The sequence below is a fragment of the Lewinella sp. JB7 genome (assembly GCF_024297185.1).
Lineage (GTDB): Bacteria > Bacteroidota > Bacteroidia > Chitinophagales > Saprospiraceae > Neolewinella.
Window position 1 is genome coordinate 519,043 of sequence record NZ_JANCTD010000002.1, and the last position, 57,671, is coordinate 576,713.

Consider the following 57,671-nt stretch of genomic DNA (forward strand, 5'->3'; position numbering starts at 1 on the left):
TGCGGTTAGTGGCCATGGGGTATTCAATTTAGGTTTGGAGCCGCAAAAGTATGAAGTTTTGGCCACCCCACCATTTTTTCGGAACTTTGCGCGTCCTTTCCGACGCCGCCCCCTTATGCACGACAACATATCCGTAGCCCGCCAATTACTCGCCAGCCGCCAGGAGATTGTCGTGTTCAGCCACCGCAACCCGGACGGGGATGCGATCGGCTCCTCGGTAGGCCTGATGCACTACCTCCGCGACCGGGGGCACGGCTGTACGGTCATCGTACCGTCGAATTACCCCGAGTTTCTCCAGTTTCTGCCGGAGGTCGATTCCATCATCATTTTTGACGACGATACGGAGCGTGCCCAGGAAGCTATCCGCGCCGCAACTCTGTTCTTCCTGCTGGATTTTAATTCCTTCGATCGCATCGACCGGATGGCCGATAACATGATCAACGACGACCGGCCGCGCATCATGATCGACCACCATCTGCACCCGGAGCCGATTGCCGATCCCGTCTTCAGCCGGCCCGACCGCAGCTCGACCTGTGAGATGGTCTACGAGTTTATCGACGCGCTGGGCCACGCGGATCACGTAACCAAACACGTTTCCGATAGTCTGTACACCGGCATCCTGACCGACACCGGCGGGTTCAAGTACAGTACGACGCCCGATCTGTTCCGGACCGTGGCCAAGCTGCTTGAGGCCGGTACCGATGCCTACAAGATCGCGGACCACGTCTGGAACAATTTATCCGAAAAACAACTTCGGTTGCTCGGGCACTGCCTGGCCAACCGCATGGAACTGCTGCCGGAATACCGCACCGGTATCATTTACCTCAATAAGCAGGATTACGAGGATTTCGACATTCAGCGGGGCGATACGGAGGGTATCGTGAACTACGTGCTCCGTATGCCGGATCTGATGATCGCGGCCTTCATCCACGAGCAACCTACCATCGTGAAGCTCAGTCTGCGCTCCAAGGGAACCATGGACGTGCAGCAAATTTGCCGGGAACACTTTCGTGGCGGCGGCCACCGCAACGCGGCCGGGGGCGCAAGTTTCGCTCCGCTCGGCACAACGATCAACCGCTTCAAGAAGCATCTGCCGAAGTACGCAGACGAAATCGAGGCGGCCTACTTAGAATTTAACAATCAATAATTTATGCGTACTAATTTATTCTCCCTGCTCGCGGGGATGATCTTCTTCGCCGCCTGTAGCGATTCGGGCAAGGAAGGGATGCAAACCACCGAACTCGGTAATCGCTTTACGTACGTCACTACCAACGACGACGGAGCACTGGCCGAACCCGGCGACTTCGTGTACATCCACGCCATCCTCAAGTCGGAAAGCGACAGCGTCATTGTCGACACCCGGGAACAGGGCGGAGAGCAACCCGCCATCCAGGTCGTGGCCGACTCCCTGGCTAAGGAGACCCTCGGACCCGTGCAGGACGTCGTGCGCAAACTCCGCGTGGGCGAGCGCGCCGTGATCCGCACCAACATCAGCGCCTACCCCCCCAACGCCAAGCCTCCCGGAATGCAGAACGATACGGTCCTGCTGTACGACATTGAAGTAACGGAGATCGTCGATCAGGCCGAATTCGACAGCCGCCAGCAGGCGCTTGCCGCCGAGGCACAGCAGAAAGCCGCGGTCATCCAGGGTCGGGAAGAAGAAATGCTCGCCTTCACCCAGCAGGTATACGAAGACTACAAGTCCGGCAAACTGGACGGTGAACTGCAAACCGGAGAAGGTGGTCTGCGCTACATCATCCACGAGGAAGGCACCGGAGAAGAAGCCGAAGCCGGACGGGGCGTCGTAGTTCAGTACATCGGCCGCCTGACCTCCAACGGTGAAGTTTTCGACCAGAGCTTCGAGCGCGGACAGGGCATTCCCTTCCCCCTCGGCACCGGTCGCGTGATTCCCGGTTGGGATAAGGGTATTGATCTGCTGCAGGAAGGCGATCGCGCTACCCTCATCATCCCCTCCGATATGGCTTACGGTCCCCAGGGATCCCCCGGCAGCATCCCCCCCGACAGCGAACTGATGTTCTACGTCGAGCTGGAAGACGTGCAGTAGGGTTTTTAGGCTATTAGTGCTTTAGGCGGTTAGTGCTTTAGGCTATTAGTATCTTAGGCAGTTAGTGCTTTAGGCTATTAGTGTTTTAGGCAGTTAGTGCTTTAGTCCGTTATTATTTTAGGCGGTTGGTGCCCAGGGAGTTGTGGTGGACAACAGTACAGTTACACCATCACACCGAAGCACTAACCGCCTAATGCCTAACTGCCTAACTGCCTAACCTACTAACGAACTAACTGCCTAACCTACTAACGAACTACCCCCCTAACCCCCTAACCCCCTCTCCTACTCTCCCCTAAAATTCGCCTTGCGCTTTTCCACGAATGCCGCGGCCCCTTCCCGGAAATCCGCCGTTTTCGTCGTGTCGCCGAAGGCGCGGGCTTCCGTTCCATAGCCATGTTCGTTGGCGTAGTAGGCATTGATGGCCCGGATGCTTTCCCGGATGGCCAGCGGCCCCTTTGCCCCGATGGTCTGTAGAAGTTCCTCGGCCTTGGAGCGTGCCGTTTCCCGGTCGGGGAGAACGTAGTTGACGAGCCCGAGCCGGTGGGCCTCCGTCGCGTCAATGGGGTTACCGGTCAGGATGAGCTCGGTAGCTTTTCCCTTACCGATGTACTGATTTAGCCGCTGGGTGCCCCCGTAACCCGGGATGATGCCGAGATTGACTTCAGGTTGGCCGAAGCGGGCCTGCTGGGTCGCAACGCGCAGGTGGCAGGCCATGGCGAGTTCACAGCCGCCACCGAGGGCGTAGCCGTCGACCAGGGCAACTACGGGCCGGTGGAAGTTCTCGATGAGAAAGAAGATATCGTGACCGCGACGGGCCATCTTTTCACCGTCCCCCTGCTCGGCAATCCCCAGAAACTCCTTGATGTCCGCACCGGCTACGAAGGCGCGGTCTCCGGCTCCGGTGAGTATGATGCCGTGAAACTGGCCGTGCTGCCGGTAGTCGTCGGTAAAAAACCGTTCCAGCTCCCCGAGGGTGGCAGCGTTAAGGGCGTTGAGGGCTTTTGGTCGGTTGATGGTCAGGTAGAGGAGGCCATTTGCGTCCTCCACGAGTAGATTTTCGTAGCTCATGGGGTCAATATACCTCGCTTTCAATTCTCGACTTCCTCCCGCAATTCCTGCAGATAATTGTTCAGCCGTTCCATCGGTTTGACGATCGCCACCCGGCCCGACCGGACAAATTCGTAGATGCCGACTTGCCGCAGTTCCGTCAGTAAGGCTTCGGTTTCGTATTCGTGACCGGTCTTTTCGATGACCACGAATTCCGGTTCGATCAGCAGTACCCGGGCATTGTGACGCCGGATCATCATCTCCACTTCGTTTCCGTTGCTGAAGACCTCGATCGGCACCTTATAGAGCGCGATCTCCTGGTACACGATGTCCTTCTCTTCGTAATAAAAGGCCTTGAGGACATCGACCTGTTTATCAAGTTGGGCCACGAGCTTGATCACCATTTCCTCGGTCACGTCGACCACGATCGTGAACCGGTGAATGGATTCGTCGCTACTCGCGCTGGTCGTCAGGCTGTTGATGTTCAGGTTGCGGCGGTTGAAGATGCCGACCACCCGGGAGAGCAATCCGGTCTGATCCTCGGTGAATACGGTAATGGTGAAAGAGCGGGTCATACACACACAAATTTGGGGGCGGGAACGCAGGTGCCGTGTCGGTCGGATTATCAGAGATCTTCCGGACCAAGAATTACTTCACTGATGGCTTTTCCGCTGGGGACCATGGGGAACACGTTGTCTTCCTTGACCGTATGACAGTGCAGCAAATAGGGGCCTTCGTGGGCGAGCATCTCGGCGATTGCCGCGGGAACTTCGGCGGGGTCCCGTATCGTGCGCCCCGGCACTCCGAAGCCCCGGGCGATGGTCACGAAATCCGGGTTCTGCAACTCCACCGAGCTGTACCGCCGGCGGTGGAAGAGTTCTTGCCACTGACGCACCATGCCCAGGAAATTATTGTCGAGCAGCACGATCTTCACGCCGACGTTCCACTGGGCGCACAGACCGAGCTCCTGAATGGTCATCTGGAAGCCACCGTCTCCGATGAAGGCCACCACCTCCCGGGAAGGATCGGCGTACTTCGCTCCGAATGCCGCGGGGAGGCCGTAGCCCATCGTACCCGCGCCGCCGGAGCTGACCCACTGATCGTGCCCCTTATAGTCGTAATAGCGGGCGGCCATCATCTGGTGCTGTCCGACGTCGGTGGCCACGATGGCCTTTCCGTCCGTTTGATTACTGACCTCCCGAATTACCTGACCCATGCGGATTTGCCCGTCACTAGTGGGCGCTATGGCCTCCCGGATGACGCGCTGCTCCTCAATGCGGGCGCATTCGTCGAAGCGAGCTACCCACTCCGGATAGGATTTCCGGTCGACCATGGGCAGTAACAACTCCAGGACCTCCCGTGCATCACCCAATACCGGTGCCTCCGCCCTTACGTTCTTATTGATTTCAGCGGGGTCGACCTCGATGTGTACGACCTTGCTGTCCGGCAAGTACTTGGAGAGCAGTCCGGTTACCCGATCGTCAAACCGCATTCCGATGGCTACGATCACGTCCGATTCGTTCTGCAGCAGATTCGGGCCGTAATTGCCGTGCATGCCCAGCATGCCGGTGAACAGCGGGTGATCGTTGGGGATCGCGGACAGACCGTGGCAGGTAGCTCCTACCGGAATTCCGGTTTTCTCTACAAACTCGCGGAATATCGGTTGGGCGTGGGCAATATGGATGCCGTGACCCGCGAGGATCATGGGTCGCTCGGCGCCGTTGATCAGATCCGCCGCGGCCCGCAGCTGGGACCGCTTCGGTTTATTGTGGGGTACGTAGCTGCGAATGGCTAGTTCTTCGGGATAAAAGAAGTCGACCATGGCCAACTGGGTATCCTTGGTGATGTCAATGACTACCGGTCCCGGCCGTCCGCTGTTGGCGATGAAAAAGGCCTTTTTCATCACCCAACCGATCTCCTCCGGCTTCGTGATCTGGTAATTCCATTTCGTTACCGGGATAGTACTGTTGACCACATCCACCTCCTGGAAGGCGTCGCTTCCCAGTAAGAATCCCGGCACCTGGCCGGTGATGGCTACGATGGGCAGGGAATCTAGCTGAGCGTCGCACAGTCCGGTAATCAGATTCGTGGCACCCGGCCCCGAAGTGGCCATGCACACACCGGTTTTCCGCTTTATTCGCGCGTATCCCTCCGCGGCGTGAATGGCTCCCTGCTCGTGGCGGGGCAGAATGTGCGTGATCCGGTCCTCGTAATCGATGAGAGCATCGTACACGGGCATGATCGCGCCGCCGGGGTAACCGAAGATCGTATCCACGCCTTCATTCACCAGACACTGCAGGAGCGCGTGGGCACCTGACATGCGTACGGTAGCTGCATCGCCGTTGTGGGTTGCGGATAGCTTGCTGATGGAATGTGTCATAGCACGAGACGGTTTACGATTGATCTAGAGGTCCGTTACACAGCCCAGGGAGGCACTGCTGACGGAGCGGGCGTACTTTTTCAGTACACCGAAGGTGGCCTTTAGCGCGGGGGCCTTCCACCGGCCCCGGCGGGCCCGGAGCGTGGCTTCATCCACTTCTAAGTTAAGGACATTATTGTCGGCATCAATGTTGATGATATCGCCGTCCTCGACGAGTGCCAGGAGGCCACCAACCTGAGCTTCGGGGCTGATGTGACCCACTACGAAACCGTGGGTACCTCCGCTGAAGCGACCATCGGTAATGAGGGCGACCTTTTTTCCGAGCCCCTGTCCCATAATCTCGCTGGTCGGCTTCAGCATTTCCGGCATTCCAGGACCGCCCCGCGGACCGCAGTAGCGAATCACCACGACGTCGCCTTCCTTGATCTCCCGGTTGCGGATGGCCGTGTTGGCTTCCGGTTCGGAATCAAATACCCTGGCGGGCCCCATGAAGCGGGTGCCCTCCTTGCCGGTGATTTTCGCCACCGAGCCCTCGGCCGCCAGATTGCCGTAGAGGATCTGCAGGTGGCCGGTAGCCTTGATCGGTTGGTCGAAGGGGCGCACGATGTCCTGTCCCTCCCGTAGCCCCTCCACTTCGAGTAGGTTCTCGGCGATGGTCTTGCCAGTCACGGTCATGCAGTCCCCGTGTAGCATGCCGCGCAGCAATAGTTCCTTCATGACGGCCGGTACCCCGCCTACGTAGTAAAGGTCTTCCATTACGTACCGCCCACTGGGCTTCAGGTCCGCGAGGAAGGGGGTGCGGTCGCTGATGCGCTGGAAATCGTCGATGGTAATGTCTACCCCCGCGGTCCGGGCGATGGCCAGCAGGTGCAGCACGGCATTGGTGCTACCGCCGAGGACGGTCAACGTGACGATCGCGTTCTCGAAGGCCTCACGGGTCAGGATGTCAAGTGGTTTGATGTCCTGCCGGAGCAAATTGAGCATATACTCCCCCACCCTGGCGGTATCGGCCGCTTTATCGGGATGGTTAGCGGGGATGCTGCTGTTGTAGGGAAGGGCCATGCCCATCGCTTCGATGGCGGTGGCCATCGTGTTAGCCGTATACATCCCGCCGCAGGCTCCGGATCCCGGGCAGGCGTGGCGGACTACGTTGTGATGTTGCTCCTGCGAAAGTTGTCCGGCGCGGAACTGACCGAGGGTTTCGAAGGCGGAAACGATGTCGAGTTTTTCCTCTTCGTAACAGCCCGGGCTGATGGTGCCGCCGTACACCAGGATCGCCGGCCGGTTGAGCCGGCACAGTGCGATCATAGCACCGGGCATGTTCTTGTCGCAGCCGACCACCGTAACGACCGCGTCGTACCACTGCGCTCCGGCGACCGTCTCGATGCTGTCGGCGATCACGTCGCGGCTGGGTAGGCTGAAGCGCATACCGTCCGTACCCATGCTCATACCGTCGCTGACGCCGATCGTATGGTAGATCAGTCCCAGGAGTTCGCTTTCCTTATTGATGCCCTGTTTGACCTCTTCGGCGAGGCCATTCAGGTGCATGTTGCAGGGATTGCCTTCCCATCCCGTGGAGGCGATTCCTACTTGTGCCTTGTCCATATCGGCATCGGACAGACCGATGGCATAGAGCATGGCCTTCGCGGCGGGCTGTTCGGGATTACTGGTTACGTTGCGGCTGTACTGGTTCAGTGGTCGGATCATAGAAGTAGGTAAGTAAAAAAGCCGCCCCCGCAGGAGGAGACGGCCATTGGTACAAAATACCACAATCGGCGCGGGGCCTTCAAATCGGTATTTATAAGAATTACGACGGCAAGAATCGCCGGAACCGGCAAGGGTCAGTACCGCTTCTTGTCCAGGCGAAAAGTAGCCTGAACGCCGATCTGCACGGTCGTCAGGCGGCCGTTGACGCCTTCCGCGACATCACCGCTTTCGTCCACCGACCCGGTATCCGTAAAGTCGGCGAGCGTGTGGCGGACCGAGACTAAGGGAGTCAGGGTCAGCAGGTTACTCACCCCGAAGTCGATACCGATACCAGCGCCCACGTTCGGTACGATTTTGTTCTGTACGGCCGTGTTCTCCCCCTCCGCCCGGTGATGGTTGGCTAGTCCGGGAGATACCTGAATGAAGAGTCCTTTCTGTAGCTGCGGTCCTTGCTTACCGAAGGTCGGACAATCACAATCGGTCCCGAAGTCGAAGGGATAGACGTTCGTTTTGAACTGAAATCCGTATTCCGACCAGGGCGTTTCTCCCCCCGTGGAAGCGTAATACACGGTCGGTAAAAACTCCACCCGCTTCTTCGGGAGTCGGAACCAGTAATTCAGGGCGATCTCCGCTCCGTCTCCGTATTCCAGATCTAAAACGCTCCCCCCCGCCCGGGTATACGCGTCGTTGAAGTTGCGGAAACCGGTCACGCCGATTTGGGCGGAAGCGGTAGCCGCCACGACGGATAGTAGGAGGGAAAGTACGAGCGTGCGCATGGGGAAATATTGTGATGCGTGAAACGGATTCACCCGGTCGGCAAGTACCTAACCGCTCAGCTCGTTGGTAGTTTTCGTTGCTCCCGCGTCCCCGCCCGAATGACCCGATGCGGGCGCCTTAACGGGAGTTAACAAACTTCGCGTGCCTAAAGGGGGTTAACTTTGGTGTAATCAACTCTACCCATCCCCTTGCTTCCCCTCCTCATTTTCAGCGTTTTAACCGGACGCATCGATAGTTTGCCGCCCGATGGTCCCTACCTGACCTACGAGGATTCCGTGGTCGTAGCCCGCTGGGTGGACACGGAGGATCGCACTGAAGGCTCGATCGTCTTTCGCCCCGAAAACTTCGATCAGCTTCCGGACTTTGCGTCCTTTCGCCCCGAAATGGTGGATCCGGACCGCGATTTTTCCCGGCAGACCGACATCCGATTCGAGAACGTGAAACGGGTAGCGGCGCTGAGTGATATTCACGGACAGTTTGACACCGGCATACAGTTGCTCGCCGCCAACGGCATCATCGACGCGCAGCAGCGCTGGAGTTTTGGAGATGGCCACCTGGTGATCGTAGGGGATATCTTCGACCGGGGGGACCAAGTGACCGAACTGCTCTGGCTCATCCACAACCTGGAGATCGAGGCCGAGCAGGTCGGCGGAAGGGTCCACTTTCTTCTCGGCAATCACGAAACCATGACGCTGGAGGGAGACGAACGCTATCTGAACGAAAAGTATCGGGTAACCAGCGGTATGACGGGCAAATTCTACCGTGAACTGTACGGCCCGAACGCCTATCTGGGGCGCTGGCTGCGGAGTCTACCCCTCGCCGTGGAAATCAACGGAACGGTCTACATCCACGGAGGCCTAAGCCGGGCAATGGTCCGGGAAGTGAGCAGTATCGACCGGCTGAACGAACTCTATCATGAGTACCTCATCGATTCCGACGATTTGCGGGAGACCATCCACAACAACTCCCGTCTTGATCTAATGTACGGCCGCCAGGGGCCCCTCTGGTACCGGGGATACTTCAGCCGTAACAGTTTCGGGATCAAAGACCTCAACTACGTTCTCAAGAAGATCGGCGCCCAGCGCATCGTCGTGGGGCATACGAGTTTCACCGCCGTTCAGGGATTTTACGACAACCGCGTGATAGCCGTGGATTCCAGCATCAAATTTGGCGGAGTCGGGGAGATCCTGATTATGGAGAATAATGATTATTTTAGGGGGACTATCTCCGGGGAAAAAATCCCGCTGGAGTCCTCATCCACGAAGTAATGCGTTACCTGCTTTGCTGGCTCATCTTTGGTTCCCTGGTCGCGGGGGCCCAACCCTCGCTCTTCGACGAGCTGTGGGCCGGCGGGGATACGGTTACTATTGAGTTGGAAACGGACTGGAAGAAGCTCCTTCGCCACAAGAAGGATAAGGTCTACCAACCTACCACCCTGCGGGTCGGGGGGCACGCGCTGGCCGGGCGCGTTCGCAGTCGGGGCCACATTCGCCTGGAGGTATGTCGCTATCCCTCACTAAAGATTAAGCTGGATAAAACACCGCTCGGGCAACTGGGCTACTCGGACCTGAACGACCTGAAACTCGTGCTGCAGTGTTCGAACCGTACCATCGCGGATGGCTACCTCCGCCGGGAGAAGCTAATCTACGATCTGCACGCGCTCGTCAGCGATTATTACCACCGTACGGTGCCCATCCGACTGCTCGCGGGGAAGATGGAAATAGCCGGTTTCCTGATTGAGTCGGAAGAGCAACTAGCGGCCCGCTACAACGCCACCATCGTAAACTCCGATCAGGTGAGTACCCGGGGCCTGGAGCGCGGTGCCTACCTCAACATGTGCCTGTTCAACTACCTGGTCTTGAATACGGACTGGAATGTATTCAACCTGCATAACGTAGAATGCCTGAGCCTCAACGGCAGCCGCGATCTGATTCCGATCCCCTACGATTTCGACTACAGCGGCGTGGTATCGACCACCTACGCCGTGCCCCACGACGGCCATAATTTGCGGTCCGTTCACCAACCCAAGTGGCTGGGACGCCACGTCACGGAAGAAGAACTGAGCGCGGCGCTCATTCATTACCGACACCGGAAGCAAGCACTCATCGACAAGGTCAGTACGTGTCCGGGCCTTCATCCCTCCCACCGGGAAAGAATACTCGACCGGATCGAGGACTTTTACGACGCCATGAACGACCCCAAGGCCCTGCGTTCGTTCGTCGTTAGGGAGTGACCTTATTGTTGAAAGGCGTATTCGATCAAATTGGCTCCCATCTGCAGGGCTGCCGCCCGCACCTCCGGCGGGTCGTTATGCACCGGCTCGTCTTCCCAACCGTCGCCCAGATCCGAGGAATACGAATAGAAACAAACCAGGCGCCCTTCCCAGATGAGGCCGAAACCCTGCGCCGGCTCCCCGTCGTGCTCGTGAATTTTGGGCACACCACCGTTAAATCTGTACGTCTGGTGGTACACGGGATGATCGAAGGGCAGCTCTACGAATTTCAGCTCCGGAAACACCCGTTCCATGGCTACCCGGACGTAAGAGTCCATCCCGTAGTTATCGTCGATGTGCAGAAAACCACCCCCGATGAGATAGTTGCGCAAGTTTTCCGCCTCCGCCGCGGAGAACACGACGTTACCGTGCCCGGTCATGTGGACCCAGGGGTAATTAAATAATTCGGCGCTGCCGACGTCGACGGTCCCGTAGTCTACTTCGAAATCCGTCCCCAGCGCCTGATTGCAGAACCGGGCCAGGTTAGGCAAGGCGGTGGGATTCGCGTACCAGTCTCCCCCGCCGTTGTACTTCAGGAGTGCCAGTTGTAAGCGGGCGGTGCCGGGGGGAGTCACCGAAGTAAGAAGCAAAAGGACGGGAACAAGGGCCAGAAGTTTTCGCATACCTGTTTAACGTTCTTGGGGGCCACCCGGATTACTGAGCGCCTGCCAATTGACCATCTCCACGGCGTGAACCGCGGCGATGGCGGCCGTCTCCGTGCGCAAACGATGGGGTCCCAGACTGGCGAACGTCCAGCCGTGATCGCGGGCCATATCCGCCTCCGCCGGACTAAAGCCACCTTCGGGACCAATGGCTACCTCTACGTTCGTACCGGGTAAAATCATTTGATGTAGCAATCGACTGCCCTGTTCTCCCAGGTAGGCCAGGTACTTCCGCGACGGGCTTTTCGTTTGCATCGCTTCTACAAAGGACACGGGTTCGGGAAGCTGCGGCAGCCAGGCTTTAAGGCTCTGCTTCATGGCGGACTCGATCACCCGCTGCAGCCGATCGGTCCGCAGCCGGGTACGCTGGGAATGCTCGGTAAAGATTGGCTGGATACGGTCGACACCCAGTTCGGTGGCCTTTTCCAGAATCCACTCGAAGCGGTCGATATTTTTTGGGGGGGCTACGAGTAGGGTCAGCGCGTGACTGCTGCGCTGGTCTTCCCGACGGACGAGTTGCACGTCGAGCGTACAGTGTCGTTTAGAAATATCCAAGATCAGACCGCTATACCACCCGCCCCGCCCGTCGACCAGGTCAATCGTGTCTCCCTCTCGACGACGCAAAACGCGCGCGGCGTGGATTGCTTCCGTTTCACGTAAAGCATGACGGCCGGGCGTCACATCCGGATCGAAAAATAACTGCAAAGCCCTTTAGTTGACCGCTACTACGCCGTTGATCTGGGGTAGTCGGTTCTTCAGCGTCTGTTCGACGCCCGCCTTCATGGTCATGGCGGTCATCGAGCAACCGTTGCACGCACCCAACCACTTGATCTCCACGATCTGATCGTCGCTTACGTTCAGCACTTCGATATTGCCCCCGTCGATGGCGAGGTGAGGTCGGACCTCATCGAGCGCCGAATCCACACGGGTAATCAGATCTTGTCTTTCCTCGAGGGTCATGCGGGGTGGTTTGGGAACAAATGTAAACAATGTCAGGGTAGGTTATGGTTGAGCGGCCCGTCCGCGGCAAACGTGCACGCGGGGAATACGTAGGCTGTTTCAGGTGGATTGTCGATGCAATTACCCTGATCATCGGGACTAGCCATGCATGTGCCCGCTTTTTCCGAACTTAAAGCACAACTTACCCCACACACCAACTAAGCACCATGCCCTTTCGCCTATCCGCCTGCATCCTTTTCCTCAGTATCTATGTCGCCACTCCCCTGGCGGGGCAGATCTCCAGCGGTACGATCGATTACCTGGAACACCGGGATTTCCCCCTCTGGGAGGGCATGTCCATCGAACAAAAGAAACGAATGGAGCGCATGAAAGAGGAAGGGGCATTCGACCAGTCCGGTAGACTCACCTTTACTTCGGACGCCTTCAGCTACCAGCAGTTACCGAAACAGGAGGACCCCCGTGGGCGCCGCGGCTGGTGGGGCGGGGATACGGAGAACCCCGACGTGTATTACACCTCGGTGGCGGACAGCCTCGTCACCGATCAGCGCCGCATCATGGACCGCACCTTTATCCTGGAAGATAAGTGGCTGGTCCCGGACTGGGAAATTCCGGCCAACCAGCAGGTGAACATGGCCTATACCCTCCCCAGCAAGGTGGCCTTCGCGGTCTCCGCCGAGGGGGATACCCTGACCGCTTATTTCAGCGAAACCATTCCCCTGGGCATCGGCCCCCGGGGATACGGAGGACTACCCGGTGCCATCGTCTACCTGAAAGTGGAAAACGAAGGCGCTTACACGGAATACACCATGACCACCATGCAACCTAATCCGGCCGAGCTGACGCTCAGCAAACCCACGGAGGGAGACCGGATGACCCGGGAGAAATTCGAAAAGGTTGCCGCTAAACGCCGGGAGGTGATGGAGCGACGACGCCGGGGCTGGGAACGCAACTATTGATCCGCACCATTATGAGACACACCTTTATCCTATTATTTGGCCTCTTCTCCCTCGCCGCCTACGGCCAGAGTGAAATCAGCGCCACCGTAGTCGACACTACGGGGACCACCTTACCCGGGGCGAACGCCATTCTGTTGCGTACCTCCGATACGCTGCTGACGTCCTTCGGCACCACGGACAACAAGGGAGAATTCCTAATGAAGAACGTCCCGCCCGGGGAATACCTCCTGCGGGTATCTTTCCTCGGCTACGAACGGCCGGACCAGCCGATCACGGTAGCGGCCTCCGACCAGTATCTCGGACTGGGCCAGATCACTCTTTACCCGGCGGGGTTCCTCCTGAACGACATCGAGGTGACGGCCGATCGCATCCCCATCCGCATGAAGGGGGATACCATGCTCTACGACGCCGAGGCCTTTGCGCTGGGGGACAACGCGAAGGTGGAAGATCTCCTGCGCCGGCTGCCGGGCATGAGCATCGACGCGAACGGACAAATTACCTGGCGCGGCAAGGTTGTGCAGGAAGTCATGATCAATGGTAAACCCTTCTTCGCGGGCAACGCTACCCTGGTCACCCAGAATCTCGATGCGAAAGCGCTGAAGAACGTGGAGGTCTTTGACCAGAAGTCGGACAGCGAGGAGATCACCGGAGTGGACGACGGAGAGGAGAATACCACGGTCAACCTGGAAATGAAGGATGAATTCAAGGCGAAGCTGTTCGGCGAAGTCTACGCCGGCGGGGGCCATGCGGCGGGGGCGGACGATCCCCGCTACGACGCCGGCGGTAAAGTGTTCCGGATCAGCGACGCCACTCAAATCGGTATCCTCGGTACGATCAACAACGTCAACCGGGTAGGTTTCACCGGCGACGAGCTCATGAGCTTTAACCAGAGTTCGGGCCGGGGGGGATTCTTCAGTACCGGTTATGGTGGGCTTCCGTACTTCGACGGAGGGCAGGCGCCGGGGCAAAATCGCAGCCTGGCTACGGGCATAAACTTCGGCAAGTCCATCGGCCAACACGGTCAGCTCACCATGGACTATACCCTCTTCGAACGTGATCAAACGCAGATCGTAACGGAGCGGCAGGCCTTTACCCGCGCGAATAACGAACGTACCATCCTCTCCAACCAGACGGATGCTACCTCCCGCTTCAGCCACGGGATGTCGGTCGAATACGAACAAGAGATTGACACCACCTCCCGGCTTCGCTTCTACGGACGCGGGTACATCATGGGCTCCGACAGCCGCGCCCTGGCCCGCACGCAGGTCCTTACCGAAGGACAGGAGAACCAGTATACGGTACAGGATATTTCCGACAATCAGAATCCGGGGGGCACTGTACATCTAAGCTACAACCGCCGCCTCGCGGGCAAGCGCGGGCGGAATTTCGGCATCAGTGCCGGAGGCGGTTACCGGGCCGACCAGACCGACCTCCAGGTGCTCGTGGCCGGACTCCAAGAAGACGGTGGCACCGGACTACCGGTAACCGGGAGCCTGCAGAACGGACTGCAAACTCAGGATCGGCGGACCAATTCCCTGGAGTACAACGGGGAAATACGGTACGATGAGCCCCTGACCGACAAGCTCGTGCTGGAAACCGAAGCCGGCTACAACTTCGACCAGGATGAGGGCAATTATCGCTTTCAACTGGAGGAAACCGACATCACCAACCTGCTCACCCGGGAATGGACGCAAACACGCGTCGGTACGGATCTTTCCTACCGATTCGGCGATCGCAACAACCTCCAGGTCGGGGCCAGGCTCCAGCGCAATCAGCTGCAAGTAGGTGGCGATACTAGCCGCAGCTCCGGCTATACCTACTTGCTCCCTAATTTCAGTCTCCGGATGCGATCCGGTAAGGCCTTTTACCGCCTGAATTACCGGACGAACGTCCAGGCCCCGAGCGTCAGCCAGCTACAAACAATCGCCCGCCCCTCGGTGACCGGGCGCGTATCCATCGGCAACCCCGACCTCGATCCGGCCACCACTCACCAACTCAGTGGAAATGCCTGGTTCAACGACCAGTTTCGGGCCATCAGTCTGAACGCTTACGTGAGCACGCAGTACACCGACAATGCCTTCGGCAACAGCCTGACCTTCACCCCGGGACAGCAAATCTACCAGACGGTAAACGTCAGCCATACCTGGGGCTCCACCATCTACGCCGGCTCTACCATCGGCATGGCCTTCATGAAGGGCGAATTGCGCACCAATCTGCAGAGTAACCGCAGTATCGGACAGGGCTTCGTGGACGGCGTGGCCCGCACCAACACCTCCGCGAATACGAGCGGTACCGTGGACCTCACGACCGAGTTTAACGAAAAGTCCTTTTTGAAGGCGGGCTATACCTACTCCCGCAACGTCAACAGCTTCGACGATGATGAGAGCGTAGACATCGTGACCATTACCCACGACCTCGTCACCCAGTTCGAACTAGAGGTCAGCGATTCCTGGCGTTTCGAAAGCCGGTTCCTGTACCGCATCTTCGAGGCTGCCTCCTTTGCCGGGGCCACCAACATTCCCGACCTGCAGGCAAGCGTGGAGATCCGGCCCTTCAAAAAGTCCGGCCACTACTTCCGCATGTCCGGCCGCGATCTGCTCAACCAGAATACCGTAATTAATCGCCAGGCTCAGGCATTCGTAACTTCCGAAACCATCAGCGATGGGCTCGGACGCTATGTCCTGGCTACCTTTCACTATCAATTATAGAAAAACCTTCCGGAAGGCTTGCAGGACCAAAAACGGTGTACGTATATTTGCAGCGCTTTAGGAATAAAGCATGGCTGAGCAGCCAGCAGACGCGGATGTAGCTCAGTTGGTAGAGCGCAACCTTGCCAAGGTTGAGGTCGCCGGTTCGAACCTGGTCATCCGCTCCAAACTCGCGACAAAGCCGCTTTCCCCCGGGAGAGCGGCTTTCGTCGTTTATTACCTTTGCTTCCCACCATTCGCCTCCGATCATCAGACCCAACGGCCACCGGCTTGCCCTTTACCTACTGCTCGCCGCCGGTCTGCTGCTGTGGACCATAAACCTGCTGTTCGCCCGCCCGCTGTTCATCGACGAGGCCAACGTAGCGCGCAATCTCTTCGATCGCGATTTTGCCGGCCTGTTCGTTCCCCTCGATCACGATCAGTATGCCCCGCCCCTCTACCTGGTCGTCACGAAGTTGTGCGGAGAGTTACTGGGCTACGGAGAAATTCCGTTGCGCTTGCCGGCTTTCCTCGGCGGTCTGCTGGCCGTCGGCGGGATCTGGGCTAGCGGCAGACGGCTGCTGTCCGGGTACTGGGCCCTCCTCCCGCTGGCATTGCTGTTCGTTAACCCCACCGTGCTCCGCTACGTCGGCGAGGTAAAGCCCTACGGCCTGGACCTGGGCGTAGCGGCCATCCTGCTGGCATTGCACCTGCGGCCCCGCCGGCAAAAGCTGTGGGCCTGGGCGGTAGGAGGCGCGCTGATTCCGTGGATATCCCTGCCCGGGGTTTTCGTGCTGGCGGCCATTGGTCTGTGGCGATTGCGGCAGGACATTCGATGGATGCTTCCGATCGGCGGATGGCTGCTATCGTTCGGCGTGTTGTACTACTTCGTGCTCGGGGCATCGGTCGGCAGCGGTTACCTGAATGACTTTCACGCGGACTACTTCCTGCCGATCCCGACAGACTGGAACGAGGTGGAGCAACTGGGACGGATCCTGCGGCGCTTGCTGCGACTCGGCTTCGGCTTCACCGTAGTGGCCTTAATCTGGGGGGCTACTCTCATGCTCTACGGAGCACTAAAATTACCGACTAAGCAGTTGTGGCTCCTGCTTCCCCTGGGCGTGGCCATGGCGGTTTCCGTTTTTCGGGTGTACAGCCTGATCGACCGGCTGATGCTCTTTGCCCTCCCCGGATTATGGTTGTTCGCGGCCCTGTCCGCCCGCGGGTTATACCACGCTGTCCGTGCGTTGCGTCTACCTCTGCTAATTCTGACCGCCCTCACGCTGGGGGGCACCAATATTTACCGGCAATTTTACGCGCCGGGCACCTACGGGGATGGGCGCCGACTCGCGGAAATAGCGCTGCGCTACGATGATCCGGTGCTGCACCCCGATGCGGTCCCCGTAGTCGATTATTACACGCGCATTCACCTACGCACCAAGCACCTGGCGGATGAGTCCCAGATAACCAATGAAAGCGTGCGCGTGTATGATGTGACCACGCGACGGAGTACGCGGCAGGCCATACGGCGGGATAGTAGCGGGGCGGCGGAGCGCGGGTGCGAAGTAGTTCAGGAAGAGCTGTTCCGTGCGGTAGTGCTCCGGATCAGATGTCCCGCACGGAATTACGATCGGTAACGACTTCCAGAAGTTCCCGCAGGAACTGGACTTGTCCGGGGCTCAACCGATTCTTTAGCGCCTCGCGGATGGTCAGAAAGGTGCCGCTCTCCAGGTCTTTCAGTTTTTCCTTGATTTCACCGGCATCCTCGTACAGCATTTGTTTGAGGCTGGGAATCTCGTGCCAGTCGCCCTCCACGGCCACGGCTTCCTCCCGGTCGGCGGCGGGTTCCAGAGAGATAAGGTCCGGATTATCGAGCCGCATATCCCCACCCGGCAGGCCCCACTCTTCGGATTGTTGGGTAAGGAATACCTCCAGTCCCCGTTCCCGGAAGCGATAAATGATAAGACGCGCTTTTTTCCTTAGTCCCATGGAAGAGGTTTCACTGTGCTAACTGGAGTGGCCGGCCGTATGTTTAACCACAAAGGTACAACGAAGGACATTCGTTCGTCGTTTACCCCTAACAAACTACCGCTATGAATAAACTACTCTTTCTACTACTCACAAGTCCCTTTTTCCTGACCGCCCAGAACGCTGCTACCGAGCTCACCGGCGCCTGGGAATCCACTTCCCTCGGTGACGACGGAGCGACCAATACCCTGAGCATGATCATCCAGGACGGGTACTTCGCCATGACGGCCTACAATGAGGACGAAAAGAAATTTATCGCTACCCTCGGCGGGAGCTACGACGTGAGCGAAAACAGTTTCGACGTGACCTACGAGTTTGATTCCTCTACTCCCGAGAATGTCGGCAAAACGGTACCCATGCCCTTCGTGGTGGACGGCAGCCTATTGGTATTTAATGGCGACAAGGCCTGGCAGCGCATCGACAGTGGCGACAGCCCCCTGGCCGGCGCCTGGCAGATAACGGGACGGAAACAGGACGGTGAGCTACGGCGTAGAGACAACAGCGGTCCGCGGCGTACCATGAAAATTCTATCCGGCACCCGTTTTCAGTGGATCGCCTTCAATACCGAAACGGCTGAGTTCAGCGGAACGGGCGGTGGGACTTACACCAGCGAAGGGGATAAGTACGTCGAAACCATCGAATTTTTCAGCCGGGACCCCGAGCGTGTCGGGGCCCGACTGAGTTTCGATTACGAGATTCGCGATAACGAGTGGCACCACTCCGGTCTTAGTAGTAAGGGAGATCCCATCTACGAGACCTGGGGTCACCGGGAGTAGAAGGTCTACCTCCGGACGATCAGGCGCTGGGGAGTGAAGCTGGCGTCGCCGGCTACCCGTAGCAGGTACATTCCGGTGATCAGATCGCTGACGTTGATGCCGTCGCGGGCCGCGGCGGCGGGATACGTGCGCACTACCTGACCGGTAGAGGCAACCAGTTCAACGGTTTCCACGCGCTCGGGTACCGCTACGCGTACAAAGTCGCGGGCGGGATTGGGATATACGTTGAGGGCCGCGGCATCCGTGCTGCCCGGGACGTAGATCACGTTGCTGTAGTCGAAAGTGCCCCCGAAATCCAGTTGCTTGATCCGGTAGTAGGCACCGTCACTCGTTGCGGGCTGCAGGGAGGTATAGGTGACTTCCCGGCTGCCGACTTCCTGGTAGGCGACGGTCGCGGCGGTTTCGAAGCCACTACCCTTATCGACCTCTACTTCGTAGCGGTCCACGTCCACCTGATCGGCGACCGACCAGCTGAGGTTTACCCCCTCGCCGGCAGCGGCGTAGCTGAGGGGTTTGGTCCAGGTGACGGGGGCGGCGGCTTCTACGTTGAAGGTGGCAGTAGCGGAAAAATTAGACGAGCTGCTACCGTAGTCTAATCTGACGCTTCCCAAACCCTGGCCGGTTATCACGGCATAGTAGGTTTGGTTGGTAAGACTGATACTGGGAGCAGGGTTTGTCTCTCCCGCCGTGATCGAGCGGGTCACGAAGGTGTTACCTGACTTATCCCGAAGCGTCAACGTCAGTACGTTACCCTGAACAGATCCGGGATTCAAAAGTGTCAATTGGATGAACTTGTTATCGCTACCAGTAACGGGAAAGCATGCAGCAGTAGATTCCGCCACTTTAAGTGACTTCTTGGCACCTCCGAGGTACCCTGCAAAGTTGGAACGGGTAGGAACACCACTGGGGCAGTCGTTAGACCCTTGACCGTAAAGTGATTGTGTGATAAGGAGCAGCATCAAGCTGCAGAGGAGTAGAATTCTTTTCATGTTCTAGGTAGTTAAAGAGTGTGTGCAATGAGATGACAACATCGGTTAATTAAAACACTTTGTTGTGACATGTTCACATGTGCACATAAAATTAACCGAATATTGTGCAACACCAACTACTTTAACGTTTTCCCGCTGTATTGTGGAATTGATTCGCTAACCTACGCGGCAACGGACAACGACATTTACAAAGCTCTAGCGAGCAATTATCAGCCGGTGATCGGCAAAGATTTCACGGGGTTGGGGACGAAGTATATAGGTACCGCGGGCTAGATCAAACAGGTCGATCCCTTGCCGCAATGAGGCTGCGGGATAGGAACGGACGAGGCGACCATCCGCGGTAAAAATATCGACGGATTGCACCCTATCGGGCGCGACGATCCGGACGAAGCGAGACGTCGGATTTGGAAAGATTACTAACTGATCATGATTAGCGGCACCGGGTACGTAAATGACGTTGCTATAATCAAACGTACCGGCATGATCCAGTTGCTTAATGCGGTAGTGATGACCATCGACTTCGTGGGAGACCGTCACGGAATAGGTCACCTCCCGACTGCCGTTCTCCCGGTAGGGGATGGATTCCGCATAACGAAAGCCGCCGCTCGTTCCGTTGTCTACCTCCAGTTCGTAGCCCGCAACGTCCATTTGGTCGGTGACGGACCAGCTCAACTGCAGCTGCTCCCGATCTACGGTATAGGTAAGTGGCCTGGACCAGGTCACCGGAGCCACCGATCCGGATATGACGAACGTCCGGGTAGAGCCGCTGGCGGATGGATTCGGAAAATTAAAGTCGATTCGGCCGGTGGACAGCGCCGTGATCTCCACGTGTATAATGTCGTTCGTGAAAATTTTTGTCTTTGGCCCACCGGAAGCCGTGACGATCAGCGTTTCGGATGCGGTGGCCGTAGACGTAACTACTTTCAACAGGTCCCCCTCCCCGCTGGCAGCTTGCGGGGTGAGCGTAAGGATCTTGGCGTTGCTGCCCGTTAGGCTAATACAACCACTGACAACGTCCCCCACCTCCAGACTCGTAGTAACGCTAGAAAAGAAGGCATTGCCGTTAGGATGATTTCCACCGCTCGGAGGAGTGGAGCATGCGCTGGGGGCTTGTCCGTACAAACCGGTGCAGCCCAGCACCAGCAGCAGTATGCCGCAGGCAGGTGTTATCGTTGTCATGTGTTCGGTAGTTCTTAGTGTCAGTTCACCCTCCCGAAAAAGAACACATTCGAGCCTTACGGGAAGTGGTGTATTTAAAACCCACTAAAGATAATCTCCGTCCGAATATTGACAACGACATTAACACATGGTAGCCCCAGCAAGACTCGAACTTGCATTTTCGGTTTAGGAAACCAACGTTCTATCCCTTGAACTATGGGGCTGGGCGCCGGGATAGCGGTCCCGGGCGGCCGCAAATATAGGCCTAAAGATCGGCTTCCGGCACGAAGTTAAGGGCGGCTCCATTGATGCAGTACCGCAGTCCGGTGGGCGGAGGACCGTCCGGAAACACGTGTCCCTGGTGGCCACCGCAACGGGCGCAAATCACCTCCGTACGCTCCATTCCGTAGCGGGTGTCAACTTTTTCGGTGATGTAAGCTTCATCGATGGGCTCGTAGAAGCTTGGCCACCCCGTACCCGACTCGAACTTAGTGGCGCTGGTGAACAGGGGCAATCCGCACGCCCGACAGGCAAACACGCCGGCGGCCTTCACGTCGTTCAGGGGGCTCGTGAAACTACGCTCCGTACCCTCCTCGCGCAGGATGTTGTATTCCTGGTCGGAGAGAATCTCCCGCCAGTAGTCCTCCGTAGTGTCCAGTTTGCTTACTTCACCCGGACGGGCGGGGGGATCGTACCGGTAGTCGGGCATATCCTGTACGGCGGTTGCCCGCTCTTCGTTCGTAGCGATCGTGGACTGAGACGTGGAGGAGTTGCAGGCGAGGGTTAAAGTGAGGGCCAGAAAGACAAAGTAGCGCATCGGATTCTTTAGTCGCATAACAAGCGAACGTCCACCGGGAGTTCACTGCAACCGGCCGCGGCGACCCACATCCGTCGCTAGTGTTACCTTCGCTGCTCCTAACCAGCTACGATCATGAACAAAGATTTTCTACAAACCCTGGGTCTACAGGACGATAATAACGGGAGCAGTACCGGCCAACGGGGCTTTCACAACCCCGATGCTCACCTCGTCAGTCGCTCCCCCGTTGACGGAGCCGTCATCGGACGCGTCAGCATCACTACACCCGATCAGTACGAACAAATCATCGCCCAGGCCGGGGAAGCCTTCGAATACTGGCGTACCGTGCCCGCCCCCCAGCGTGGCGAGATCGTACGGCAGTACGGCGATGCCCTGCGGGCTAACAAGGATGCCCTTGGCCGCCTGGTGAGCTACGAAATGGGTAAAAGCCTGCAGGAAGGTTGGGGCGAGGTGCAGGAGATGATCGACATCTGTGACTTCGCCGTGGGCCTCAGTCGTCAACTCTACGGTCTGACGATGCACTCCGAGCGCCCCCTGCACCGGATGTACGAACAGTATCACCCCCTGGGAATCGTCGGTATCATTTCGGCCTTCAACTTCCCCGTAGCGGTATGGAGCTGGAACGCGATGATCGCCATCGTATGCGGCGACGTCACCGTTTGGAAACCCAGCGAAAAGACTCCCCTGTGCGGCGTTGCCTGCCAAAATATCTGGGCTAAGGTCGCTAAGGACAACGACCTTCCCGAAGGGATCAGCAGCCTGATCAATGGCGACTATACCGTCGGCGAAATGCTCACGAAGGACCAGCGCGTACCGCTTATATCGGCGACCGGATCCACCCGTATGGGGAAGATCGTCGCCCAGACCGTCGCCGGCCGTCTCGGCAAGACCCTGCTGGAACTGGGTGGGAACAACGCGATCATCGTAACCCCATCGGCCGATATGGATCTGGTGCTCACCGGCGCGCTCTTCGGTGCCGTCGGCACCTGCGGGCAACGGTGTACCAGTACCCGTCGCCTCATCGTCCACGAAAGTCGCTACGAGGAAGTCCGCGACAAACTAGCCGGCGCCTACGGTCAACTTAGTATCGGTGACCCGCTCGATCAGAATAACCACGTCGGACCACTGATTGATGCCGACGCCGTCGATACTTACCTGGCGGCCATCGAAGGCATCCGGCAGGAGGGCGGCAATCTCATCGTGGAGGGTGGCCGCATCGACGGACTCGGATCCGATTGCTACGTCAAACCCTGCATCGCCGAAGTGGCGGCCGACAGCCAGATGGCGCAAAAAGAAACCTTCGCCCCGATCCTGTACCTGATGAAGTACGGCGATCTGGATGAGGCCATTGCCATCCAGAACAGCGTCCCCCAGGGACTTTCGTCCGCCATCATGACCACCAATATGCGGGAAAGCGAATTATTCCTGAGCGCGGCGGGCAGTGATTGTGGTATCGCTAACGTTAACATCGGGACGAGCGGCGCCGAGATCGGTGGCGCCTTCGGCGGAGAGAAGGAAACCGGCGGTGGCCGCGAGTCGGGCTCCGACAGCTGGAAAGCCTATATGCGGCGGCAAACCAATACCATAAACTACTCCACCAAACTGCCCCTCGCCCAGGGAATTACGTTCGACCTACAACCTATATAGTATGCGTTTTCACCTGGTGTCCGGAGGCTGCGGCTTCGTCGGTCGGAATATGGTCAAGCGACTCTACCAAACCACGGCCGATACCATCATTTTTGTCGATAACCTTAGCGTGGGCACCCACCCCACCTCCTGGCTCAAGCTCGAACCGGAGCGCGAGGACGGCGATCTCGAAGTTTTCGCCGACGGACGGTTGCTGTTCCTGCATCAGGATTTCCGACGCTTCCTGCGCGACATCATCGACGATCCCACCTACATTGCCAAGCACTACGCTCCGGCGTTCGAACGCTTCGCGGACGTATTTCACTTCGCCGCCATCGTCGGTGGGCGCTCCACCATCGAGGGCGACCCCATGAAAGTAGCCCTGGATCTGAGCATCGACGCCGAGTTTTTCTACTGGGTCACCCGCCACCGCCCGGAGCGTACGCTCTACCCCTCGAGTTCCGCGGCCTACCCCATCGACCTCCAGACGGAAGGTGACGCCATTGCCCTTGCCGAGTCGGACATCAACTTTAAAAAGATGGGCGAGCCGGACATGACCTACGGCTGGTCGAAGCTTACCGGCGAATTTTTGGCGAAGGTGGCCGCCGAGCACTACAGTCTGAGCGTAACCTGCATCCGGCCGTTTTCCGGCTACGGGGAAGATCAGGACCTCTCCTACCCCATTCCGGCCATTGCCGCGCGCATCGCCCGGCGCGAGGATCCGGTCGAGGTATGGGGCACCGGTCGCCAGGGCCGCGATTTCGTGCACATCGACGACGTACTCGACTGCATTTTCTTCGCCATGGAGCGCGTAACCGACGGCTCCGCCATCAACATTGGGCGCGGCGAGTTACTGTCATTCATTGACATCATCCATACGATGTGCGACATCGAAGGGTATTCACCGGAAATCAAGCAGTTGCTCGACAAACCCGTCGGCGTGTTCAGCCGCTACTCCAATATGGACAAGGTTCACGCCATGGGTTGGCGGGCGGGTATCTCCGTACGGGAGGGAATGCGTAGGGTGCTGGAAGCGCAGAAGGGCTAAAACCCTTTAACAAATTTGGCGAGGTAGGTATTTCCGGTTCGGGTATCGCTCAAGCTGAGGAAGTACAAGCCTGCCTCCAGTGAAGTAATATCCAATCTACCACCTTTCAACTCCGGTAACTGGCCCTGACGCAACAAGCGTCCGCTCACGTCTACCAATGTATAGCCTGCCTGGCGCGACAACTGCCGGTACTGCAGTGGATCAATCCAGATTTCCGTTCTTGCCGGATTTGGACTTAAAGACAAACCGATAAAGCCGGAGTGGGTAACCAGTGAATTAGGAGTTGTTGCCACGGCCGTGACCGAGATGTTATCCACGCTCATACCGTCACCCTCACCCACGTACCGCCCCTGACTAAAATCGGCATCGTCGTACTGCTGTATACGCACGACCGTGGTACTGCTCAGCGTGAGTCCCAGGCTATCGGCAAGACGAGATAAATCTATTGAGATTTTCCGGCGAGTACCAATGCTAAGATTTTTAGCCATTGTAAAGGTGCCCCCTCCATCGACACTTAGTAAAACCCCGTCTTCTTCGTCAATTTCGTCAAGTGGATTTAACAGGTCGAAGGAAAGAAATACAGAGTCGTACACCTGAGAATTGACGTCGAGTAAGATGTCGAGTCCGGTGGTATTGTATGCTTGGGGTTCATCACAGCGCTTTCCCAGTAGGTACCGGAATGAGTCTCCGGGTCCCGTTCCTTCGTAGTACTCCATCCGGACGGTGGGTCGGATCAGCCCCCCTTCTACGGACTGCATTATTGACGTTCCCGCCGCAAGACGCATCCAGGGCGGAAGTACTTCATCCTCAAAATCGTAGTCTACTGGGGGCCTTTGGTGAGTGCCGGAGGGTTCGTATACCCTGATCTCGTCTATTGCAAATCCGTCCGCTTCACCGGTATATCTTCCGCCGCTGAAGTCAGCGTTATCTACCTGTTGAAACCGAATGATAAAACTGTCCGTGAGCGCTAGTCCGGCCTCCGTGGCTAACGCGGTGACGTCCAGTGGTGGGTGATAACCGTACCCACCGCACCAATTCTCGGGATCGAAATTCCAAACCTTGACGAAAGACCTTCCTGCATTTTCGCTGAAGTAGATACCGTCGTTCAGATCGGTTTCGTCATCAAAATCGCGAATGTAAAAATCCAAGAATACCTTGTCGCGCCCCCCCAGGTTAAGGTACACGTCTAATCCGTTCGCGGAGTAAGCCGCTGTTTGATCACATCGCTTACCTAATAATACTCCGAAGGAGCCATTCGCACCATTTCCCTGGGAGACGTGGAAGCGCGCATTAGGATTTACAAAGCCCGTAAAGGGAAGCGCGGTAGAATCGGGATTGCTCCATGCGATGGATTCACCCAGTGTACCGTCCTCAAAATCAGCGCTAAACGGGATAGCAGCATAGGTCCGGTCCAATTCGTACACTCGGATGTTATCAAGCGCGAATCCATCGCCTTCACCGACGTAGCGCCCCTGACTAAAATCTGCATCGTCGAATTGCTGGAAGCGAAGTACGGAGCGATCCGTCAGGCTCAGTCCGACCGAGTTGGCTAACCGGGACAGGTTCAGGGGAGGATGTTGGCCGATGCCGACACACCAGGTACTGGGATCGAAAGACCATATTTTAGAAAATGAGTCTCCTCCGTTGGTACTTAGATATAGTCCATCGGGGATATGAGTTTCGTCACGGTAATTATTGATAAAGAAGTCTAGTATGACATCCTGTTTGTCCGCCAAGTTGAGGTGCAAATCAGCTGCGGCTGAAGTAAAAACCCCGGTTTGATCGCACCTCTTGCCCAGCAGAAGACTCGGAGAATTGTCTACTCCACTATTAGCATGCCGACGGGCAACTACCGATGGCAGCGCGGCGTCCTCAAATGGTAATGCCGTTTCAACAACCGTAGGAATCGTCCACCACGACTGAAGATCCGGCACCTCGAAATCATCGGTTAACGGCAGCGTAGCGTACACGGTATTGGCCTCAAATATTTCAATATCGTCCAGTGCAAAACCGTCGCCGTCCCCGGAGTACCGCCCGCTGGTAAAGTCCGAATCGTCGTACTGCTGAAAGCGTATGACGAAATTGTTATTCAACGCAAGATCGTGCTCGCTCGCCAGTTTACTAACGTTCAGAGGTGGATGCACTCCGTATTGGTCACACCATAGTTGTGCTTTAAAGTCCCATACCTTGGTGTACGTAGCACCCCCATCGTCACTAAAGTAAAGACCGTCCTGCGGGTGCGTTTCTTCCCCGAAATCCCTGATCCTAAATTTCAATAAAACGTCTTGTTTATTCAAGAGATTGAGTCGAATTCCAAATCCGTTGCGGGTAAAGGTTCCGGGGGAATCGCTCCGCTTGCCAATTGCTAACCCAAACTGACCCGCTCCTATATATGCGCCCTGCCCCACGAAGATCACTCCGTTTTCTCCCTCTAAATTTGGCTCAATCAGGTAGATGGAAGAATCGATTAGTCCGAGTTCAAAATCATCCGAGAAAGGTAAATCCGCCTGAGCAAATGCTATGGCGGTGGTTAACAGCGTAGCGGCGATGGGCAATAGCGACTTCATAGGGTTCCGTATTTATTCCGATTCCCAGTCTCCCGGGATCACGGCGATGAATACCTTAAACTATGGTCGAACGCGTATTTATTTACCGGATAGATAAGGATGATTTGGTGCTTTAAAAGCACATAATTTTTATTTCTGTTACGAATTTTGTAACATAAATCTTTGTTATGTAGCTAGTTACTCCAATCATACAATGGGAATATATTTCCCGAATATTCCTGAAACTTTTGGTGTGTACTGGTAATTCTCGGGCTGTTACCTTTGCTCACGCGCCCCGCCGCCCCGATCTATTTAGCTCAAATATTACCCATTGACCATCATCTGCTTCGGCCCCGGCCCAAAATTCAAGGGGGGCATCTCCAATTACAATACCTCCCTGGCTAAGGCACTCGACCGCCGGGGCAACTGCGAGGTGCATATCGTAAGTTGGACGCAGCAGTATCCGGCCATCATTCCGCGGGAATTCGTGGATAAGACGAGCCGGGTCGACCTGCTGGAAGGCACGAACGTGAAGGTCCATTACCTGACGAACTACAACAATCCGCTGACCTGGCAGGAAACCTACCGCCGGATCGTGGAGCTGAAACCCGATAAAGTAATCTTCCAGTGGGCCATCGCCATCCAGGGGCTACCCATGGGATACATTGCCCGCAAACTCAAACGTCATCCGGAGATTGAGGTGGTTTTCGATCTGCATTTCGTAATTCAGAAGGAGAACAGCAGCCTCGACCGCCGCTTCACACGTTACGGCATCGCCCCGGCCGACACCTTCATCGCGCACGCCTACAAAACGGTCGACGAGCTCCGGGAGCTTTTCCCCGACCGGGCGTTGTCCGTCAATGAGGCGGGAACGCGGGAGCAAGGTGTCACCACCGTAATTAAGCTTTACCACCCGGTATACGACCTCTTTGCCCCCCGGCCGGACTTCGACGTGCAGGCCTTCCGGGAAGCCCACCAACTGCGGGAGCACGTCTTCCTGTTCTTCGGGTTCATCCGCAAGTACAAAGGTCTGCACAACGTGATACGCTCATTCGCGGAACTCGCGCGGCGGCGCGACGACGTTAGTTTGATCATCTGCGGAGAGTCCTTTTGGGACACGCTCAAAACCGATAAGCTCAGTACCAAACTGAAGAACGCCACCTTCGGACTCGCCAAGAAACTCTTCCTTAATCAAGCGGACGATGAACGCGACTACCGGCCGCTGGAGCTCGTTGACAAACTCGGTATCCGCGACCGCGTGATGGTCAGGAACGAGTTCGTCGCTAATGAAGAAGTGCACCAGTACTTCCAGGCCAGCGACGCCGTGGTCCTCTTCTACGAATACGCCACGCCCTCCGGCGTCGAGAGCATCAGCTACAACTTCCAGTTACCCGCCGTCGCCACCAGAGTCGGACACTTCCCCGAAACGATCAGGGACGGCTACAACGGCTACCTCGCCGAGCCCGATGACATCCAGGACATGGCGCGTCAGTTGGAACGAATGATCGACTCTCCCATCCCCCGCGAAAACGTGCGGGAAACCACGAAGGAAATGAGCTGGGACAACTACGCCGCCGCACTGGTACGAGGCTGACTTCCGGCAGCGAAGTAGCACGCGGTCTCCGACCGCTGAAGTACAATGCTGCCTCCGGCGGCGAAGTGGCACGCGGTCTCAGACCGCGGAAGTAAGATGCTGCCTCCGGCAGCGAGGTAAGAACTATCTCCATCCAAGGGGCATAACTGAGCAGTGGGAAATTCCATACTGAAGTACTGCCAAACACATTGTCAACGGTACGGAAATGGATTGCAGCTTGCCGTGCGAACGGGAATTTTTGGATGGGAGAATAATCGGGATTAGGGGGGGCAGTTGTCAGTCTTGGAACATAAGCGCTAAATAGTTAGGCGCTGCCGGAGGCAGCATCGTACAGCGCCGCCGGAGGCAGCATCGTACAGCGCTGCCAGAGGCAGCATCGTACAGCGCCGCCGGAGGCAGCATCGTACCTGCGCTGCCGGAAGCAGCATCGTACAGCGCCGCCGGAGGCAGCATCGTACAGCGCCGCCGGAGGCAGCATCGTACCGCGCCGCCGGAGGCAGCATCGTACCGGTTAGCGGGAGACGGCTTCGTACTGCCGTTGGCCCTGAACGTAGGTAGCTACTACCTCGGTGTCCAGGATCTCGTCGTCAGCACAGTTCAGAAGATTGTGGGAGAGGATAACAAAGTCCGCCTGCATCCCGGGCGCCAGCGTTCCCCGTACGTCCTCCTGAAAGGCTGCGTAGGCCGGGGCCGCCGTATAACTGTGCAGGGCTTCCTCCCGCGTCATGGCTTGCTCCGGAAAGAAAACGGCCTTGCCGTCAGCACGTGCCCGGGTGACCGTAGCGTAAAAAGATTCGAGCGGATTCACGTCCTCTACCGGGGCATCGGTACCGTTCGTCACTACGGCGCCCGCATCGAGCAGGCTGCGCCAGGGATAGGCGCCTTCCCGGGCTCGTTCGGTACCCAGACGGGTTTCCGCGAACAGCGCATCGGACGTGCAGTGGATACCCTGCATGGAGGCGATCACGCCGAGTTCGGCGAAGCGGGGAATATCGTCGGGATGCAGGTGCTGGCTGTGCTCGATGCGCCACCGCCGGTCGTCCCCGGGCTTGACGTATTTAGCCATCAGATCGAGGGTCTCCCGGTTTGCGCGATCCCCGATGGCGTGGACGCAGAGTTGCATGCCGTGGTCCATGGCAAGTTGGGCGATACTATCTACGGTAGCCACCTGGGTGGTGTTCTGACCGGTGAACCCGGGGTTATCGAAGTAGGGCTCCAGCAACCAGGCACCGTAGCTACCGAGGGCGCCGTCGAGTTCGCTCTTAATGGCCGAGCACTCGAAGCGATCGCCGTAGTGGGGTAAACCGTCCATGTTGCCCGCCATCTCATCGTAAGAATGACGCAGCATGACCCAGAGGTTTAGCCGGAGACTGTCGGCTTCGTCGAGCTCCTTGTACCAGTCCAGTTCCCGAAATTTCGTGCCGGCGTCCTGAAAACTGGTGATGCCGTTGCGCAGGCACTCCTCCTGAGCGGCGCGGATGCCCGCCAGCCATTCTTCCTTACGGGATTCCGGGGTCATGGTCTGCACGAAGTTCTGGTAGGCATCGGTGATCAGGTCCATGGCCCGCTCTTCGAAGACGCCGGTAGGGTCGCCGAGCTCGTCCCGGAGTATGCGGCCGCCCCGCGGATCGGGGGTTTCCCGGGAGACACCGGCCAGCTCCATGGCCCGCTCGTTCGCGAAGAGGCCGTGGCCGCTCGCGTGGCGGAGCACGACGGGGTGGTCCTGCGTCATACGGCTGAGTTCGTCGTGTACGGGGTAGCCGCCAATACTGTGGTCATGGGGAGCATCCCATTTTTCCTGGTGCCAGCCCCGCCCGGTGATCCAGTCCCCCTCCGGGGTTTCCTCGGCCCGCTCGGCGACCATGGCGATGATCTCCTCCCAGCTTCGGGAACGGAGAAAGTTCAGGTTTCTCAGGCTGCTTCCCAGACCACTGAAGTGCGCGTGCCCCTCGATGAAGCCGGGCATCAGAAACTTACCGTCGGCATTCAGCCGTTCGGTCGTATCGTCCAGCTCACCGCTCCAGGCAGCGGTATCGCTACCGATGGCCAGAATGGTGCCGTCGCTACCTACCAGCATGGCCGTCGCGACGGGCTGGTCCTTTCCCGGCCAGATCTCCGCGTTGTATACGAGCATGGCCGCGCGGGACTCGACGGGGTCGTCAGATCCGGTACAGGAGGTAAAAAGCGTAAGCAAAAGAATTACGAGTAGGTAAACGGGCTTCATTCGGAAGTGGAGTTGGGCAATCAAGGCTGATGAGGATAAAGGTAGCTTACCGAAACGCATTGCACTGCCGGACGACTTTGCACCCGCGACCCCGCAACAACTCCGGCACTTTCTTACCTTGCCGCCAATGAATAAGAACGGAACTTTTATCGTGGAGGGCGGCCACCGACTCTCCGGAGAAATCATCCCCCAGGGGGCAAAGAACGAAGCCCTACAGATCCTGAGCGCCACCTTACTGACGGAGGAAACGGTCACCGTGACCAACCTGCCCGACATCGAGGACGTCAATAAGCTGCTGAGCCTGATCCGCGGCCTCGGCGCCGAGGTCGAGCGTACCGACCGGCACAGCGTACGCATCACGGCAAAAAATATCGACCTGGATTACGTGCTGAGTGCCGACTACGTACGCGACGCCCAACGCATCCGCGGCTCCGTGATGCTGATCGCCCCCCTGCTCAACCGCTACGGTCGGGCCAGCCTACCGAAGCCCGGGGGAGATAAGATCGGCCGCCGCCGCCTGGATACCCACTTGCTGGGCCTGCAGGCGCTGGGTGCCTCCTTCAACTACGACGAAGAGAAAAATATCTATGCCTTCGAGACCGACGGACTGAAGGGCACCTTCCTGCACATGGAGGAAATCAGTGTTACCGGCACGGCTAACGTACTCATGGCCGCGGTGCTGGCCGAAGGGGAGACGACCATCTATAACGCGGCCTGCGAACCCTACCTGCAGCAGCTCGCCAAGATGCTGAACTCCATGGGGGCCCGGATCGAGGGCATCGGGTCGAACCTCCTCAAAGTGCAGGGCGTCAATCGTCTCGGGGGGTGCGAGCACCGGATGCTGCCCGACATGATCGAGGTCGGCAGCTTCATCGGACTGGCGGCAATCACCCAGAGCGACATTACCATTAAGGACGTCCGGCTCGACATGCTCGGCGTGATCCCCCGCACCTTCGAAAAACTGGGAATCGAACTCGAGTACCACGGCGACGACATTCGCATTCCGCCCCAGGAGCATTACGAAGTGCAAAACTTCCTCGACGGCGGCATTCTCACCATCTACGACGCGCCGTGGCCGGGATTCACCCCCGACCTCATGAGCATCGCGCTGGTCACGGCCATTCAGGCCCGGGGCTCGGTGCTCTTCCACCAAAAGATGTTCGAAAGCCGGCTGTTCTTCGTGGATAAACTCATCGACATGGGCGCCCAGATCATCCTCTGCGACCCTCACCGCGCCACGGTCATCGGACTCGATCGCCGGACGCCCCTGCGCGGGATTCGCATGACCAGCCCCGACATTCGTGCCGGCGTAAGTTTGCTGATTGCCGCCCTCTCGGCCGAAGGAACCAGTCGGATCGACAACATCTACCAGATCGACCGTGGTTACCAGAATATCGACAGCAGATTGCAGGCTTTGGGTGCACGGATCATAAGGGAAAACCAATGATACTGTACAACATTACCAACAAGGTCGATCACCAAATCCACGACGAATGGCTCAACTGGATGCGGCAGTCGTACATTCCCCACGTCATGGAAAGTGGCGTGTTCGAGGACTATAAACTGAGCCGGCTGCTCGGGGTAGATGAATCCGACGGCCTCACCTACGCCCTGCAATTCACGGTCTCGTCGCGCCCCGCCTTCGATATTTACCAGGAGAAATTCGCCTACGATCACCAGCAGATGCACGACCTACGCTACAAGGGTAAGTTCGTATCCTTCCGCTCCGTCCTGAACGTGGTCGATCACGGCCACTGAGGATCAGTCGAGTAGTCCCAGCAGAAGCCAGTCGGCCAATAATTGCCGGTTCTCGTACCGTACGATCCGCTGCTGGTCGCTGGAGTTAGCAATGTTGGCCAATTCAATGTAGACTCCACTGGGCTTGGTTTCCCGCAGCATGTGGAGGTCCCGCGAGCTTACCGACCCCTCGTACCCCCGCCCCGGGCGGTACTGCTCGTACTGTCCGCGCAGCGTCCGGTGGATCTGCTCGGCACGCTTGGCGCCGATCAGGTCGCCCTCCGGGTGGTACAGGAATACGTCGATCCGCTGCCCCCGGTGCCGGCTGTCGATGTGAATGGCGATCATGGTCTGATCGATGATTCCCTTGCTCAGGTTTTCCTCATAGAGGGCGTTGATGATGTCGGAGCGCTGGAAAAGGCGCAGCTTCTGGTTGCGCGGCAGGGAGGCTCCGCCCCATACCGTCTCGTCGCGGTCGGGCGTGAGGTAGGTATCGTCGCGGATCCCGTCGTTCTCGTCGCGCACGATCATGTAGGGGGTGCCGCCGCGCTGGAGGATGTTGCGACACAACCGGAGGGCAACGTCGTAGGCGTACTCGTCTTCCGCCAGTAGGTGACCGTTGCGGCGCCCAATGGCGCCCGGATCGGGGCCCCCGTGACCGGCTACGATGTAGTAGATCCGGCCGGCGAGTGCCCGGTCGATGAGGGGGACTTCCGCGTACTTGGGCCCGAAAATGTTGAAGGTGCGGGGGCCGGCGGTGGTGACCTGTTCCGGGACCGCGATGGGTTCCCGTTCCTGCCGCTGGTCCTTGATCCGGTCGAGTTCCTCTTCGCTGCCGGCGTTCTCGCCGAGATTGACGATCTCCGGCTCGTTAGCGGGACCGAAGGAGCCGGCACAGTGATCGATGTGGTAGGGGACGTACAGGACCAGATCCTTGCGGTAGTCGCGCGCGCGCAGATTTTCCTGCAGCAGGCGCTCGTTGTATTCCTTTATGGCCACCGCCCGGTCCCAGCTGTCGTTGCCGGTGGTGGACCGGATGCTGGTACCGTCGTAGGTCATGACCTCCACCGGCAGGCGGTACAGTCGTCCCACCAGAAGTTTGCTGTTGGTGCTGAGTCGGTTGATCCGCTTGAACTCGTCGATGTTGCAGGCGTATTCGATGAGATGGTAACGACGGAGCAGGGAATAGATGCCATCCCCCCGTTGCACTTCCACCATCATGTGTTCGGCGTGTAGTGCGTTCCCCAGTACGAAAACAAAAATGAATAACAGTCGGTACGGCAAGGTCATCCGAGGTTTTAAAGGTTAGCGGCGGAGCGGCCTAAAGATCGGCAAGTGCCGACTTATCTTTGCCCGCGCAATGTCCACCGTCCGGCAAATCTATGAACTCTTGCGTTGGGAACTCAGGCTCGAGTGGCGGGACAAGTACGCCCTGGGCAGTGTATTTCTATACGTCGTGGCGACCGTCGTCATTGTGTACCTGGCCCTGCGGGAGGGAATTGCCCCCTCGATCTTTAATGCCCTCTACTGGGTGGTACTCTTCTTCGGGGCCACCGTGGCCGCGGGGCGCAGTTTTCTGCGGGAGGGGGGGCGCCGTCATCTCTACTTTTACACGCTGGCCGATCCCCTGGCGCTCCTATTCAGCAAGCTGCTGTACAACCTGTTCGTCATCTGGCTCATTAGCCTGCTTACTTTCCTCCTCTTATCCCTCTTCGCGCCCTCCGTCACTATCACCGCTCCCCTACCCTTTCTCGCGGCGGTGGTCTTTGGCGGGTTCGGACTGGCGACGATCCTTACGTTTATCAGCGCACTGACCGCCCGCGCCGGGGGCAACGGTACGCTGATGGCGATCCTATCATTTCCCCTCATCGTGCCGCTGCTTAAGCTGATGGTGGACGCCGGCACCTACGCCATCGGCGAGGGCATTAACGACGCCACCCAGCTCGTTTACCTTACTTTGGCCGTAGACTTGCTGGCCGTTGCCGTAGCCGTCGTGCTCTTTCCATTTGTCTGGCGCGACTGACGACGGCCGCCCGGCAGACCCGTTTGCCCCTTCCCGGTGTTTTGTATTTGCCCTAACCACCCACCATGTCCGCAAGATTAAGTGTATTCGACATTTATAAGATCGGCGTCGGCCCTTCGTCCTCCCACACCCTCGGGCCCTGGCGTGCCGCCCAGGACTTCGTCGGAAGGTTGGCGGGGACGCGGGTGCAAAGTATCGGGGTACAGTTGTTTGGCAGTTTGTCTAAAACCGGCATCGGACACGGAACGGACATCGCGGTCGTTCTGGGTCTGCAGAGCTATGATCCGGTGACGATCGATACCGCGCGCATTCCCCTTATCGTGGAAATGGTAAAGGCCTCCGGCGCACTGACCGTCAATGATCACAACGTTCCTTTTTCCTTCCGGGAGGACATCGTGTTTCAGCCCACTACCCATCCCGGTCATCCCAACGCTCTGACCTTTACCGCCCTTACGGAGGACGGCGACTTACGGGTATCTACTTATTACTCCCTCGGTGGGGGCTTCATCGAGCGGGAGGGGGAGACGGCAGCGGCCACCAGGACATACAACTTTATCCACGACGTATCCTCGGGCCGCAAGATGATCGATCTTTCGGCAAAATCCGGGAAAACCATCACGCGCCTACTGTACGAAAACGAACGATGCATCTACAGCAGCGCGGAGATCCACGAACGCGTCGAACGGCTCTTCCAGGTAATGCTCAATTGCGTCTACCGGGGCTGCCAGACCGAGGGGGTATTACCCGGCGGGCTGGGCGTGAAGCGGCGGGCGGCGGGCCTCAGCCGCAAGTTACTGGCCGGTCGCAGCTATCCCGACCGCAAAAGCTGGCTGGAAGCCATCCGGCGGACCTCCCGCGACTTTTCGACCGTAAATCAGTGGATCTCCTGTTTCGCCCTAGCCGTGAACGAGGAGAACGCGGCACTCGGCCGGGTGGTCACCTCCCCCACCAACGGCGCCTCCGGCGTTATCCCGGCCGTGCTGCTGTACCACTACCTTTTCGGCAACTTCGGAGAAGACGACCTGCTGCGCTTCTTTCTGAGCAGCGGACAGATCGGCGCGCTCTTCAAGCAGGGGGCGACGATTTCCGCGGCGGTGGGGGGTTGTCAGGCGGAGGTCGGAGTGAGTTCGGCCATGGCCGCCGCGGGCCTGACCGAAGTACTCGGGGGAAGCACCAAACAGGTACTGATGGCGGCGGAGATCGCCATGGAACACCACCTGGGCCTCACCTGCGATCCGGTCGGCGGGCTGGTACAGGTACCCTGCATCGAGCGCAACGCGATGGGCGCGATGAAGGCCATCACCGCCGCTAACCTGGCCCTGACCGGGAATGCCGCCAACGCCGTCGTCCACTTCGACGCGGTAGTGGCTACGATGTGGGAAACCGCTCAGTTCATGCACACCCGCTTCAAGGAAACGGCGGAGGGCGGACTGGCCGTCAATGTATCCGTGGCGCTACCGGAGTGCTAAACTTTACCACTCTCCGGCAAAGGCCCGGTTAAAGATCTTTTCGTTGATCTGATCGAGCAGGTACTCCAGGGCGTCGTCCTGCACGCTGGCCAGACTTTCCGTACCGTCGAATTCGTAGAAGTCGGAGAAATTGCTCCTCCAGTTCTCCGCCTGCGGATCGCGCAAATTTTTATACTCGATGGCTACCACGATGGTCAGTCGGTTGTCCTTGGCGAAGGCCCCGACCTCCCCGGCGGGGGTGGCACCTTCGGAGGTTACGCGAAAATCGACCAGCGTGCCGATGATCTCGATGTCGGGGTTCTCGTCGGTAATCACGAGGCGGGCTTCGTCGCGGACCTTATCGCGCAGGGCTTCCGTCATGTCGAGGAAGAGCGTCGGCGGGGCGTTCAGCGCGTTGTTCTTAAAATTCGGCACGTATGCCCGTTCCACGCCGGCCGGGATGGAGATGCCCCGAAAGGAATAACAGGAAGTAAGCAGGGCCGCGAGCAGCAGCAGGGAAACGTAACGCATGGATCGTAAACGCGAAAATCCCCGCCGGCGTTGCCGCCGGCGGGGATGAAAAGTTTGGGATCATAACGTCTCTCAGTAAAACTAGGCGGCGCTGGCGAGCAGCTCGTCCATGTCGCGGACCAGAATGCGTCCGCGGTTGAAGTAAATCAGATTCTCTTTACGCAGTTCGTTGAGGACGAGAGTCACCGTCTGCCGGCTCGTACAGGTAATGTTGGCGATGTCCTGGTGAGTAAGGCTGTGCTTGAGTAGCATCTCGTAGCCGACGCGCCGGCCGCGCTCGCTGACAACCCGGTGCAGGAAGCCGACGATGCGGCTGCGGGCATCCTTGAAGATGAGGTCCTCGAGCTTGTTCTCGGCGGCGATCATACGCTTACCGAAGAGGTTGAGCACCTGGCGGCTGAGCGTAGGGTTACCGAACACGATACGCTGGAAGTCCGCCACCCGGATGGTGTAGTAGTGCACCTCTTCCTTGAGGGACTGGGCGGTTTCGGTGCGCACCGATTCGCCCACCAGGCTCAACTCCCCGAAAATGGCTTCGGGGTGGATCAGTTGCTTGATGACCTCCTTGCCCTCGTTGCTGTGGGTGCTGATCTTGATGGGACCCTTAGCGAGCAGGTAGATGTGCTCGCTCACTTCCCCGGGCTGGTAGATGACCGAGTAGCGGGGCTTCTTCTTAAACTCCATGGTTTCGCTGAGGCGCCGCTTCTCTTCGGAAGACAGGGCATCGAACAAATCGAAGTTGTTGAGCAGGTTGATTTTATTCGCAGAATCCATTCTAAGACATTGAGGTTAGGACGAAGACCATTCGGTCCGAAGTGACGCCCGCCGACGATTGTCGATGTCCGTCTACTCACAGGACACCGATCGTGCCGCTTCCCCCTAAGGCAAACGGAGATTCTTTTGAAACTTTCTTTCGTCGGCCGGCTTGCCCTATTTGTCCCCCAATAAAGCGACCCGCTGCAGTGCCAGAATGCTAAGCGCGTCCTTGATGCGACCGTCGAGCGTCATGGCAATCGCCTCGGAAAGGGGCAGTTTGCGCAACTTCAGTTGTTCGGTATCCTCGGGTTCGGAATCCTGCTGGGTGAGACCGCGCGCCAGGTAGGCCACCCCCCACTCATCGGTAACGGAGTTGCTTAGATGAAATTCCATTACTTGCGTCCACTCCTCGGCCACCAGACCGGTTTCCTCCTTCAGTTCCCGTTTGGCGGTTGCGAGGGGATCGGTACCCACCGGACATCCTCCCTCGGGTATTTCCCAACTGTAGGTACCCAGGGCGTAGCGGTACTGCCCCACCAGGTAGGTGTTGCCGTGATCATCTACGGGTACGATGCCGATCGCGTGGTTTTTGTACTTGATCAGCCCGTAGATTCCGTCGTTGCCGGCGGGGTTGACCACCTCGTGGTGCTCTACCCTGATCCAGGGATTTTCGTACGCAACGGTAGAGGACTTCGTGGTCCAGGGATTGGCTTCGGCGTTCATGCGCCAAAGGTAGCAAGCAGGGCTCTATAGCCGATCGTAGCTCCGCACGGTGAGTGGATGGTCTACGTCGCCGGTGTGCTTGGTCGACACGGGCTCCAACAGCACGATCCAGGCTTCCTCCCCTACGCGGGTACGGGGGCGGTGCAGGACGCCGCGGGGCACCACGTAAAGATCACCCGCGTTCAGCGTTACGGTGTCCCGATCCCGAAAATCGATGAAGAGGGTTCCGTGCTGTACCAGAAATAGTTCATCCTCTTCCGCGTGGTCGTGCCACACGAATTCCCCCGCCACCTTGGCGAGCTTAACGGCCTGACCATTGAGCTCCGCGATCACCTTGGGCGACCAGTGATCGGTGAACTGACTGAATTTATCGTCGAGGTTGATGGCGGACACGGGTACTGAATTCTGTGAAGGGTAGCTGCGGAGCGGGTTTGCTTACGGGACGTTCGTTGCTCCCGCGCACCGCCGCCCGGATAAGATGTATGCCTAGACGATATCCTCTTCCTTCCGCCGGTTGCGCCACCAGATGAAGGCCAGCGTACCCACGAGTACGTACGGCATACCGAGCAGGTACAGGATGCCCTGGTTGAGCCCCTGCCCTTCCGTGCCACCGTTGGCGAGATTACTTTCCGCGGTAGCCCGGCACATGGGGCACTGAGCGAAGAGCTCGCCGCCCCCGACGAGGATCAAAGTAAGCAGAAGACAGAGCTGGAGGACTTTCATATTCGCGCGATTAAGGATAATACTCCCGGAGCATCAGATAAACGATCGGACCGGTGATGGCGACGTAAAACCAGAGCGGCCATACCCAACGGGCCATTTTGCGGTGCATGGTCCAATTGCCGGCGATCGCCCGTACGGTAGTTAACAAAATAAAGGGCAAAAGGATGCCGGCCAGGGTGATGTGGCTGATCAGGATGAGCAGGTAATACGGGCGAGTACCGCTGACGGCCGCGCGTTCTAGTTCGCTCAGTACTCCGTCCCGATTCGCGTCGCCGTAAAGCACCTCCGGCGTCGTGAAGTGGTACGCTACGTAACACAGCAGAAAAATGACCGACAGGCCCAGGGCCACGGCATTCGCATTGCGGTGGCTGACGAACTCTCCCTGCTTCACGTAATACAGCGAGAACATCAGCGCGAAGGCCGTCATACCATTAAGGGCCGCGTTCACGGCTGGTAAAAACCTTACATCCCACGCGATGGGCAGGCTCACCTCCCGCATGACGAAGACCAGGATCAGCACGACGGCCGAGAAGATATACGTGGCAATCTTCAGGGGTTTTTCGTACTGGGGAAAGGTCTGCAATTCCGGATGAGGCCGGGGTTTACGGTCCGTAAGCATATCAGAGTTCTTTACCGCGGTCCAGGATAATATCCTGCTTCGCGGGAAGGGGAATGATGAGGGAGATGAGTTGGACGAGCCCGATGGTTTCGTCGCGGCGGGCCAGGTCGTAGTGCTGCACGACGGTGAGCGAACTGTCTACCAGTGCCACGATGGGTTGCACGCCGGGTGAGTCGTAGCCGCCGAGGGGGAGTTTGAACTCCTCTGCCGTACGGGCGAAGGTTCGTTCATCCGCGCGCAGAAAACTGATCATGGGGTCTTCAGGCAGGTGGTGACGTCGGGCAAAGGTATCTACGGCTTCCCGGGGATCCTCCGCCAGGGTGATGGTCGTGAAGTATAGGTTGGGGCTGTCCTTAAACTGCTGAAATAGGCTGTCCAGCATCTTCCCGTATAGATCGGTGCCGGCCTCCTTCGTGGGATCGAGCCACCCGACGACGGTCATGGCTCCCCGTAGGCGCGGGGGAAGCTCTCCGCGGATGGTTGGCAGGGCATGCAGGTCCGGCATGGGTCCGTAGTCCTGCATCGTATGGATGGCATCCCGCCGGTAGTTGGCGCCGTCGCGCAGGTAAATGAAAGAAACCAGGGGGAAACCGACCAGAATCAACAGCAGCACGCCAAAGTTCAGTAAATGCTTGGGCTTGGCCATTGGTAGAGATTTATACAAGTATAACGGTACGTAGTCTTCCGGGATTAATCCGCGCGGGAATCTGACGTTCCAGTGATCCTCCGGGCGGGGCTATAACAGTAAAAGTCCGGAGAGCTTTCCTCACCCGGACTTTCACCCTCCACGGTACGGACGACCGTCTAGCCCGCGAAGGGGTCGGCTACCGTGTCGTTGAGGCCGACCTCGTCGCCGGCGGGTACGGCAAGCTCGTTCTTGTACTGGATCTTCTCCCGCTCCTTGCGCCAGGCGTCACCTTCGTTGAAGAAGGCAATCAGGGCCCACAGCAGCAGGAAGGTGGGGAGCAGTACGGACATGGCCAGCCCCTTCACCTCGTAGCCCATGTGCATGAACTCGTAGATGATGAAGTAGGCCTTATAGAGCGACAGCGCGATGATCAGCAGGGACGCTACGTAGATCAGGATGCGGATGCTTTCGGCGAATTCCGCCGCCTTGAGCAGCGAAAGGAGAACCTCGATGACGGTGACCGCCGCAAGAAGGCCGAGTCCCTTCCAGACGCCGCGTACCGATTCTTCGTAACTAAGATGTTGGGCCATTGGTTTTGTATTATGATCCGGAAGCCGGGGCACCGGTAAGTTGAGCGTTTAGAAGAAGGTACTAGAGGAGGTAAAATACCAGGAAGACGAATACCCACACCAGGTCCACGAAGTGCCAGTAGAGGCCAATCTTTTCGACCATCTCGTAGCCGTTCATCCGGGCAACGTACACGCCGCTACCGGCGTTGATCAGGATGATCAGCAGGAAGATGACGCCCGTAGCCACGTGAAAGCCGTGGAAGCCGGTGATGCCGAAGAAGAGGGCTCCGAAGGCGGTGGGGCCGAACTCCTGCACCCGGACGTACTGTTCACCGTCTTCCTCCACGACGTACTTGCGGTGAATGAAGCGCTTGGCGGCGGGGTCGACCGTACCGTCGGGGCGCAGACCGTCCACCACGTATCCGGGGTAATCGCCGGGCTCCGTAGCGAAAGCGAACGCGTGTTCCTCGTCGGCGTGATCCTCGGCTTCGCCGTGGGCGGCACCCGCGACGTGGAGCAGGTAGGTTTCACCTTCCACGACTTCCTCATCCGAGATATCACCGGTTTCGGGATCGAGGTAGTAACCGTTCTCGGTGTAGGTTCCGAAGGGATTGGTAGTCACGGTCATGTGTTCCGTGCCGATGAGGTTGTTCCACTCCCAGGCCTGGCAGCCGAGGAAGCCGGCTCCACCGAGTACGGTGAGGAGCATCCAGAAGACGACGCCCCGCTTGTTCTCGCGGGCGCCCTCCTGTACGGCCCGGACCATGGTCCCCGAGCTGACGATCAGCAGAAAGGACATGAAGGTCACGAAGATCAGGGGGGCCTGGTCGTTGGGGAACCATTCGTTGATACCGAAGGGCGCGGTAGCAAAGACGACATCCGGCACCGGCCAGCTTGGGCTGCTGAAGCGCAGCGCGCCGTAGGCGATCAGGAAGCCGGCGAAGGTGAACGCGTCGGAGAGCAGGAAGTACCACATCATCAGCTTCCCGTAGGAAGTGCGGAAGGGCTTGCGGTCACCACCCGCCCAGTCGCTGTTCAGCTCGGGCTTTTGATCCTCGGCTATGATGATGTCCGTATCTCTTTCTTCGGTCATGTCGTGATGATTAGCTTCTTAAATGTAGCCCTAGCGTTGCAGGCTGAGGAAAATGATTAAGTATACCCACAGGGCATCCACGAAGTGCCAGTACGTGATGGTCAGTTCAAGGCGCAGCTGACGGGCGGGCGTCCGCTTCAGGCGGATAGCGTAGGCGAAAACCAGCGCCACCGCCAGCGCGGCGATGCCCCCCACTACGTGAAGCGCGTGTAGCCAGCTGATCGCGTAGACGAAATCGCCGGCGGGATTAATTTTCAAGGGTACGCCCTGGGCGGCGAGTTCTTCCCAGCCCAGGTACTGCATAACCAGGAAGGCGATTCCCAGAATGAAACTTACCGTAAGCAGGTTTTTGTACGCCGCGCCGGCCTCCCGTTTGAAGGCCCGGTAAGCGAAGTGCAAAGTTATACTACTGACGATGATGACCAAAGTGTTGACATAGAAAATGCCGGGGATCGAAAACTCCAGCCAGTTGCCGGAGGCACGGCGCACGATGTACGCGCTGGTCAGGGCAATGAACATCATCACCAGGCTTGCCAGGCCAATGTACAGCACCAGTTTGAGGGGATGCACCTTGTTGCGGCGCGTCGCCGCTTCCATCCGTTTGTCCACGCCCGTATCTACCGCACTCATCACATCAGCATTTTACCCGCCCAGTAGATCGTAAAGACCAGCGGGAGGTAGGCGAAAGAATAGAACATCATGCGCAGGGCCGTGGATCTTTCCGGCGTCTGCAGGAAGCGCCAGGCATACCGACAGAAAAGCAGACTGAGGATCGTCACGGCTACCGCCGCCCACCAGGAGGTCACGCCCAGGGCAAAGGGAAGTACGCCGAGAGGGACTAGGAAAGCGGCAGCTACGAGCGAATCGCGACCGAGGAGGCGGGCATTCACCCGACCACCGATTTCCGGGACGAGTTTGAACCCGGCCTTCCGGTAATCTTCGAAGCCCAAATAGCCGATCGCGTAGAAGTGGGGAAGCTGCCAGAAGAACTGAATGGTAAACAGGGTAACCCCGAGTGCCGTGATCGAACCTTCCGCGGCGGCGGAACCGATCAGCGCGGGCAGGGCTCCCGGAATGGCGCCCACGAGTACGGCGACGGGTCCGACCCGCTTTAGGGGCGTATAGACAAAGGCGTAACTGATGAGGGACACCATGCCCAGAAAGGCCGTCCAGGGATTGAACAGCGCCAGGAGGGAGATGCCCCCGATACTGGCGAAGCCGGCCATGAGCAGCGCTTCGCTGCTCGTCATCCGGCCCTCCGCGAGCGGGCGGCGGCGGGTCCGCTCCATTTCCCGGTCGTAATCCTTCTCCAGTACCTCGTTGAGAATATTCGCGGCCGCGGTGGTGAGGAATCCCCCGCCGGTAAGGACGCCAATGGCCCACCAACTAATACCGGCACCTGCGCCCAGCGCTACCAGGTAAGCGAGCACGGATGAAAGCACGACCGTAGCCGAAAGCCGAAACTTAACCAGCGCGGCCAAATCGACGACACGGCGGCTGAGTTCCGAAGTATATGCGCTACTACTGCTGCTTGCTTTCATGGGAAGGTAAAAGACAACCCGTAGTTCAAGGCGGCTGGCCTACGAACTACGGGTCGCCAATCGGTACGAACAACGCGTACCCGGTGGTTTAATTTAGTGATCGACGCTTTCGCCCTCCATGATGGGTTGCACCTGGGGGATGTAGTCGATGCCGTCCTTGCTGTAATCGTACGCCCAACGCTGAACGGTGGGGAGCTTGCCCGGCCAGTTGCCGTGAGTAGCCTCGATGGGGGTGGTCCATTCCAGGGTGTTGGCCTGGTAGGGGTTCTTCACCGTCAGTTTACGGCCACGCCAGATGCTCCAGAAGTAGTTGATCACGAAGAGCAGCTGGAACCCGAAGGTGATCAGTGCCGCGATGGTGATGAACTTGTTCATCCCGTCGAAGTGGGCGAAGGTCTGGAAGCTGTCGAAGCTGTAGTACCGCCGGGGAACTCCCGCCATACCGAGGTAGTGCATGGGCCAGAAGACGCAGTACGCACCGATCATCGTACCCCAGAAGTGAAGCTTGCCGAGGGTTTCGTTCATGAAGCGCCCGTACAGTTTCGGGAACCAGTGGTAGACCCCCGAGTACATGCCGAAGAAGGCGGCGACGCCCATCACGATGTGGAAGTGGGCAACTACGAAGTAGGTATCGTGCAGCTGAATATCCAGGGCCGAGTTACCGAGCCAGATGCCCGTCAGACCGCCAGAGATGAACATCGACACGAATCCGATAGCGAAGAGGCTGGCCGGATTGAAGCGGATGTTACCGCCGTACAGGGTCGCGATCCAGTTGAACACCTTGACCGCCGATGGAACGGCGATGATGAGGGTGAAGATCACGAAGAAGTTAGCAATGAAGGGGTTGATGCCCGACATGAACATGTGGTGGGCCCAAACGATAAACGCCAGGAAGGCGATCGCCAGGATGGAGAACACCATTGCCTGGTAACCGAAGATGGGCTTACGGCTGTTGACGGAAAGTACTTCCGAAACGATCCCGAAGGCCGGTAGAATGATGATGTATACCTCCGGGTGCCCCAGGAACCAGAACAAGTGCTGGTAAAGGATCGGGCTACCGCCGACGTGATCGAGGGCCGCTCCGCCGATGTAAATGTCACTGAGGTAGAAGCTGGTCCCGATACCCCGGTCGAGCATCAGCAGGAAGAAGGCCGAGGTAAGTACGGGGAAGGACAGCAGACCGAGAATAGCCGTGACGAAGAAGGCCCAGATCGGCAGCGGCAGACGCCACATGCTCATACCCTTCGTCCGCAGGTTGAGGACGGTCGTGATGTAGTTGATACCCCCCAGCAGTACGGAAACGACGAAGAGTACGAGGGAGATCGTCCAGAGCGTCATGCCCGCGCCGGAACCGTCCATGGCCTGCGGCAGGGCGGACAGCGGCGGGTAAGCTACCCAGCCACCCGCGAAGGGGCCGGTAGACAAGAAGAGGGAGGCGAACATGATCGTACCGGAAATGAAGAAGAACCAGTAGCTGAGCATATTCAGCAGCGGCGAAGCCATGTCCCGCGCGCCGATCATCAGGGGGATGAGCAGGTTCGAGAAGGTTCCGGAAAGGCCGGCCGTCAGTACGAAGAAGACCAGAATGGTACCGTGCATGGTTACCAGCGCATAGTAGAAGTCCTGTTGCAGGGTACCGACGCCGTCGGGCCCGATGGAGATCCACTTACCGAGAACCGGCTGCAACCAGGCCAGACTTTCCTCCGGAAAACCGAGCTGCATCCGGAAGATCAGCGACATGGCACCGCCGATGATGGCCCAGATCATTCCCGTAATCAGGAACTGTTTGGCGATCATCTTGTGATCCTGGCTGAAGATGTAATGGGAGACGAAATTCGACTGGTACTTATCGCCGTGGTGGTGCTCGTGGAAGTGGTCGTCGTACCCAAATTCCTCAATCAGCGCTTCGTCGCTCTTTAACGGGGCCGTCGTCAGTACTGCTGTAGCCATGAATCTAGATTGTATGCGGTTATTTGGATAGCTTACTTGGAGGAAAGGTCGGCAAACTGCGGTTCGGCCGGTTCACCCTTGGTAATGTAAAATTCGGTGCGTCGGTTGCGCTGCCGCCCTTCTTCGGAGTCATTGGTCGTGAGGGGGCGGTCCGCGCCGTATCCGCGGCTGTCGAGGCGGCGGCTGTCAATGCCAGCGGCGGTCAGGTAATCCCGTACGGCACGGGCTCGCTCTTCACTCAGCGTCAGATTAGCACCGTTATCGCCGGCGTCGTCGGTGTGTCCGAGAAGCATGGCGCTTACGTCATCGTGACGTTCCAGGAACTTCACGGCGTCATCGAGTTGGTACTTGCTTTCTTTCGTAAGCTCGGCCGATCCGGTTTCGAAGGTTACGAAGTCTAAGGTCAGTAGGTTGTCGTCGTCGCTGTCGGTAGCCAGGGCGTTATTAGCGTTCTGGGTAAAGGCCTCACTGCGCTGTTTGACCTCCGCCATAAATAAGGGGTCGTCTTCGGTTCCCTTAATGTTAGCTTCGTAAAAAGATTCCTGCTGGCTGTACCACGAGTCGAAGGCGTCCTGTTCCAGGATCTCAACCTTACGCGCCATGGACCAGTGGCCGATACCGCAGAGTTCGGCGCAGGCAAGCTCGTAGTTACGGGTCTCCCACAACTGTTGCCCGTCGCTTTCGGGGTCCGGAAGCTGGTATTCGGGGTACTCCGAAAGGCTCTTCCGCCATTCCTTGGTGGTCTTGGTCGGCGTGAATACGAAGTAGGTCGGCAAACCGGGTACGGCGTCCATCTTGACACGGAACTGCGGCAGGTAGAAGTCGTGGAGTACGTCGCGGGCCGTGATGCGAACACGGACCTTCTGGTCGACCGGGAGGGTCACGTCGTTGACCAGAATATCGTCGTGGGTCTTAGGATCCGTCCAGTCAAGCCCTAACAGGTTAGCTCCACTGATGAGGCGGAAGTCTTTGCGACCGAGGAGCCCATCGGGGCCCGGGTAGCGCATCTGCCAGGCAAACTGGTAGCCCGTAGCTTCAATTTCCATGTACTGCTCGTCATCGCCGACGTCGGACATGATGGTATTCCACGCGTCCAGTCCCCCGACGACCAGAAAGGTCATGACGATCGCGGGAATACCCGTCCATACCAATTCCACCGTGTTGTTGTGACTCAGGTAAATGGCCTTATGTCCCTTGCGGGTCCGGTACTTGTAGGCGTAGTAGAACAGGGCGAAGTTGGTGAGCAGAAAGGCCACGTAAGTAACGGCCAGCGTCCACTTCATCATGGAGTCGATGGAGGAGCCGTGCTCGGACGCCGATTCGTGCGGCCCGAAGCCGAGGATGTAGTTCTTGTAATAATAGGCGGAAGCGGTGGTGATCACGAGGAACAACACCATGAATGCCAGCAGTCCCTTACCCGTAGACGCGACCGAAGTAGCCTCCACTTCCTCGCTTCCCCGCAACTGCTTGGCGAGATCGCGAACGCGGGAAATCTGCACGATGATCAGCAGAAGGAGCGCGATGCAGATAAATACAATTAAGGTGGTCATTCCTGAAAATTAGGTTCGGTAACGACGACAAACCCAACGGTTTGTTTTAGTTACAAATTTAACGACTGCTGCCCGATTTGGTTACCGACGGGCAATATGTTTAGATTAAATCTAAATAGCTTCCCACTAGGTGTGGTGATGGATGCTTTCCTCCAGGTAAGGATCGTGCTTCGGCTCCAGTCTCGCCTTGCTCAGGCCGCTCATGACGAAGAACAGGAAGCCTCCCAGGAAGCCCAGGAAAGTACCGATCTCCAGCAAACCGGGAAGGGTGTATCCCGATTTGAAACCCAGCGTATGCGCCTCTCCCTCATCATGGCCACCGGCCGCATCGAGGTGCCCGAGCATTTCCTGATCTTCGATGTATTCCTCCTGGATAAAGTGATTCGGCTCGAATACGTCGACTTCGTTGCGGTCCATAATGGCCTCGAATTCCCGGGGGCCTTCGGTACCGTCACCCGTGGGCGGACCGCCACGGAAGTCCGTGGTAGCGGGAACGCCGGCTTCGGGTTCCGCCGCCGTGATTCTCCGACCGGGTGATTCAATCGCGGATCCGGTAGTGGCGTCGGCCGGCTCCAGATTGGTTCCTTGTTCGAGATCGGTGGCGTCGGCGTACTTTTCTTCCGGAGCGGCCTCTTCGTGAGTTGCGGCGGCTTCGCCGGCGTGATCGGTAGCTGCTCCACCGTGATCCATCGTCGCGTGCTCTTCCTCGGTTCCGTGACCGCCTTCGTGGGCGGCCATCTCTACGAGGGTCAGTCGGGCACCCGGCTTGATCATGTTGAAGTAGTCCAGCCAGTGGCCGAAGAATACGAAGGCGGAGGCGAAGAAGAGCGTACCCATCTTGCGCTTCGTGTCATTGCGCATCAGGATGAAGAAGGGCAGCACGAAGTTGATGCCGAGATTCAGCCAGAAGAGCACCGGATAGTTATCGAAGCGCTCGCGGAAGTAGATGGTCTCCTCCCCTACGTTGGCGTACCAAATGAGCATGAACTGGCTGAACCAGAGGTAGGTCCAGAAGATCGAGATCGCGAACAGGTACTTGCCGAGGTCATGGAAGTGCTCCTCATTGACGCCCAGGTAGTATCCCCGGCTCTTGAGGTAGATCAGCAGCATGATGGTCAGGGCGGTCATCGCAACGAACAGTGAGGCCGTCGCGTACCAGGCGAACATGGTTGAGTACCAGTGGCTGTCGATCGACATAATCCACTGCCAGATCAGCGCCGCGCTCGTAAAGCCGAAAATGGGCAGAAAGATGGCGGCGTACTTTTTATACCGGCGGTAGTAAGTGAATTCCCGGTCAGTAGTGTCATCGTCCTCGGCGATGCTGATGTTGCGCATCTTTCCGAGCAGAAAGTACCAGAGGCCCACGAAGCCGATGGTCCCGAAGGTGAACCACCACTTGTTGAGGAAGGACGACTTATGGGTAAGGATAGCGTCCTCCAGGACTGCAGCCTCGTCGTTCCAGTGGTAGAGGTGGTGACTGTGCGTCCAGACACCTACAATGATGACCCCCATCAGGAACAGGCCGGGAAGCAGGAAACTGGCGAAGCTCTCCCAGACCCGCTTGAACTGGACGAACCAGCCGGCGTAGGCCGTCGTGAAGGCTGCCAGGGCGAAGCCGGCCAGGGCGGCGATGCCGAGGAAGAAGACGGAGTTGTGGAGGAAGTTGGTCCAGAAGCGCATGTGGTGCCCCTCCCCACCGTCGGCGAAGTAGCTGATCACGAGACAAACCAGTCCGACGCCCATCAGTACTAGGTTGGTCGTCTTTGCGCGGGAAGAGAATACAAAGTTCTCCATGAAAGTATTCGGTTTTGGGGCGGCGGACTCGCTCCCCTGGTGTGCGTTGCGGATGCTTATTTCTTGCGGAGGGTGGATTGAGCACTTCCGCCGGCGGGGGCGGCATCGCTCATCATCTCGGCGTCGGGTCCCTGCTCCTGATCCGTGATCTGTTGGGCCATGGGGTCAAAATCGACGAGCGGGGTGGCGACGGACGGGCTGAAGGTGTTCAGCTCCTGGTTGTATTCCGTACCGTTTTCCTTCGCCTGTATGCTCCGGATGTAGTGAATGACCTGCCAGCGTTCCTCGTAGTTCATCTTGTCGGCGTATGCACCCATCACATTGTAGCCGTACATGATGGCGTGGTAGTAGCGCATATTCGAAGCTTCCAGGAACTCGGGGCGCAGAAAGCTCGCCGGTGCGGCGGGGTACTTGGCCTGCGGGTTCTTATCTAAATCGTAGATGTAACCCAGACCGTTACCGGCTTCTCCGTGACAGATCGCGCAGAAGATGTTGTAGAGGTTACCGCCCCGGATCATGCCCTCGTCGGTGATGGGGAACGGATTGGCCATATTATCCGCGATCGCCGCCTCCCGGCCTTCGGGGGTGTCTTCGTAGTAGTAGGGTACGTGACCGTTCGTAGGGATCGCCATGGCGTTCAGGTGATCACCATCCACGATTGAGCCGCGCATGCTCTCGGCGTCGTCCAATTGCGCGGGTGGGCGCATACCCGGGGAGTAGGATCCGGCGTAACCCCGCGGAACGGTACCGGAGACCGTATACTTGGGGTAGACCAGTTCGCCCAGGGGAATGGTGGAGCGGTCGTTCCAGGTATTGTAATAGTAGTAGTTGTAGGTATTGGCCTCCACGGCGATCGAGTGTGCCATGTCGGGCATGTACTCGCTTCCGGGGAAGTTCTCTTCCGCGTCGCTGCAGGCCGTGACGATCACGGCAAAGGCGAGGGAAACGGCCAGTATTCGCAGATTGGTCATGCTCATATTAATTGTAGGGCGGTTTACGCCGGAACCATTTTACGGTGAACGGTTTCGACACCGGTGCGATCGAAGTAATCGCGCAGTTGGTCTACGCCTTCCCCGCTCATGTCGGTCACGTCGAAGGCGATACAGAATTTGTCATCGGTGATGCGGTCGTGAAGCCGCCGGGGAGCGGCTCCGGGGCCGAGACCGTTGATGATGTAGAACACCGTGACCATGCCTACGGAGGCGAACAGTACGGTCAATTCGAAGGTGATCGGAATGAAGGCCGGTACCGACCAGTACGGCTTTCCACCAAAAATGATGGGCCAGTCGCGGGTGAACACCCAGGTCATGAACCCGAATCCGAACAAACACCCGATGGTTCCGAAGATGAAGCCGGCGATGTGCAGACGGCTTTCTTCCAGTCCGAGCAGCGGATCGAGACCGTGTACGGGGAAGGGCGTGTATACGTCATCGATGTCGAGGTGGTCGGCGTTCGCCGCCTTGACGGCATCGAGCAGTTTGACTTCGTCGTCGTAGAGGCCGAAGAGAATATCGCGGCCCGCCACGACGGTGCTGCTGTTGTGATGAGGCACTGCACCCGCGGCCCCGTCCCGTTCTATTTTTATTGTAGCCATAATATTGGTCGCGTTGTGAGTTCTAGTCTAGGGGTTTGTCCTTCTCGCCGTCGATGTCGACGGTTCCTCCGGCCTGCAGGTCATTAACCTCCGGGGCAACGGTCTTCCCGTGGTGAACCACTTTGGACGTGTGACCGTGGGCGTGCGCTACGGCATTGGGACCGATGTACTGATCGCCCGCCGTCTTGAGGATACTCTTGATCTCGGCGATCGCCACGACGGGAGCGACGCGGGTAAAGATGAGGAACAGGGTGAAGAACAATCCGAGCGTACCGATGAAGATGCAGATCTCCACCCAGGTAGGCACGTAGTAGCTCCAGCTGGAGGGAAGGTAATCGCGGGCAAGGGTGGTGGCAATGATTACGAAGCGCTCAAACCACATACCGATGTTGATGAAGATCGACATGAAGAAGGTCCAGAAGAGGCTGGTGCGCAGGCGCTTGCTCCAGAAGATCTGGGGCGAGATAACGTTGCACAGCATCATGCCGATGTAACTCCAGTAGTAAGGTCCGAGAACCCGGTTGAGGAAGGCGAATTGCTCGTAGATGTACCCCGAGTACCAGGCGATGAAGAGCTCGGTCAGGTAGGCTACCCCGACGATGGAGCCGGTGAGCAGGATGACCTTATTCATCGATTCAATGTGCTCGATGGTGATGTAGTCTTCCAGGTGCAGCACCTTGCGGGCGATGAGCATCAGCGTAAGTACCATCGCGAAGCCGGAGAAGATCGCCCCGGCTACGAAGTAGGGAGGGAAGATCGTGGTGTGCCATCCGGGAATGACGGAGGTCGCGAAGTCAAAGGATACGATGGTGTGAACCGAAAGTACCAGCGGCGTAGCCAGACCGGCCAGGATCAGGGAGAGGCTCTCCCACCGTTGCCAGTGCTTGGCCGACCCGTTCCAGCCGAAGCTGAAGATCCCGTAGATCTTTTTGCGCAGCCCCACCGCCCGGTCGCGGACGGTAGCCAGATCGGGAACCAGACCGGCGTACCAGAACAGCAGCGAAACGGTGAAGTAGGTCGAAATGGCGAATACGTCCCACAGCAGCGGGCTGTTGAAGTTCACCCACAGAGGTCCGCGGGTATTGGGGTACGGGAAGATGAAGATCGCCAACCAGAGGCGCCCCATGTGAATGAGGGGGAACTGACCGGCACACATAACCGCGAAGATGGTCATGGCTTCCGCGGCCCGGTTCACCCCGGTACGCCACTTCTGGCGGAACAGGAGAAGAATGGCCGAGATCAGCGTTCCGGCGTGGCCGATACCTACCCACCATACGAAGTTGGTGATGTCCCAACCCCAGTTGATCGTCCGGTTGAGGTTCCAGGAACCAATACCGACCCAGATCGTCCAGGCTACGCTGAAGGCGAACAAGCCGAGACAGATCACGGAGATGATGAAGGTGATTACCCACGACAGCGAGGGGGCCGTCTCGGTCGGACGGCAGATGTCCTCGGTGATCTGGTGGTAGGTCTTATGCCCCGTGATCAGCGGTTGGCGTACCGGTGCTATATGTCCACTCATGAAGTACGTTTTAGGATTTACGCGCTGCGGCCTTAGGCGCTAAGTGCTTGATCGTTCGCAACTTGTAAATCAAATAGCTTTTGGCTGTGGCTTGTTTTATAATTCTTAGGCTTACGCGTCCAGGGCTTCCACGGGGTTATGGACCCGGGCGGCATAGAATACGGAAGATTGGGTATTGGTCTCCTCAAGTACCAGGTAGTTGAGGGGGTTTTCGAGCTTGCGGGTCACGTCGCCCTGACGGTTGTTGCGGTCGCCGAAGGTGATCGCTCCCGTGGGGCAGGCCGTCTGACAGGCCGTCCGCACGTCGGAGTCGCGCAGCGCACGCTTCTCGATCTTGGCGGTCAGCTTACCCGACTGCAGGCGCTGGGCGCAGAAGCTACACTTCTCAATGACGCCGCGGCTACGGACCGTCACGTCGGGGTTCAGGACCATCCGGGTGAGGTTGTCGGCGCCGAAGGGAAGTTCCTCGTCGTTGATTTCCGGCTCGTTGCTGCTGAACAGGTCGGCGGTAGTGTAGTCCAGCCAGTTGAAGCGCCGCACCTTGTAGGGGCAGTTGTTGGCGCAGTACCGGGTACCGATACAGCGGTTGTAGATCATCTGGTTAGCGCCTTCGTCGCTGTGCTGGGTAGCGTTGACCGGACAGACGTTCTCACAGGGCGCGTTGTCGCAGTGCTGGCACATCATCGGCTGGTACACGGCACGGGGATTCTCGATGTCGCCGTAGAAGTAGCGATCGATCCGGAGCCACTTCATCTCGTGGTGGCGCCATACTTCGTACTTGCCCACGACGGGCACGTTGTTTTCCGCTACACAGGCCACCTCACAGGCCGCGCAACCGATACAGGCCGTCAGGTCGACGTGCATCGCCCACCAGTGTCCCTGGCTGTAGATGTCCTTGGCGTACTCCTCGTAGGGGTACAGCGTCTGTTCGTTGAGGTGCTGAGATTCGGAACGACGCTCGGCGATGTGCTCGCGCAGTTCGGGCAGTTCCTCGAAGGTGCCCTGGAAAATGATCGAGCGCTTGGTCAGGCCGCCCTGCATCCCCTCCCCGAGTTCCATGACCGTAGCCTCGTCGACGTGGAAGGGCTCCAGGTAGGCCTGCTGCTCCTCCGTCAGTTCGCCGGCGATCACCTCACGGTCGCCCGTTTGCTTGTTGTAGTAGGTCTTGCCCGCCTCGTTCTGGGTGGTAAGGCCCATGGTGTGGTGGTACTGTACGCTGGCGAACTCCTCTTCGGTATCTACCTTCCCCGACACGGCGGCATCGGTCGAGAAGTACTGCACGTAACCGTCCTCGTCGACGGTAAGCCAGGGATAGACATTCACGCCGATGCCGTTGCCCAGTCCAGCCCCGGCCGCGCCGGTCATCTGCCGACCGTAGCCGATAGCCAGACCGAAGGTACCGGGCTGCTGACCGAATTGCCGCACGACGGTTACCTTCTCCGCGGTGGCCTCATCGCCGTTCACCGTGACGGTTACCTGGTCGGCCTTGCCCTTATACTCTTCGGGGTTCAGATCCTTGTAGGAGGTGTAGCTGTTGCCCCCTTCCCAGGATACCGGGATCGTGAGGTAGTTGCCCCAGACGGTCCGGGTGACGGGATCGGGTACTTCCAGCAGCCACGGGTTGTTGCCGTAGACCCCGTTGCCCATGTTGACGGTTTCGTAGAATGCGATCTCGTTCTCCGTTTCGGCGGCGGCAGGAATACCGCGGGTAGCGGCACTGGCGTCGAAGCGTGCAGCAACTCCGTCGGTCGTTTCGGTATCGGGCGCGGACGCAGGAGCGGTAGATAGCCCCCGATAAGACAATCCGTAATCGTTGACGTAGCCGGTGGCCTCGTTGTTAAATACCCCATCGTGGAGAGCGCTGTCCCAGAAGGAGCGGAAGCTGGCAAACCGGGACTGGCTGGCGAAGGCGCCTTCCTGCCAGTTACGCTTTACGTATTCCATGTAGGGCTGCTCGGCGGAGGCGTCGTAACGCTCAGTTTCACCGGCCCAGATGAGTAAGCTCTCGCCTTCCTGGCGGGTGCCGTAGCGGTTGACGCTGGCAAAGATCGGTACGATAGAGGGTTGTACGAGGGAGTAAACGCCCTGGACCGGCTCCGCATCACCCCAACTTTCCAGGTAGTGGTGCGTGGGCGTTACGTATTCGCAAAGTTGGGTCGTCTCGGTCGGCACCGTGCTGGTACTGATGGTCAGCATGCGGCGGAAGCCGGCGGCGATGGGGTCGTCCGGCAGCGCGTCGTCGCGGTCGCCGTCATTCTCCTCCTTGGCATCTGCCTGCTCGCTCCGGTCGTCAATCTCGCCCAGATTCGTCGAACCCATGCGTCCGAAGTCGGGATCATTGCGCCGCAGGGCGGCGGAGAACTGTCCGGCCCAGGCGTTGTCGAAGGCGGGGTTGGCGCCGTCGAGCACGATGAGGGCGTCCACCGATCCGTTTTCGAGCTCGCCGACGAGGCGGGCCATATCCTGGTCGCTACCCTGCCGTTGCAGGCTCCAGCGATTGGTTTCGATGGTGCTGCCGTAGCTGCCCAACGCCTGGTTGATGGCGATCACGAGCTGCTGCTCGTAGAGATTGTTGTTGCCACTGACGACCAGGGCGGCGCCGTTGGCGGCCCGTAGTTCGCGGGCCAGGGCGTCGATCTTGGCGGATGCCGCCGCGTCGAGTCCGGCGGCGGGTCCTCCCCCGACGATGGCGTTGTACAGTCCCAGTACGGCCTGGGCCTGCTGACTGGGCTTAACCATGATGCGGTTATCGGCGTTGGAGCCGGTCAGGCTCATGTGGCTCTCGATCTGCACGTGGCGCGACATCCGGCGGCCGTCGGTCCGGCGTCCGGTGGCGTACTGGCGGGCGTACTCCACGGGGGAGATCCAGGTGCCGAGGAAGTCCGCGTTGATGCCGACGATGACGTTGGCGTTGTCGAAGCGGTAGTGGGGCACGGCACGAACGCCGAAGGCCGCTTGGTGAGCGTCGAGCAGGGCCGATGAGGAGATCGGGTCGTACTGCACGAGCACCGTGTTGCCGGGCATACGATTCTTGAAGTCGCGGATGGCTGACTTGAGCGAGGGGCTCAGAATGGTATGCGATAGGATGCGGATCTCACGGCAGTCGGCGAGGCGATCGGCGATCTCGCCGTCCAGTACTTCCCAGCTGGGATTATCGGCGTAGCGACGCGCGCGCTGCACCTTGCCCCCCCGGATGCGGGCGGGACCGTCGAAGCGGCTCGTATCGTACATGGTCAGCACGCTGGCCTGGGCCCGGGCGCTGGTTCCTCCCTCCGTGATCGGGCTCATGCTGTTGCCCTCGATCTTGATCGGACGGCCCTCCCGGGTCTTGACGAGTACGGGTACGTAGTCGCCGCCCTGCACGAAGGTCGAAGCGAAGTAGGTGGCGACGCCGGGAACGATGGTATCCGGCTTGGAGACGTAGGGGATCGCCTTACGGACGGGAATGTCGCAGGAGGCGATAGTGGCTGCGGTCATGCCGAAGCCGAGGTACTTGAGAAAGTCCCGGCGGCTGGCCTCCAGTTTGGGGTTTTCGATGTGATCCTGAGCAACCTCACCGTCGGTAGCCGTCCGGTATTCGGGGGTAGCTTCGAGTTGATCGGTTCCTATCCAGACGTTGTTGACTTGCTTCTTCATTCAACTTTACTTTGGGTACGGGCAGTGGGGCCGTTCCCGGAAATCCGCCAGGGCGGTAAATTTTTAAGATGGTCCTCTAGTAATGGCAGCGCTGGCAGTTCAGACCGCCGATGTCTTCGACGGTGACACCGTCGCGTACGCCCTCCTTGATTTCCTCGTGGTAGCGCTCGTAAGACTTGTAGTAGTCGTTGTCCTCGAACTGTACTTCGGTTTCGCGGTGACAGTTGATGCACCATCCCATACTGAGGGGGCTGTACTGGTACACGACTTCCATTTCCTCCACGGGGCCGTGGCAGTTCTGGCACTTCAGTTTGCCGACGGTCACGTGCTGCGCGTGGTTGAAGTAGGCGTGGTCGGGCAGGTTGTGGATGCGCGTCCATTCGATGGGTCCGGCTACGCGATCGTCGCCGGTATATTCATTGGTGAGCGCGGCGTAAATGCCTTCCCACTGTTCCTCGACCACCTCGTCGACGTCGTCGGGATCACCGCCCTCGCTGATGTAGGTATTGGCGATCCACTTCTGGTAGATGTCCCGTGCCTGATCGTTGGTCATCTGGTCGTAGTTCTGGATGTAGGCTCCCTCGCTGGGGTCCCAACCGATGGAGGCGAAGATTTTCGTCAGTTCGGCCGTGCCGTAGCGGCTACCGACCTGAATGGCGCGGTGGCAGTTCATACAGGTATTGACCGCCGGGATGACCGAGTGCTTGGAGCGGCGCGCTCCGTCGTGGCAGTACTGACATTCGATCTTGTGGATGCCGGCGTGCACTTCGTGGCTGAACTTGATCGGCTGGTCGGGCTCGTAGTCCTGCTGGCGGCCGAGATCGATGGCGTGGTTTACGGTCGTGTAACCACCGAGTACCACCAGGACGAAGATCACGAAAGCAATCATGCCGCGGCTGGTCAGTACCTGCACGAGCGTGCGGCGGGCGGGGGCGGCTCCCTCCGAGGCGGAGACCATATACTGCAGGTTGCTGGTGATGCGCGCCAGGATGAGCGAGAGCAACAACAGCGACACTCCGAGAATGACGAAGAGCCAGGTATTATCGGTTTCCTGCTCCGCACCGACGGCCGGGCCGTTCATGACCGTACCCGGCTTTACGTAGGAGCCGGTGTACATTCCATCGATGTAGGCGAGCAAATGCTCGACGTCGGAATCGCTCAGGTTGGTGAAGTTGGACATCACCGTGGGCTTCCAGGCGTTCCAGACGGCAATGGCCCGGGCACTTTCCCCGGACCCGATAAGCTTCTGGGACTGCTGCACCCATTCGTAGAGGTGCTCCCGGGGTTCCCCGGCCCAGCGTTCCTCCACGCCACCGAGGGCGGGGCCCGTCAGGTTGGCCTTCATGTCGCCCGCGTGGCAGGAGCCACAGACATTCTCCTTCCAGAGGGCTTCCCCGAGGGCGGGGTCGCCTTCGCCGGGACCTACGGTAGTCGTGGGCACCTCGGCGGCCGGTTCGGCGACGGCGGCGTCGGCATTCGCAACGGTAGAATCAGCAGCGGTAGACTGGGCTAGGGTAACTGCACTGGTCAGCAACAACAGCAGAAACAGCGGCAGGCACCGATAGAAATTAGTAAGGTATGTCATTATAATGTTGACATTTAAGGAATTGCGACGTGCGTGAGAGAATGCCCCGCCTGTCGGTCGCGCAAAGATACTTTCGTGACATTTCTTTAACAAACATGTTGGGAAAGCGACCATCCATTTAGATTTCGTCTAAATAGTATGGCTCCGCACGTTCTATAGACGGCTCCTGCGTCCCCGCCCGGTGAACTTTTGCCCGCTCCGTCGTTTGTTGCGGCATGAACATCAAGAACCACCACGCTGACATGCGTTACAACGCCTTCGGTACGACGGGCTGGCAGGTATCCAAGATCGCCCTGGGCACCATGACCTTCGGCCAGCAAAATACGGAAGCGGAGGGGCACCGACAACTGGATTACGCCCTCGAGCGGGGCATCAACCTGATCGATACGGCGGAGATGTACTCCGTACCACCCAAACCGGAAACGCAGGGAAGCACGGAAAGAATCATTGGCAGTTGGATCCGGTCGCGTAAGCACCGCGATCGGTACTACCTCGCTACTAAAATCGCCGGCCCTATGCCGATGGCGCGGCATATCCGTCCCAACCTGGGATTCGCGGACGGCCAGCTGCGAGAAGCGCTGGGAAAGAGTCTGGAGCGCCTGCAAACCGACTACGTAGACCTGTACCAACTGCACTGGCCGGAGCGGACCACCAATTATTTCGGCACGCGGGGCGTCAGTGAGATCGATGAGTGGCAGGATAACTTTCTGCGGGTCCTGGAGGATATGAAAACGTTGATCGACGAGGGTCTGATCCGCGCCTGGGGCCTGAGCAACGAGACGCCGTGGGGAGTCATGCGGATACTCCAACTGGCGGACGCCCACGGGCTTCCCCGGCCGGTAAGCATTCAGAATCCGTATAGTCTGCTTGCGCGGGGTTTTGAGGTCGGACTTGCCGAGGTATGTCTGCGGGAACATATTGCGGGCTTCCCCTACTCTCCCCTGGCCATGGGTCGGCTGTCGGGCAAGTACCTCCGCGGCGAGGACGATGCCGAAAGTCGCCTAAATCAGTTTACCCACTATACCCGCTACAACAGCGAGAATTGCCTAGCGGCCACGGAGCGCTACGCGGAAGTTGCCGACCGCCACGGGCTGGATATGGCGCAGATGGCACTGGCCTTCGTGACGGATCGCCCCTTCAACCAGAGCAATATAATCGGAGCTACATCCATTAAACAACTGCGGCAGAATATCGACAGCATCGACCTGCATTTGGACGGCGATGTGCTGAAAGATCTGGAAGCCGTACAGTCTCAGTACCCAAATCCGGCCGTGTAACGATCAACCTTACCCCAACATCAAGTTCGAGTAGTTACTTTCGCGGCCCATTC

Annotated in this window: 51 protein-coding genes and 2 tRNA genes (1 of these 53 running past the window's edge); 17 read left to right on the forward strand and 36 right to left on the reverse strand. The window is 58.4% G+C overall.

Going from position 1 to position 57,671, the window contains the following annotated elements; genetic code table 11:
* Positions 1–16, reverse strand: the 5' end (the start) of a protein-coding gene (locus NMA52_RS05670; RefSeq protein ID WP_254826681.1) for a nucleoside-diphosphate kinase. 407 nt of this gene lie to the left of the window's left edge; 16 of the gene's 423 nt are visible here — the first part of the coding sequence; the start codon lies at positions 14–16; its stop codon lies beyond the left edge, outside the window.
* 99 nt (positions 17–115) lie between these two features.
* Here NMA52_RS05670 and NMA52_RS05675 point away from each other — a divergent pair, with 99 nt between their 5' ends.
* Positions 116–1,147 (forward strand): bifunctional oligoribonuclease/PAP phosphatase NrnA, encoded by a 1,032-nt coding sequence (locus NMA52_RS05675; protein ID WP_254826682.1) that lies wholly within the window; start codon positions 116–118, stop codon positions 1,145–1,147.
* 3 nt (positions 1,148–1,150) lie between these two features.
* Positions 1,151–2,065, forward strand: coding sequence for an FKBP-type peptidyl-prolyl cis-trans isomerase (locus NMA52_RS05680; RefSeq protein ID WP_254826683.1), 915 nt, complete (start codon positions 1,151–1,153; stop codon positions 2,063–2,065).
* A gap of 282 nt (positions 2,066–2,347) precedes the next feature.
* Here NMA52_RS05680 and NMA52_RS05685 read toward each other — a convergent pair whose 3' ends face one another.
* From NMA52_RS05685 to NMA52_RS05705, 5 genes are all read right to left on the reverse strand, one after another.
* Positions 2,348–3,133 carry an enoyl-CoA hydratase/isomerase family protein gene (locus NMA52_RS05685; RefSeq protein WP_254826684.1) on the reverse strand — a complete coding sequence of 262 codons (786 nt, stop codon included), beginning with the start codon at positions 3,131–3,133 and terminating at the stop codon, positions 2,348–2,350.
* A gap of 20 nt (positions 3,134–3,153) precedes the next feature.
* The gene (ilvN, locus tag NMA52_RS05690; protein WP_254826685.1) at positions 3,154–3,687 is read right to left on the reverse strand and encodes an acetolactate synthase small subunit; all 534 of its coding nucleotides are present in this window, start codon (positions 3,685–3,687) and stop codon (positions 3,154–3,156) included.
* 50 nt (positions 3,688–3,737) lie between these two features.
* Entirely contained in the window at positions 3,738–5,492 is a 1,755-nt protein-coding gene (gene ilvB, locus NMA52_RS05695) for a biosynthetic-type acetolactate synthase large subunit (RefSeq protein ID WP_254826686.1), read from the reverse strand.
* 24 nt (positions 5,493–5,516) lie between these two features.
* Complete coding sequence (gene ilvD, locus NMA52_RS05700) at positions 5,517–7,199, reverse strand: dihydroxy-acid dehydratase (RefSeq protein ID WP_254826687.1); 1,683 nt, start codon at positions 7,197–7,199, stop codon at positions 5,517–5,519.
* A gap of 134 nt (positions 7,200–7,333) precedes the next feature.
* Positions 7,334–7,975 carry a hypothetical protein gene (locus NMA52_RS05705; protein ID WP_254826688.1) on the reverse strand — a complete coding sequence of 214 codons (642 nt, stop codon included), beginning with the start codon at positions 7,973–7,975 and terminating at the stop codon, positions 7,334–7,336.
* 189 nt (positions 7,976–8,164) lie between these two features.
* Between NMA52_RS05705 and NMA52_RS05710 the strand changes: the two genes are divergently transcribed.
* Entirely contained in the window at positions 8,165–9,244 is a 1,080-nt protein-coding gene (locus NMA52_RS05710; RefSeq protein WP_254826689.1) for a metallophosphoesterase, read from the forward strand.
* Positions 9,244–10,209 (forward strand): hypothetical protein, encoded by a 966-nt coding sequence (locus NMA52_RS05715; protein ID WP_254826690.1) that lies wholly within the window; start codon positions 9,244–9,246, stop codon positions 10,207–10,209. The genes NMA52_RS05710 and NMA52_RS05715 overlap by 1 nt, the downstream gene beginning before the upstream one ends.
* A gap of 2 nt (positions 10,210–10,211) precedes the next feature.
* On the opposite strand, the gene NMA52_RS05720 is transcribed toward NMA52_RS05715, so the two are convergent.
* From NMA52_RS05720 to NMA52_RS05730, 3 genes are read right to left on the reverse strand one after another with little or no spacing between them, the layout of a single operon-like run.
* Entirely contained in the window at positions 10,212–10,871 is a 660-nt protein-coding gene (locus NMA52_RS05720; protein ID WP_254826691.1) for a DUF4159 domain-containing protein, read from the reverse strand.
* Positions 10,872–10,877: 6 nt separating this feature from the next.
* Positions 10,878–11,615: a 16S rRNA (uracil(1498)-N(3))-methyltransferase gene (locus NMA52_RS05725; RefSeq protein WP_254826692.1), complete on the reverse strand. Its 738-nt coding sequence runs from the start codon at positions 11,613–11,615 to the stop codon at positions 10,878–10,880.
* Positions 11,616–11,621: 6 nt separating this feature from the next.
* Positions 11,622–11,870, reverse strand: a complete 249-nt coding sequence (locus NMA52_RS05730) for a NifU family protein (RefSeq protein ID WP_254826693.1) — start codon at positions 11,868–11,870, stop codon at positions 11,622–11,624.
* A gap of 206 nt (positions 11,871–12,076) precedes the next feature.
* Here NMA52_RS05730 and NMA52_RS05735 point away from each other — a divergent pair, with 206 nt between their 5' ends.
* From NMA52_RS05735 to NMA52_RS05750, 4 genes are all read left to right on the forward strand, one after another.
* Positions 12,077–12,826 (forward strand): GLPGLI family protein, encoded by a 750-nt coding sequence (locus NMA52_RS05735; protein ID WP_254826694.1) that lies wholly within the window; start codon positions 12,077–12,079, stop codon positions 12,824–12,826.
* Positions 12,827–12,837: 11 nt separating this feature from the next.
* Positions 12,838–15,534 (forward strand): TonB-dependent receptor, encoded by a 2,697-nt coding sequence (locus tag NMA52_RS05740; protein ID WP_254826695.1) that lies wholly within the window; start codon positions 12,838–12,840, stop codon positions 15,532–15,534.
* 91 nt (positions 15,535–15,625) lie between these two features.
* A tRNA-Gly gene (locus NMA52_RS05745) sits at positions 15,626–15,701 on the forward strand.
* Positions 15,666–17,150 (forward strand): hypothetical protein, encoded by a 1,485-nt coding sequence (locus NMA52_RS05750; protein ID WP_254826696.1) that lies wholly within the window; start codon positions 15,666–15,668, stop codon positions 17,148–17,150. The genes NMA52_RS05745 and NMA52_RS05750 overlap by 36 nt, the downstream gene beginning before the upstream one ends.
* On the opposite strand, the gene NMA52_RS05755 is transcribed toward NMA52_RS05750, so the two are convergent.
* The gene (locus tag NMA52_RS05755) at positions 17,119–17,502 is read right to left on the reverse strand and encodes a hypothetical protein (RefSeq protein WP_254826697.1); all 384 of its coding nucleotides are present in this window, start codon (positions 17,500–17,502) and stop codon (positions 17,119–17,121) included. The two genes, NMA52_RS05750 and NMA52_RS05755, sit on opposite strands and share 32 nt — an antisense overlap.
* A gap of 104 nt (positions 17,503–17,606) precedes the next feature.
* Here NMA52_RS05755 and NMA52_RS05760 point away from each other — a divergent pair, with 104 nt between their 5' ends.
* Positions 17,607–18,317 carry a hypothetical protein gene (locus NMA52_RS05760; protein ID WP_254826698.1) on the forward strand — a complete coding sequence of 237 codons (711 nt, stop codon included), beginning with the start codon at positions 17,607–17,609 and terminating at the stop codon, positions 18,315–18,317.
* 5 nt (positions 18,318–18,322) lie between these two features.
* On the opposite strand, the gene NMA52_RS05765 is transcribed toward NMA52_RS05760, so the two are convergent.
* From NMA52_RS05765 to msrB, 4 genes are all read right to left on the reverse strand, one after another.
* A complete protein-coding gene (locus NMA52_RS05765; RefSeq protein WP_254826699.1) occupies positions 18,323–19,090 on the reverse strand; it encodes a T9SS type A sorting domain-containing protein in 768 nt (255 codons plus the stop codon).
* Between the two features lie 411 nt (positions 19,091–19,501).
* Positions 19,502–20,485 carry a T9SS type A sorting domain-containing protein gene (locus NMA52_RS05770; RefSeq protein ID WP_254826700.1) on the reverse strand — a complete coding sequence of 328 codons (984 nt, stop codon included), beginning with the start codon at positions 20,483–20,485 and terminating at the stop codon, positions 19,502–19,504.
* A 128-nt stretch (positions 20,486–20,613) separates the two neighbouring features.
* Positions 20,614–20,688: transfer RNA gene (locus tag NMA52_RS05775), tRNA-Arg, on the reverse strand.
* A 41-nt stretch (positions 20,689–20,729) separates the two neighbouring features.
* Entirely contained in the window at positions 20,730–21,173 is a 444-nt protein-coding gene (msrB, locus tag NMA52_RS05780) for a peptide-methionine (R)-S-oxide reductase MsrB (protein ID WP_371930945.1), read from the reverse strand.
* A gap of 222 nt (positions 21,174–21,395) precedes the next feature.
* On the opposite strand from msrB, the gene NMA52_RS05785 reads away from it, so the two are divergent.
* On the forward strand, positions 21,396–22,928 hold the full coding sequence (locus NMA52_RS05785) for an aldehyde dehydrogenase family protein (protein ID WP_254826702.1): 1,533 nt from the start codon (positions 21,396–21,398) through the stop codon (positions 22,926–22,928).
* A 1-nt stretch (position 22,929) separates the two neighbouring features.
* Positions 22,930–23,955: an NAD-dependent epimerase/dehydratase family protein gene (locus tag NMA52_RS05790; protein ID WP_254826703.1), complete on the forward strand. Its 1,026-nt coding sequence runs from the start codon at positions 22,930–22,932 to the stop codon at positions 23,953–23,955.
* Here NMA52_RS05790 and NMA52_RS05795 read toward each other — a convergent pair.
* A complete protein-coding gene (locus NMA52_RS05795; RefSeq protein WP_254826704.1) occupies positions 23,952–26,522 on the reverse strand; it encodes a hypothetical protein in 2,571 nt (856 codons plus the stop codon). The two genes, NMA52_RS05790 and NMA52_RS05795, sit on opposite strands and share 4 nt — an antisense overlap.
* 310 nt (positions 26,523–26,832) lie before the next feature.
* Between NMA52_RS05795 and NMA52_RS05800 the strand changes: the two genes are divergently transcribed.
* Positions 26,833–28,095 carry a glycosyltransferase gene (locus tag NMA52_RS05800; protein ID WP_254826705.1) on the forward strand — a complete coding sequence of 421 codons (1,263 nt, stop codon included), beginning with the start codon at positions 26,833–26,835 and terminating at the stop codon, positions 28,093–28,095.
* Between the two features lie 511 nt (positions 28,096–28,606).
* Here the strand turns inward: NMA52_RS05800 and NMA52_RS05805 are convergent.
* Positions 28,607–30,319: an amidohydrolase gene (locus NMA52_RS05805; protein ID WP_254826706.1), complete on the reverse strand. Its 1,713-nt coding sequence runs from the start codon at positions 30,317–30,319 to the stop codon at positions 28,607–28,609.
* A 127-nt stretch (positions 30,320–30,446) separates the two neighbouring features.
* On the opposite strand from NMA52_RS05805, the gene murA reads away from it, so the two are divergent.
* Entirely contained in the window at positions 30,447–31,766 is a 1,320-nt protein-coding gene (gene murA / locus NMA52_RS05810) for a UDP-N-acetylglucosamine 1-carboxyvinyltransferase (RefSeq protein ID WP_254826707.1), read from the forward strand.
* Positions 31,763–32,077 carry a DUF4286 family protein gene (locus tag NMA52_RS05815; protein WP_254826708.1) on the forward strand — a complete coding sequence of 105 codons (315 nt, stop codon included), beginning with the start codon at positions 31,763–31,765 and terminating at the stop codon, positions 32,075–32,077. Before murA ends, NMA52_RS05815 begins: the two co-directional genes overlap by 4 nt.
* A 3-nt stretch (positions 32,078–32,080) precedes the next feature.
* Here NMA52_RS05815 and NMA52_RS05820 read toward each other — a convergent pair whose 3' ends face one another.
* Complete coding sequence (locus NMA52_RS05820; protein ID WP_254826709.1) at positions 32,081–33,346, reverse strand: N-acetylmuramoyl-L-alanine amidase; 1,266 nt, start codon at positions 33,344–33,346, stop codon at positions 32,081–32,083.
* Between the two features lie 100 nt (positions 33,347–33,446).
* Between NMA52_RS05820 and NMA52_RS05825 the strand changes: the two genes are divergently transcribed.
* Together NMA52_RS05825 and NMA52_RS05830 are read left to right on the forward strand one after the other, a co-directional pair.
* Positions 33,447–34,079 carry a heme exporter protein CcmB gene (locus tag NMA52_RS05825; RefSeq protein ID WP_254826710.1) on the forward strand — a complete coding sequence of 211 codons (633 nt, stop codon included), beginning with the start codon at positions 33,447–33,449 and terminating at the stop codon, positions 34,077–34,079.
* 65 nt (positions 34,080–34,144) lie between these two features.
* Positions 34,145–35,548 carry an L-serine ammonia-lyase gene (locus NMA52_RS05830; protein WP_254826711.1) on the forward strand — a complete coding sequence of 468 codons (1,404 nt, stop codon included), beginning with the start codon at positions 34,145–34,147 and terminating at the stop codon, positions 35,546–35,548.
* A 3-nt stretch (positions 35,549–35,551) separates the two neighbouring features.
* Here NMA52_RS05830 and lptE read toward each other — a convergent pair whose 3' ends face one another.
* From lptE to NMA52_RS05925, 19 genes are all read right to left on the reverse strand, one after another.
* Positions 35,552–36,058, reverse strand: a complete 507-nt coding sequence (gene lptE, locus NMA52_RS05835; protein ID WP_254826712.1) for an LPS assembly lipoprotein LptE — start codon at positions 36,056–36,058, stop codon at positions 35,552–35,554.
* Positions 36,059–36,139: 81 nt separating this feature from the next.
* A complete protein-coding gene (locus NMA52_RS05840; RefSeq protein WP_254826713.1) occupies positions 36,140–36,832 on the reverse strand; it encodes a Crp/Fnr family transcriptional regulator in 693 nt (230 codons plus the stop codon).
* Positions 36,833–36,988: 156 nt separating this feature from the next.
* Positions 36,989–37,537 (reverse strand): NUDIX hydrolase, encoded by a 549-nt coding sequence (locus NMA52_RS05845; protein ID WP_254826714.1) that lies wholly within the window; start codon positions 37,535–37,537, stop codon positions 36,989–36,991.
* Positions 37,538–37,561: 24 nt separating this feature from the next.
* Positions 37,562–37,930, reverse strand: a complete 369-nt coding sequence (locus NMA52_RS05850; protein ID WP_254826715.1) for a cupin domain-containing protein — start codon at positions 37,928–37,930, stop codon at positions 37,562–37,564.
* Between the two features lie 93 nt (positions 37,931–38,023).
* Positions 38,024–38,260 (reverse strand): hypothetical protein, encoded by a 237-nt coding sequence (locus NMA52_RS05855; RefSeq protein ID WP_254826716.1) that lies wholly within the window; start codon positions 38,258–38,260, stop codon positions 38,024–38,026.
* A 10-nt stretch (positions 38,261–38,270) separates the two neighbouring features.
* Positions 38,271–38,879: a DUF420 domain-containing protein gene (locus NMA52_RS05860; protein ID WP_254826717.1), complete on the reverse strand. Its 609-nt coding sequence runs from the start codon at positions 38,877–38,879 to the stop codon at positions 38,271–38,273.
* Position 38,880: 1 nt separating this feature from the next.
* Positions 38,881–39,525, reverse strand: coding sequence for a hypothetical protein (locus NMA52_RS05865; RefSeq protein ID WP_254826718.1), 645 nt, complete (start codon positions 39,523–39,525; stop codon positions 38,881–38,883).
* Positions 39,526–39,683: 158 nt separating this feature from the next.
* Positions 39,684–40,097 (reverse strand): cytochrome C oxidase subunit IV family protein, encoded by a 414-nt coding sequence (locus tag NMA52_RS05870; RefSeq protein ID WP_254826719.1) that lies wholly within the window; start codon positions 40,095–40,097, stop codon positions 39,684–39,686.
* 61 nt (positions 40,098–40,158) lie between these two features.
* The gene (locus NMA52_RS05875; protein WP_254826720.1) at positions 40,159–41,169 is read right to left on the reverse strand and encodes a cytochrome c oxidase subunit 3; all 1,011 of its coding nucleotides are present in this window, start codon (positions 41,167–41,169) and stop codon (positions 40,159–40,161) included.
* Positions 41,170–41,199: 30 nt separating this feature from the next.
* The gene (locus tag NMA52_RS05880; RefSeq protein ID WP_254826721.1) at positions 41,200–41,799 is read right to left on the reverse strand and encodes a cytochrome c oxidase subunit 3; all 600 of its coding nucleotides are present in this window, start codon (positions 41,797–41,799) and stop codon (positions 41,200–41,202) included.
* Positions 41,799–42,710: a heme o synthase gene (gene cyoE, locus NMA52_RS05885; RefSeq protein WP_254826722.1), complete on the reverse strand. Its 912-nt coding sequence runs from the start codon at positions 42,708–42,710 to the stop codon at positions 41,799–41,801. Before cyoE ends, NMA52_RS05880 begins: the two co-directional genes overlap by 1 nt.
* 93 nt (positions 42,711–42,803) lie before the next feature.
* Complete coding sequence (locus NMA52_RS05890) at positions 42,804–44,660, reverse strand: cbb3-type cytochrome c oxidase subunit I (RefSeq protein ID WP_254826723.1); 1,857 nt, start codon at positions 44,658–44,660, stop codon at positions 42,804–42,806.
* 32 nt (positions 44,661–44,692) lie between these two features.
* The gene (locus NMA52_RS05895) at positions 44,693–46,210 is read right to left on the reverse strand and encodes an OmpA family protein (protein ID WP_254826724.1); all 1,518 of its coding nucleotides are present in this window, start codon (positions 46,208–46,210) and stop codon (positions 44,693–44,695) included.
* A 126-nt stretch (positions 46,211–46,336) separates the two neighbouring features.
* A complete protein-coding gene (locus tag NMA52_RS05900) occupies positions 46,337–48,004 on the reverse strand; it encodes a hypothetical protein (protein WP_254826725.1) in 1,668 nt (555 codons plus the stop codon).
* A gap of 56 nt (positions 48,005–48,060) precedes the next feature.
* Positions 48,061–48,975 (reverse strand): cytochrome c, encoded by a 915-nt coding sequence (locus tag NMA52_RS05905; protein ID WP_254826726.1) that lies wholly within the window; start codon positions 48,973–48,975, stop codon positions 48,061–48,063.
* Positions 48,976–48,998: 23 nt separating this feature from the next.
* Positions 48,999–49,598 (reverse strand): DUF3341 domain-containing protein, encoded by a 600-nt coding sequence (locus tag NMA52_RS05910; RefSeq protein ID WP_254826727.1) that lies wholly within the window; start codon positions 49,596–49,598, stop codon positions 48,999–49,001.
* 22 nt (positions 49,599–49,620) lie between these two features.
* Positions 49,621–51,120, reverse strand: a complete 1,500-nt coding sequence (gene nrfD, locus NMA52_RS05915) for an NrfD/PsrC family molybdoenzyme membrane anchor subunit (protein ID WP_254826728.1) — start codon at positions 51,118–51,120, stop codon at positions 49,621–49,623.
* 111 nt (positions 51,121–51,231) lie between these two features.
* Entirely contained in the window at positions 51,232–54,756 is a 3,525-nt protein-coding gene (locus tag NMA52_RS05920; RefSeq protein WP_254826729.1) for a TAT-variant-translocated molybdopterin oxidoreductase, read from the reverse strand.
* Between the two features lie 76 nt (positions 54,757–54,832).
* Complete coding sequence (locus NMA52_RS05925) at positions 54,833–56,341, reverse strand: c-type cytochrome (RefSeq protein ID WP_254826730.1); 1,509 nt, start codon at positions 56,339–56,341, stop codon at positions 54,833–54,835.
* Positions 56,342–56,556: 215 nt separating this feature from the next.
* Between NMA52_RS05925 and NMA52_RS05930 the strand changes: the two genes are divergently transcribed.
* Entirely contained in the window at positions 56,557–57,618 is a 1,062-nt protein-coding gene (locus NMA52_RS05930; RefSeq protein WP_254826731.1) for an aldo/keto reductase, read from the forward strand.
* Positions 57,619–57,671 lie beyond the last annotated feature (53 nt).

Coding starts and splice junctions, on each gene's coding strand:
- NMA52_RS05675 (WP_254826682.1), top strand. CDS start 116: ATGCACGACAACATATCCGTAGCCCGCCAATTACTCGCCAGCCGCCAG.
- NMA52_RS05680 (WP_254826683.1), top strand. CDS start 1,151: ATGCGTACTAATTTATTCTCCCTGCTCGCGGGGATGATCTTCTTCGCC.
- NMA52_RS05685 (WP_254826684.1), bottom strand. CDS start 3,133: ATGAGCTACGAAAATCTACTCGTGGAGGACGCAAATGGCCTCCTCTAC.
- ilvN (WP_254826685.1), bottom strand. CDS start 3,687: ATGACCCGCTCTTTCACCATTACCGTATTCACCGAGGATCAGACCGGA.
- ilvB (WP_254826686.1), bottom strand. CDS start 5,492: ATGACACATTCCATCAGCAAGCTATCCGCAACCCACAACGGCGATGCA.
- ilvD (WP_254826687.1), bottom strand. CDS start 7,199: ATGATCCGACCACTGAACCAGTACAGCCGCAACGTAACCAGTAATCCC.
- NMA52_RS05705 (WP_254826688.1), bottom strand. CDS start 7,975: ATGCGCACGCTCGTACTTTCCCTCCTACTATCCGTCGTGGCGGCTACC.
- NMA52_RS05715 (WP_254826690.1), top strand. CDS start 9,244: ATGCGTTACCTGCTTTGCTGGCTCATCTTTGGTTCCCTGGTCGCGGGG.
- NMA52_RS05720 (WP_254826691.1), bottom strand. CDS start 10,871: ATGCGAAAACTTCTGGCCCTTGTTCCCGTCCTTTTGCTTCTTACTTCG.
- NMA52_RS05730 (WP_254826693.1), bottom strand. CDS start 11,870: ATGACCCTCGAGGAAAGACAAGATCTGATTACCCGTGTGGATTCGGCG.
- NMA52_RS05735 (WP_254826694.1), top strand. CDS start 12,077: ATGCCCTTTCGCCTATCCGCCTGCATCCTTTTCCTCAGTATCTATGTC.
- NMA52_RS05740 (WP_254826695.1), top strand. CDS start 12,838: ATGAGACACACCTTTATCCTATTATTTGGCCTCTTCTCCCTCGCCGCC.
- NMA52_RS05755 (WP_254826697.1), bottom strand. CDS start 17,502: ATGGGACTAAGGAAAAAAGCGCGTCTTATCATTTATCGCTTCCGGGAA.
- NMA52_RS05760 (WP_254826698.1), top strand. CDS start 17,607: ATGAATAAACTACTCTTTCTACTACTCACAAGTCCCTTTTTCCTGACC.
- NMA52_RS05770 (WP_254826700.1), bottom strand. CDS start 20,485: ATGACAACGATAACACCTGCCTGCGGCATACTGCTGCTGGTGCTGGGC.
- msrB (WP_371930945.1), bottom strand. CDS start 21,173: ATGCCCGACTACCGGTACGATCCCCCCGCCCGTCCGGGTGAAGTAAGC.
- NMA52_RS05785 (WP_254826702.1), top strand. CDS start 21,396: ATGAACAAAGATTTTCTACAAACCCTGGGTCTACAGGACGATAATAAC.
- NMA52_RS05790 (WP_254826703.1), top strand. CDS start 22,930: ATGCGTTTTCACCTGGTGTCCGGAGGCTGCGGCTTCGTCGGTCGGAAT.
- NMA52_RS05795 (WP_254826704.1), bottom strand. CDS start 26,522: ATGAAGTCGCTATTGCCCATCGCCGCTACGCTGTTAACCACCGCCATA.
- NMA52_RS05805 (WP_254826706.1), bottom strand. CDS start 30,319: ATGAAGCCCGTTTACCTACTCGTAATTCTTTTGCTTACGCTTTTTACC.
- murA (WP_254826707.1), top strand. CDS start 30,447: ATGAATAAGAACGGAACTTTTATCGTGGAGGGCGGCCACCGACTCTCC.
- NMA52_RS05815 (WP_254826708.1), top strand. CDS start 31,763: ATGATACTGTACAACATTACCAACAAGGTCGATCACCAAATCCACGAC.
- NMA52_RS05820 (WP_254826709.1), bottom strand. CDS start 33,346: ATGACCTTGCCGTACCGACTGTTATTCATTTTTGTTTTCGTACTGGGG.
- NMA52_RS05830 (WP_254826711.1), top strand. CDS start 34,145: ATGTCCGCAAGATTAAGTGTATTCGACATTTATAAGATCGGCGTCGGC.
- lptE (WP_254826712.1), bottom strand. CDS start 36,058: ATGCGTTACGTTTCCCTGCTGCTGCTCGCGGCCCTGCTTACTTCCTGT.
- NMA52_RS05840 (WP_254826713.1), bottom strand. CDS start 36,832: ATGGATTCTGCGAATAAAATCAACCTGCTCAACAACTTCGATTTGTTC.
- NMA52_RS05845 (WP_254826714.1), bottom strand. CDS start 37,537: ATGAACGCCGAAGCCAATCCCTGGACCACGAAGTCCTCTACCGTTGCG.
- NMA52_RS05855 (WP_254826716.1), bottom strand. CDS start 38,260: ATGAAAGTCCTCCAGCTCTGTCTTCTGCTTACTTTGATCCTCGTCGGG.
- NMA52_RS05860 (WP_254826717.1), bottom strand. CDS start 38,879: ATGCTTACGGACCGTAAACCCCGGCCTCATCCGGAATTGCAGACCTTT.
- NMA52_RS05865 (WP_254826718.1), bottom strand. CDS start 39,525: ATGGCCAAGCCCAAGCATTTACTGAACTTTGGCGTGCTGCTGTTGATT.
- NMA52_RS05870 (WP_254826719.1), bottom strand. CDS start 40,097: ATGGCCCAACATCTTAGTTACGAAGAATCGGTACGCGGCGTCTGGAAG.
- NMA52_RS05875 (WP_254826720.1), bottom strand. CDS start 41,169: ATGACCGAAGAAAGAGATACGGACATCATCATAGCCGAGGATCAAAAG.
- NMA52_RS05880 (WP_254826721.1), bottom strand. CDS start 41,799: ATGAGTGCGGTAGATACGGGCGTGGACAAACGGATGGAAGCGGCGACG.
- cyoE (WP_254826722.1), bottom strand. CDS start 42,710: ATGAAAGCAAGCAGCAGTAGTAGCGCATATACTTCGGAACTCAGCCGC.
- NMA52_RS05890 (WP_254826723.1), bottom strand. CDS start 44,660: ATGGCTACAGCAGTACTGACGACGGCCCCGTTAAAGAGCGACGAAGCG.
- NMA52_RS05895 (WP_254826724.1), bottom strand. CDS start 46,210: ATGACCACCTTAATTGTATTTATCTGCATCGCGCTCCTTCTGCTGATC.
- NMA52_RS05900 (WP_254826725.1), bottom strand. CDS start 48,004: ATGGAGAACTTTGTATTCTCTTCCCGCGCAAAGACGACCAACCTAGTA.
- NMA52_RS05905 (WP_254826726.1), bottom strand. CDS start 48,975: ATGACCAATCTGCGAATACTGGCCGTTTCCCTCGCCTTTGCCGTGATC.
- NMA52_RS05910 (WP_254826727.1), bottom strand. CDS start 49,598: ATGGCTACAATAAAAATAGAACGGGACGGGGCCGCGGGTGCAGTGCCT.
- nrfD (WP_254826728.1), bottom strand. CDS start 51,120: ATGAGTGGACATATAGCACCGGTACGCCAACCGCTGATCACGGGGCAT.
- NMA52_RS05920 (WP_254826729.1), bottom strand. CDS start 54,756: ATGAAGAAGCAAGTCAACAACGTCTGGATAGGAACCGATCAACTCGAA.
- NMA52_RS05925 (WP_254826730.1), bottom strand. CDS start 56,341: ATGACATACCTTACTAATTTCTATCGGTGCCTGCCGCTGTTTCTGCTG.
- NMA52_RS05930 (WP_254826731.1), top strand. CDS start 56,557: ATGAACATCAAGAACCACCACGCTGACATGCGTTACAACGCCTTCGGT.